Origin of the sequence: Micromonospora sp. NPDC052213 (assembly GCF_040679695.1) — a bacterium.
Taxonomy (GTDB): domain Bacteria; phylum Actinomycetota; class Actinomycetes; order Mycobacteriales; family Micromonosporaceae; genus Micromonospora.
This window is the reverse complement of sequence record NZ_JBFAVI010000030.1, coordinates 1-53453: the sequence shown is the minus strand read 5'-3', so window position 1 is coordinate 53453 and position 53453 is coordinate 1. Positions and strand designations below refer to the sequence as shown.

The window sequence follows — 53453 nt, the reverse complement described above, 5'->3', positions numbered from 1 at the left end:
GGGCGGCGCAGCCCGTCGTCGGCGGGGGCGCCGCGGCCGGCGCGCCGACCGTGGGCAGCCCGAGCAGCACCCCGGGCGTACGCGGGGAGCGCCCCGCCTCGGCCGCGTCGCCGGCCCGGGTGCGCCGGTGCGACAGCGGCTCACCGTCGGCGTTGAGGTGGTGCGGGGCCGCGTACGTGACGGTGGTGTGCACGATGTCGCCGGGGCGGATCTGCCCGGCGAGGGAACCAGCGTCGAAGTGGACGAGGCGGCCGTCACGGGCGCGGCCGGACATCCGGCCGGTGCGCTCGTCCTTGCGCCCCTCGCCGACGGCGACCAGCACCTCGACGGTCTCCCCCACGAGCCGCTTGTTCTCCGCCCACGTGATCTCCTCCACGCAGGCGACCAGCCGCTCGTAGCGTTCCTGGACGACCTGCTTGGGGAGCTGGCCCTCCATCGTGGCGGCGGGGGTGCCGGGGCGCTTCGAGTACTGGAAGGTGAACGCGGAGGAGAACCGGGCCTCGCGGACCACGTCGAGGGTGCGCTCGAAGTCGGCGTCGGTCTCGCCGGGGAAGCCGACGATGATGTCCGTGGTGATCGCCGCGTCCGGCATCGCCGCCCGGACCTTCTCGATGATGCCGAGGTAGCGGTCGGCCCGGTACGAGCGGCGCATGGCGCGCAGCACGTCGTCCGAGCCGGACTGCAGCGGCATGTGCAGCGAGTGGCAGACGTTCGGCGTCTCGGCCATCGCGGCGATCACGTCGTCGGTGAAGTCCTTCGGGTGCGGGCTGGTGAACCGGACCCGCTCCAGGCCATCGACGTCGCCGCAGGCGCGCAGCAGCTTGCCGAAGGCGAGCCGGTCGCCGAACTCCACGCCGTAGGAGTTGACGTTCTGCCCGAGCAGGGTCACCTCCAGCACGCCCTCGTCGACCAGGGCGCGCACCTCGGAGAGGATGTCTCCGGGGCGGCGGTCCTTCTCCTTGCCGCGCAGGGAGGGCACGATGCAGAACGTGCAGGTGTTGTTGCAGCCGACGGAGATCGACACCCAGCCGGCGTACGTGGACTCGCGCCGGGTGGGCAGCGTCGAGGGGAAGACGTCGAGGGACTCGAGGATCTCCACCTCGGCGGCGGCGTTGTGCCGGGCCCGCTCCAGCAGCACCGGCAACGACCCGATGTTGTGCGTGCCGAAGACCACGTCTACCCAGGGCGCCTTGCGGACGATCTCGCCGCGGTCCTTCTGGGCGAGGCAGCCGCCGACGGCGATCTGCATCCCCGGGTGCCTGTCCTTGACGGGGCGCAGGTGACCGAGGTTGCCGTAGAGCCGGTTGTCGGCGTTCTCCCGGACCGCGCAGGTGTTGAACACCACCACGTCCGGGTTGTCGTCGGCCTCGGCGGCGCGCACGTAGCCCGCCTGCTCCAGCAGCCCGGAGATGCGCTCGGAGTCGTGCACGTTCATCTGGCAGCCGTACGTGCGCACCTGGTAGGTGCGCGGGCTGCTCGCCGCTGCGGTAGTCATGACCCGGACAGCGTATCCGGGCGAGAATCCCGAACCGAACGAGGAGGAGCCGTGTGCCGGAGCATCAAGACCCTTCGTGAGCCGTACGTCGCCGAGGTGAGCCCGGCCGACGTCGAGGCCGCCGCCCTGCAGTACGTCCGGAAGATCTCGGGCTTCCGCAGGCCCGCCGCGCACAACGCCGCGGCCTTCGACGCGGCGGTCGCCGCGGTCGCCGCGGCCACCGCGACCCTGCTGAGCGAGTTGGAGGTACGCGGCGGCCGCTCCGCCCGCCCGGCGAGCTGACCTCGCCGCCCGCCGGGCCGACGCGGGGAGGCCCCGCGTGCCGGCGCGGCGGTCCTCAGGCGGCGGCGAGCGCGGGCAGCACCGAGTCGGGGGCCCAGCGTGAGCGGTGGCACTGCGACCAGCCGCGGCAGCGGGGATCGGCCTCGGTGCAGAGCCGCTGGTTGCCGAGCACCTCGCCGTCGTCGGTCTCGCGGACGTCGAAGTGCACCGGCCGGATCGTGCCGTCGGGGGCCACGAGCAGGTGCCGGCCGGCGTCGAGGGTGTCGTCGCGCAGCAGGCAGTTGCGGTCCAGCAGCCGCGCCAGCGCGGCGATGCTGGCGTGCTCGGGGAGCCCGTCGGGCACGCCGTAGCAGTCCACGATGGTGGCGAACTCCCCCGGCGCCTGCCAGACGTCGCAGATCACCGCGTGCGCCGGCAGCCGGGCCGGGTCGGCCGCCGCCAGGGGCATCACCACCCGGCCGAGTGCCTCGGCCAGTGCCGGGTAGACCTCCACCGGCCGCACCTGGTCGATTCTCCAGTTCCACAGCTCGGTCATGCCGCCTCCTCGCTGTGCTCGTCCCACCGGCCTCCGGATCGGGCCTTACTGACGATGGTGGGGGGCATATGACCTCAGCCGGGGGCAAGTTACCGGTCTGTGACCATTCCGGGCAAAATTTCCTCGGGCACCGTTGCTCCGAGTGGCCGAAAGATGACAGTTTATCGGGTACGGTGCCCCGTTCGGAACTTCCCCGCTCCGTCGCGCGCCCGTTTCGACCGGGTCGGTCAGCGCACGACGACCCGGTGCTCGCCGGGGGGCAGCAGCTCGCCGACCACGGTGGCGCCCGGCAGTTCGCCGGCGACCAGCAGGCCGCCCGACGTCTGCGCGTCGGCCAGCAGCAGCCGGTCGTCCTCGGCGATCCCGCCGAAGTCGGTCCACCCGGCGACCCACTCCAGGTTGCGGCGGCAGCCGCCGCTGACGTACCCGTCGCGCACCGCCTCCCGGGCGCCGGCCAGGTAGGGCACCCGGGCCGCGTCGATCGCCACCGTCAGCCGGCTCGCCCGGGCCAGCTTGGACGCGTGCCCGAGCAGACCGAAGCCGGTCACGTCGGTGCCGCAGCGCACACCGGCCGCCACCGCGGCCCGCGCGGCGTCCCGGTTGAGGGTGGTCATGGCGGCGACCGCCTCGGGGAAGCTCTCACCGGTGGCCTTGTGCCTGGTGTTGAGCACCCCGACGCCCAGCGGCTTGGTCAGCGACAGCGGCAGCCCCGCCCGGCCCGCGTCCAGGGTGATCAGCTCCTCGGGCCGGACCACCCCGGTGACGGCCAGCCCGTACTTGGGGCCCTCGTCGTCGACGCTGTGCCCGCCGGCGAGGTGGCATCCCGCGTCCCGGGCCACGTCCTGCCCGCCGCGCAGCACCTCCCGGGCCAGCTCCAGCGGCAGCACGTCGCGCGGCCAGCAGAGCAGGTTGAGCGCGACGAGCGGGGTGCCACCCATCGCGTACACGTCGGAGAGCGCGTTGGTCGCGGCGATCCGCCCCCAGTCGTACGCGTCGTCGACGACGGGGGTGAAGAAGTCGGCGGTGGTGACCAGGCCGGTCCGCTCGTCGAGCCGGACCACGGCGGCGTCGTCACCGTGGTCGAGGCCGACGAGCAGGTCCGCGGCGCCGGTGGCCGGGCCGAGGCCGGCGACCATGGCCTCCAGCTCGCCCGGCGGGATCTTGCAGGCGCAGCCGCCGCCGCGGGCGTACTCGGTCAGCCGCACCCGTTCCGTCACCCCCACATGATCTTCCACACGACCCGAAGCCGCCACCGGGTGGACCGGTTTCGGAGTCAAAATCCGACTCCCGGGCCCGAGCGGAAATGGTGTTACCGCTCCGTGACCAACTGACTTGCGTTCCGCCACATCCCCCCGCCTACAGTTGCCCAACCGGGGGTCAACGGACCCCGCGTGCGCGACGACAGGGACGGTGGACGACGTGGCGACGGGCGAACCGCTCATCGTGCTGGATTCGGTCAACAAGTGGTTCGGGCCGCTGCACGTGCTGGACGACGTCTCGCTGTCGGTCGGGCGCGGCGAGGTGGTCGTGGTCATCGGGCCGTCCGGCTCCGGCAAGTCGACGCTCTGCCGCACCATCAACCGACTCGAGCCGATCACCTCCGGCACCATCACCTTCGACGGGCAGCCCCTGCCGGCCGAGGGCAAGGCGCTGGCGAAGCTGCGCAGCGAGGTCGGCATGGTGTTCCAGTCGTTCAACCTCTTCGCGCACAAGACGATCCTCGAGAACGTCACCCTCGGGCCGGTCAAGGTCCGCAAGGAGAAGCCGGCGGCGGCCCGCGAGCGCGGCCTGGCCCTGCTGGACCGGGTCGGCATCGCCAACCAGGCCGACAAGTTCCCCGCCCAGCTCTCCGGCGGCCAGCAGCAGCGCGCCGCGATCGCGCGGGCGCTGGCCATGCAGCCCAAGGCGATGCTCTTCGACGAGCCGACCAGCGCGCTCGACCCGGAGATGGTCGGCGAGGTGCTGGACGTGATGACGTCGCTGGCCCGCGAGGGCATGACGATGGTCGTGGTCACCCACGAGATGGGCTTCGCCCGGCACGCGGCGAACCGCGTCATCTTCATGGCCGACGGGCAGCTGGTCGAGGACGCCCCGCCCACCGAGTTCTTCGCCAACCCGCGCAGCGAGCGGGCCAAGGACTTCCTCTCCAAGATCCTCACGCACTAGGCGTCCGTACCTGGAGCGCGCCGTCCCCCGGCGGTTCCGTCGAAGAAGGAGATGAGTATGCGTATCACGCGCGTAGCGGCGCTCGCCGCGGCCGCCACCCTGGCGCTCGGCATGACCGCCTGCGGTGGCGACGACGCCGAGGAGGGCACCGGCGCTGGCAGCAAGTCCTTCGCCGCCGGCAGCACGATGGAGCGCCTGAACAAGGCCCAGTCCATCAAGATCGGCACGAAGTTCGACCAGCCCGGCTTCGGCCAGAAGGGCCTGTCGGGCGACCCGGAGGGCTTCGACGTCGAGGTCGCGAAGATCATCGTCAAGGAGCTCGGCATCCCCGAGGACAAGATCGAGTGGGTCGAGGCCCCCTCGAAGGTCCGCGAGGACGTCATCGTGAACGGCACGGTCGACCTGGTCGCCGCGACCTACACGATCAACGACAAGCGCAAGGAGCGCATCGCGTTCGCCGGGCCGTACTACGAGGCCGGCCAGAACATCATGGTGAAGAAGGACGACACCACGATCACCGGGCCGGACTCCTTCAAGGACGGCACCAAGAAGGTCTGCTCGGTCACCGGCTCCACCCCGGCCGAGGAGATCAAGAAGCACGTCAAGGACGTCGCCACCCAGCTGGTGCTGTTCGACACCTACGACAAGTGCCGCGACGCCCTCAAGGGTGGCCAGGTCGACGCCGTCACCACGGACAACGTGATCCTGCTCGGCTACATCGCCAAGGACGAGGCGTCCTTCAAGCTGGCCGGCGACAACTTCACCAAGGAGCCGTACGGCATCGGGGTGAAGAAGGAGGACACCGACTTCCGCAACTTCATCAACGACACGCTGGAGAAGGCGTTCGCCGACGGCAGCTGGCAGAAGGCCTGGGACGGCACCGCCGGCAAGTTCGGCGCCCAGCTGGGCTCCGCCCCGACCGTCAACCGCTACTGATCTAATTCCTTCGATCTGGAGGGTGGGGAGGAAGACCGACCCGTGAGTGTGCTCATCGACAAGTTCGACGTCTTCGCGGGTGGTTTCTGGCTCACCCTCCAGATCTGCGTACTCGCCGCGATCGGTGCCCTGATCCTGGGCGCCATCGTGGCGGTACTGCGGATCTCCCCGGTGCCGCCGCTGCGGGCGGTCGGCACCGCGTACGTCAACATCTTCCGGAACATGCCGCTGACCGTGGTGATGTTCTTCGCCGCGTTCGGCCTGCCGGCGCTCGGCTCCAACGCGGACTTCCTGCGCATCCCCGGCCTGGACGCGGTGTTCAGCCGGCTCGACACGGACCTGCCGTACTTCCGCTTCGCGCTGATCGCGCTGGTGCTCTACACCGCCGCGTTCGTCTGCGAGGCGCTGCGGTCCGGCGTGAACGCGGTCCCCGCCGGCCAGGCGGAGGCCGCCCGGTCGCTCGGCCTCACCTTCGGCCAGAACCTGCGGTACGTGGTGCTGCCGCAGTCCTGGAAGGCCTCGGTGGTGCCCCTCGGTTCGGTGATCATCGCGATGATCAAGAACTCGGCCCTGATCGGCTTCTTCGGCGTGGTCGGCGACCTCTCGCAGACCGCCGACCAGCTCACCTCGGCCGAGGGCTACGCCTTCGTCCCCGTCGCCATCGGCATCTCGATCGGATACCTGATCATGACCGTCCCCCTCGGCGCGCTCCTCGACCGGATCGAGAAGCGGCAGGCGGTGGCCCGATGAGCCAGCAGACCGTCCTCTACGACGTCCCCGGCCCACGGCAGCGCCGGATCACCCTCGTCAGCAGCCTGGTGGCGACGGTGCTGCTGCTCGCGGGCGCGTACTTCCTGATCTACAAGCCGCTGGACGCCAAGGGCCAGTTCTCGATGGAGCTGTGGGGGCCCCTGCTCGACCCCTCCAACGAGAACTTCTCGCAGGTGTGGGAGCGGATCGGCCTCGGCTTCAAGAACACGCTGACCGCCGCCGCCCTGGCGATCGTCGCCTCGCTGGTGGTCGGCACCCTGCTCGCGGTGCTGCGGATCCAGCTCAAGAGCCTGACCCGCCGCCGGTTCACCGGCTTCGCCGCGCCGCTGGCCTACCTGCTGCGCGGGCTGAGCGTGCTGCTGTCGGCGGTCACCCGGGTCTGCGTCGAGGTGTTCCGGGGCCTGCCCGTGGTCATCACGATCTTCTTCGTGGCGCGCGGCTTCCCCGAGTTCGGCGTCACGTTCGAGACGCTGTGGTACCTGGTCATCGGCCTGACCATCTACAACTCGGTGGTCATCGCCGAGATCCTCCGCTCCGGCATGGAGGGCCTGCCCGGCGGGCAGGCCGAGGCGGCGGCCGCGATCGGCCTCTCCCCGATGCAGACCACCCGGATGATCCTGCTGCCGCAGGCCTTCCGGATCATGCTGCCGGCGCTGATCAGCCAGCTCGTCGTGGTGCTCAAGGACACCTCGCTGGGCTTCATCATCAGCTACGAGGAGACCCTGAACATCGGCAAGCAGCTCATCGGCGTGCTGGACAACCCGATCCAGGTCTACGTCGTGATCGCGGTGATGTTCATCCTGGTGAACTACTCGCTGTCGAAGCTGGCCCAGTACGTCCAGCACCGGCTCTCCCGGGGCCGCAAGACCGCCGGCACCCCGGCCCAGAACCCGCCCCCGGCGGCGCTCACCGCGCAGGCGGAGAGCAGCGGCCAGGGCGTCTGACCCCGCCCGACGACGAAGGGCCGGCCCGGTTATCGGGCCGGCCCTTCGCGTTGCGCCGTGGACGGCCGGTAGACCGTCGACGCCCGTCCGCCCGGGCGTCCCCGCCTCGCCGCCGGCACCCTCGCGTTGCGCCGGAGCGGGCAGCCTCGGTGCCGGCCCGACGCGACGTCAGCGCGCGATCTCGGTGACCCGGGACTCGCGGACCACGGTCACCCGGATCTGACCCGGGTACGTCAGCTCCTCCTCGATCTGCTTCGCCACGTCCCGGGCCAGCACGGCGGCGCCGATGTCGTCCACGTCGTCCGGCTTGACCATCACCCGGATCTCGCGGCCGGCCTGCATGGCGAAGACCTTCTCCACGCCGAGCTTGCCGGCCGCGATCTCCTCGATCCGCTCCAGCCGCTTGACGTACGCCTCCAGGCTCTCCCGCCGCGCCCCGGGCCGCCCGCCGGAGCAGGCGTCGGACGCCTGGGTGAGGACGGCCTCGATGGTCTGCGGCGGCACCTCGTTGTGGTGCGCCTCGATGGCGTGGACGACGTCCTCGCTCTCGCCGTACTTGCGGGCGAGATCCGCGCCGATGATGGCGTGGCTGCCCTCCACCTCGTGGGTCAGCGCCTTGCCGATGTCGTGCAGGAACGCCGAGCGCTTGATGGTCGGCACGTCGAGCCGCAGCTCGGCCGCCATGATCCCGGCGATGTGCGCGGTCTCCACCAGGTGCTTGAGCACGTTCTGCCCGTACGACGTCCGGTAGCGCAGCCGGCCGAGCAGGGTGACCAGCTCCGGGTGGATCTCGGTGATGCCGACCTCGACCAGGGCGTCCTCGGCGGCCCGCTGGCACAGCTCCTCCACCTCGTGCCGGGCCAGGTCGTAGACCTCCTCGATCCGGTGCGGGTGGATCCGCCCGTCCAGGACCAGCTTCTCCAGGGTGAGCCGGCCGACCTCCCGGCGCACCGGGTCGAAGCAGGAGAGCAGCACCGCCTCGGGGGTGTCGTCGATGATCAGGTTGACGCCGGTGACCGACTCGAAGGCGCGGATGTTGCGGCCCTCCCGGCCGATGATCCGCCCCTTCATCTCGTCGCCGGGCAGGTGCAGGACGCTGACCACGCTCTCCGCGGTCTGCTCGCTGGCGACCCGCTGGATCGCGTCGACGACGATGTGCCGGGCGCGCTGCTCGGCGGTGTTGCGCGCGTCGGATTCGATGTCCCGGACCAGCAGCGCGGCCTCCCGCTTGGCCTGGCCCTCGATCGCCTCGATCAGCTCCGCCCGGGCCGTGTCGGCGGTGAGCCCGGCGACCCGCTCCAACTCCCGGCGCCGCTGCTCCTCCGCCTCGGCCAGTTCCGCCTCCCGCTGGTCGAGCGCGGCACCGCGGGCGGCCAGGGCCGCGCTGGCGGCCGTGAGCTGACGCTCCCGCTCGGCGAGCCGCTCCACCTCCTCGGTGTGCAGCCGCTCGCGCTCGTCCATCCGGGCCGCCCGCCGCTCCACCTCGGCGGCCTGCTCCCGGGTGGTGGCGGCGAGCACCGCGACCTCGCGTTCGCCGCTGCGCCGGGCCGTGCTCCGTAGCTGCTCCGCGTCCGCCTCGGCCTGCTTGTGGGCCCGTTCCAGGATGGTGTCGGCCTCCGCCCGGGCGTCGTCGAGCACCCGGCGCGCCTCGGCGCGGGCCGCCTTCGCCTCGGCCTTCGCGGCAGCCGCCTCGGCCCGGGCCGCCGCGGCGGCGGACTTCGCCACGTCGATCGTGCTGTTGGCCTCGTCGGCGGCACTGCGCAGCGCGGCCAGGGACTGTTCCTGCCGGTCCTTCTCGGCGATGAAGGCGGGATCCTCGGGCGCCGGCGCCGCGCCGAGCCGGCGCAGCGTCCGTACGCCCAGCAGCACCGCCCCGAGCACGACCACGGTCAGGACCAGCACCACCGCGAGGATCACGACGTCGAAGCCGCTCATGCCGGCGCCCCGTTCCGCACGGCCGTCACGCGGTCGGCCACACCCCGGTCGGCCCGCGGTCGGTGCGAGCCGGGCCCGACGTTCAGCCCGCTCATGTCGGCACCCCGGTGGACCTGCGCCGCCTCGCCATGGCCGCCTCCCCTGAACGTCGGGACCGCAGCGACGGTGCCGGTGGGCACGGACCCTGCGGCTGTGGACGCCCGACCGGAGCGACTGGCCGTGGGTAGGTTCCGTCGGCGGTGCCCACGCGGGGCATCGCCGGCGGCCGGGTGCAGTTGTCGCGCCAGCCCGGACCGGCCTGTCCGAAGCTGCCGCCAGTGGCCGACGAGTCGGCCAAAGTGATGCTGTTCCGTTACGAGATCTATGTTGTGCGCTTAGCCTGCGCTGGTCGGGCAATGTGAGCCTGTATGGCGAGGCTAGGTCTCCCGGGGCCGTCTGGTCAAGAACTCATGATCAAACCCCCCGAACGGAGAGAAGTTGTCGCGTCACCGTGCGCTCACTGCACGACGGACACCAGCGGACAACCCGGGCAGGCAGTGGGGCCTCACGACCCATCGGCCCTGCTCAGGCCCGACCGCCCGCCGCGGCTCGACCAGACGACCCGGCCTCCGGAGTCGTGCGGGAAACGCGGCTTCGTCGCGGGGCCGACCCGGTCTGCCGCGCGGGCAGGGCCAGCAGGCTGACCCCGCCCGTTGTCGGCGCAGAACCAGCAGGCCGGCCCCGCCGTTGTCGGCGCGGAGCCAGCAGGGGCGACCCATCCGTTGTGAGGTGGAGTCAGCGGGCGCCGGCGGCCACCGCCGCCGTCACCAGGTCGGCGTTGCCGGGCGCGACCGCCCCGTCGGGCAGCCGCAGCGTGTCCTCCAAGCCGATGCGGCTGTGCAGCCCCCGACGGACCGCCTCGGCGAGGATCGGCCACGTCGCCGGCCCCTCGGCGTGCAGCAGCACCGGCGGCGGCCCGGCGGCCGGGGACGACAGCGCGGCGAGCATGCCCGCCGCGTCCGCCAGCGCCACCGCCGGTTCCTCGGCCATGCACTCGACGAGGACGCGCCCCGCCGGCACCCGCCAGCCCCTGTACGCCTCGACCGCGTCGACCGTCCAGAGCCCCGCCTCCACCATGACGCCCCGCTCGTGCAGCGCCGCCGCGACCGCCTCGGCGCCCGGCTCGTGCGCGTTGACCGAGGCGAAATCCGGCAGCGCCGTCCAGGCCCGGACGGCGGCCACCCGAGCGGCCGGATCCGGCTCGATCCAGGCCCCGGTGCTCACCCCGACCGGCAGGCCCGGGCTGGCCGCCCGGATCGCGTCCAGCGCGGCGGAGATCACCGACGGGTGCAGGGACTCCCGGCCGTCGGCGCCGCGGGGGGGGGCGGGCACCCCCCCCGCGGCGAGCCGGGGGCAGCGGGGCGCGGCGGGGGGCCGGGGGGGCGGGGCCGCCCGGACGGCACGCCGCCGCGCAGTCCCGGCAGGCGGCAGGACGCGCGGCTGGCAGGTGACAAGGGTGCGCGGCCGGCAGGCGGGCAGGGGCGCGCGGCCGGCAGGGCGCGAACGAACTGTCAGGCGGCGGAGAAGACGCCCTGGCGCAGGACCGGGACCACGTCGGAGACGCCGACCCGGACGGCGACCTCCACGTCCTGGGCGAAGCCGCCCTCGACCAACTCGCGGCCCGACACGCTGCCGCGTACCGCGGCGGGAACGTCCGGGGTGCTGGCGAGCGCGGCGAGCGCCATGGCCGCCTCCACGGAGAGACCGCCGGTCACCCCGGAGAGGGCGTCCAGCACGCTGGCCGCCCCGAGCTGGTCCTCCACGGCGGGGCGCAGCGAGCCGTCCGGCCAGCGCTCGCCCGAGGCGACCACGCCGATCGGGGCGTCCGTCGAGCCGTACCCGTGGCGGCGCAGCCAGCGCCCGACGGCGCGCGCGTTGCGCAGGCAGGCCGCGACCACCGGCAGGCCGGTGGCGCTGGCCGCGGCGCTGATCGCCGAGCCGTTGGGCGACGGCAACACGAGGTCGGCGACGACCGGCGCGGTGCTCAGCGCCGCCGGCGAGAGCGACCACGGGTGCTCCGGGGTCGTCTGCCGGCGGCCCACCGCGGCGACCGCGCCGACCCGTCGCGCGTAGTCGGCCGCCTGCTCCCCCCAGGGGAACGGGTGCACCCGCATGCCGCGCCCGACGGCGACCTCCACGGCGGTGGTGAACGAGAGCACGTCCACCACCACCAGTACCGCGCAGACCCGGCCGAGCTCAGCCGCTCCCGTCAGCCCCCAGTCGAACCGGGCGCCGGATCCGGGTTGGGCGTAGACGGCCGCAGCCAATGCCTCAGCGCTTATCGGGCGCGGAGGGCTGCTCGGTGTCACCGGACTCGGGGTCGGACGTGGCGTCGGCCCCGGTCGGGCGCTCGGCCGCCTCGGCGGCCGGCTCCTCGGGAGCGGGGGCCGCGGCCTCCACCGGCGCCACGGCACCGGTCGACGGGACCGGCCCGGCCGACGCGATCGGCTCGGACACGACGTCCGCCGGGTCCACCGGCGCCACCTCGGTCCGCTCGGCGTCGGGCAGCGGCACGGCCTCGACCGCACCGGCCACGCCGGCTGCCGGCGCGGGCACCTGGACGACCTCCGAGCCCCCGAAGAGGCGCGGCAGCGTCGCCGTGTGCGCGGCGCGCAGCTCGTCCAGGCCGATCCGGAACTGGCCGTGCACCTCCAGCGCGCCGCCGGCCGGGTCGGTCACACCGATCAGCTCGAACGGCACGCCGCGCTCGGCGCAGAGGGCGGTGAACGCCTTCTCGTGGCCGCGCGGCACCGAGACCAGGGCCCGCCCGGCGGACTCGCTGAACAGGTAGACGAACGGCATCGAGCCGCCGGCGAACCGCTCCGGCACCGCGATCCGCGCGCCGACCCCGCGCCGCAGGCAGGACTCGACCAGGCTCTGCGCGAGACCGCCGTCGGAGAGGTCGTGCGCGGAGCTGAGGTGCCCGACCCGGGCGGCCTCGGCGAGCAGGTCGGCCAGCAGCCGCTCGTGGGCCAGGTCGACCTGCGGGGGTACGCCGCCGAGGTGCTCGTGGGTGACCCACGCCCACTCCGAGCCGGAGAGCTCCACGTGCGTCTCGCCGAGCAGGAAGAGCTGGTCGTGGTCGCCGCCGGGGCGCGGCACGAAGCCCATCGGCACCCGGTTGGCGACGTCGTCGAGCACGCCGAGCACGCCGACCACCGGGGTCGGGTGGATGGCCGCCGCGCCGGTCTGGTTGTAGAAGCTGACGTTGCCGCCGGTCACCGGGATGCCCAGCTCGGCGCAGCCGTCGGCCAGGCCGCGGACGGCCTCGGCGAACTGCCACATCACGCCCGGGTCCTCCGGCGAGCCGAAGTTCAGGCAGTTGGTGACGGCGATCGGCTTCGCGCCGGTGACGGCGACGTTCCGGTACGCCTCGGCCAGCGCGAGCTTCGTGCCGTGGTACGGGTCGAGGCGGGCGTACCGGCCGTTGCCGTCCACCGACAGCGCCACGCCGAGCCCGGTCCGCTCGTCGATCCGGATCACGCCGGAGTCCTCGGGCTGGGCGAGCACGGTGTTGCCCAGCACGTACCGGTCGTACTGCTCGGTGACCCAGGTCTTGTCGGTCAGGTTCGGCGACGCGATCATGCGCAGCACGGTCTCGCGCAGCGCCTCCGGGTCGGCCGGCCGGGGCAGCGTCTCCGCGCGGTCGGCCTGGAGCAGGATCAGGTCGGCCGGCTCGCGCATCGGGCGGGCGTAGACCGGGCCGTCGTCGACCAGCGAGCCCGGCGGCACGTCGACCACGAGCTGGTCCCGCCAGGTGATCACCACCCGGCCCGGCTGGCCGTCCGGGGCCGGCGGGGTGACCTCGCCGATCGCGGTGGCCCAGACGCCCCACTTCTCGGCGGTCTTGAGCACGGCGTCGAGCTTCTCCGGCTCGACCACCAGCAGCATCCGCTCCTGCGACTCGCTCGCCAGGATCTCGTGCGGCTCCATCGAGGGCTCGCGCAGCGGCACCCGCTCCAGCCACACCCGCATGCCGGTGCCGGCCGCCGCGGCGGTCTCGGTCAGCGCGCAGGTCAGGCCGGCGCCGCCGAGGTCCTGGATGCCGACGACGAGCTGGGCGTCGTAGAGCTCCAGGCATGCCTCGATGAGCAGCTTCTCCATGAACGGGTCGCCCACCTGCACCGACGGGCGGCGCTGCTCGCTGCCCTCGTCGAAGGTGGCGCTCGCCAGCACCGACACGCCGCCGATGCCGTCCCGGCCGGTCTTGGCGCCCATCAGCACCACGACGTTGCCCGGGCCGGCGGCGGCCTTGTTCTGCAGGCGGTTGACCGGCAGCACGCCGAGGCAGAGCGCGTTGACCAGGGGGTTGCCCTGGTAGCAGGGGTCGAACACGACCTCGCCGCCGATGTTCGGCAGGCCGAGGCAGTTGCCGTAGCCGCCCACGCCGGCGACGACGCCGGGCAGCACCCGGGCGGTGTCGGGGTGGTCGGCCGCGCCGAAGCGCAGCGGGTCCATCACCGCGACCGGGCGGGCGCCCATGGCCAGGATGTCCCGGACGATGCCGCCGACGCCGGTGGCCGCGCCCTGGTAGGGCTCGACGAAGCTGGGGTGGTTGTGCGACTCGACCTTGAAGGTCACCGCCAGCTCGTCGGAGACCTGCACCACGCCGGCGTTCTCGCCGATGCCGGCGAGCAGCCGGTCGCTCGGCGGGGCCTTCTCCCCGAACTGGCGCAGGTGCACCTTGCTCGACTTGTAGGAGCAGTGCTCGCTCCACATGATCGAGTACATGGCCAGCTCGGCCTGGGTGGGCCGGCGGCCGAGGATGTGCCGGATCCGGTCGTACTCGTCGTCGCGGAGCCCCAGCTCGGCGTACGGCTGCAGCTCACCGGGGGTGTCCACGGCGCGCGGCACGGTGTCCAGGCCGGCCGCCCAGTCGGCCGTCGCCGGCCCGGTGGGCGCGGCCGGCGGCGCGACGACGGCCGCGCCCACCGGCTGCGCCGGGCCGGCCGGGAAGGCCTCCGGGGTCTCCCGTACCTCGTCCGGATGGCTGGTCATGACCTCTCCTCGCTGCGCTCAGGGCCGCCCTGAGGGCGGGTGAGCCGACCGATGATGCCGCCGCGCACGGTCACCGCCCCGCACTTCGTTCGCGACTGCGGGGCTCGCGGACCCGGCTCACTCCTCGCGCTCACGCCGGCGCCCCCACCAGGTGCTTGAGCACCGAGGTGAAGAAGCCGAGGCCGTCCAGGGAGGGGCCGGTGAGCGCCTCCACGGCGTGCTCGGGGTGCGGCATGATGCCGACCACGTTGCCGGCGGGGTTCGTGATCGCGGCGATGTCGCGCTGCGACCCGTTGGGGTTGCCGCCGACGTAGCGGGCGACCACCCGGCCCTCGGCTTCGAGCTGGTCGAGCGTCGCGGTGTCGGCGACGTAGCAGCCCTCGCCGTTCTTGACCGGGATCAGCACCTCCTGGCCGGGCTGGAACGCGTTCGTCCACGCGGTGCCGACCGACTCGATGCGCAGGACCTGGTCCCGGTTGCGGAAGTGCAGGTGCTGGTTGCGGGTGAGGGCCCCGGGCAGCAGGTGGGCCTCGCAGAGGATCTGGAAGCCGTTGCAGATGCCGAGCACCGGCAGGCCGGCCCGGGCGGCGTCCACGATCGTCTCCATCACCGGGGCGAACCGGGCGATGGCCCCGCAGCGCAGGTAGTCGCCGTAGGAGAAGCCGCCGGGCAGGACGACGGCGTCCACCCCGTGCAGCCGCGGGTCACCGTGCCAGAGACGGACCGGTTCGGCGCCCGCGATGCGGACGGCCCGGGCCGCGTCCCCGTCGTCCAGCGAGCCGGGGAACGTGACCACACCGACCCGGGCGGTCACGAGCGGGCGTCCGCGGTCTCGTCGGCCTCGACCAGGCGGACGGTGAAGTCCTCGATGACCGGGTTGGCGAGCAGTTTGTCGGCGATCTCCCGGGCCCGGTCCAGGTCCGGTTCACCGGTGAACTCGATCTCGATCCGCCTGCCGATCCGAACCGAGGCGACGTCGCTGACGCCGAGCCGGGGCAGCGCGTTTGCGACGGCCTGGCCCTGCGGATCGAGGATCTCGGGCTTGAGCATGACGTCGACGACGACGCGAGGCACTGGGCACTCCTGACTGTGTACGCAGTTGGGTGCCTACCCACAACGGGCGAGCGCAGCCAGCCTACCTGGCAGATACGGCCCTGGACGCACCGGCCGGACGCAGTTCAGGCAGTGATCGGCATTCCCGGCGCGGAGGCCGCGGACCGATACGGGTTCGTTGCGATCCCGATGCGTTTCCGTTGCCGACCAGCCCGTTTCGCCCCACTCCGGCCGCCGGGACGCCCGCCGCCACCGACCGGCCGACCGGCGATCACATAGACGGGATTCGATGAAACTCTTGTGAACGACATCTCAGGAGCCCTACCGTACATCGTCGTACGTCGATCGGACGTGCCCGGCCGCCGGCCACCCCGACCGCCGGCCGACAGCTCGACCCGGTGACCCCGGGCCCATCCCCGAAGGAGCCCCCCATGCGCATCCGATCCATGATCGCGGTGCTGGCCACCGCAGCGGCCGGCCTGCTCGGCGCCAGCTCCGGCGCCCTCGCCGCCCCGGCGGGCCCGCAGCCCATCATCGGTGGCGGGACCGTCTCGTCCGCCCCGTGGGCCGCCGCGGTGTTCAGCAACGGATCGTTCACCTGTTCCGGCACGATCATCGCGCCGGAGTGGGTGCTCACCGCCCGGCACTGCCTCGGCGGCAGCATGTCCGTCCGGGTCGGCAGCGTCTACCGTTCCTCCGGCGGGGTCACCCGCACGGTGAGCGCCACCTACAGCCGCTACGACCTGGCCCTGATGCGCCTGTCCAGCTCGGTGAGCACCTCGTACGTCACGCTGGCCAGCAGCAACCCGCCGATCGGCTCCACCAACTCGATCTACGGCTGGGGCATGACCTGCTACAGCGGCTGCTCCGCCTCCAGCCAGCTGAAGACCGCGAGCGTCCAGGTGACCAGCAACAGCGCCACCGACGCGTACGGCGGCCAGGCGATCCGGAGCACGCGGGTCAACGGCAACGCGTGGCGGGGCGACTCGGGCGGCCCGCAGTTCTACAACGGCCGCCGGGTCGGCGTCGCCTCGACCGCCGACGGCTACAGCATCCAGAACTACGGCAGTGTCGCGTACAACCGGGCCTGGATCACCTCGGTGGCCGGTGTCTGACGGTTAGCGCCCGGACGGCGCGGATGGCCGGCCACGCGCCGGCCGTCCGCGCCGCGCCGTTTTGCAGCATCCGATCAGGTGAACAAGGCTCGCGATCGGGTGCGGGGTCGCCCTGACAGCATCGGAAACGTGCTGGTCGTGACGACGGAGCAACTACCCGGGTACGAGATCCGCCAGATCCTCGGCGAAGTGGTGTCGTCGATGGCCAGGACGCGGAACCCGTACCGCGAGGGGGTCAAGAACCTGCGCGGCGGCGCGTACGACCCGATGGCGCCGGACAACCTGACCCGGTGGCGTACCGACTCGGTGGCCCGGCTCGGCGAGGAGGCCCGCCGCCTCGGCGCGAACGCCGTGGTGGGCATGCGCTTCGACAGCCGCGACTGCGGCGAGATGTGGATGGAGATCTGCGCGTACGGCACGGCGGTGATCGTGGTGCCCAAGGTGCCCGACGTCATGCCGCCCGACCAGCCGCTGGTCGCCGCGGAGACCGCCCACGACCCCGCCTTCGCCGACTCCCCGGGCGGCATCGCCGAGCCGGCGAGCGCCCCCACCCTCCGCACCGCGGCCGAAACCCCCACCCGCGACTCCTGACCCTCCCGCCGCTTGGGCCCCGTTGATCATGACGGTGTTGCCCGCCCGTTCGGCGTGTCGAGGCAACTTCATGATCAACGCTGGGTGTGGGTGGGGGGTGGGGTTAGAGGATGGGGGGTGGGGTGTAGGTGGCGGCCTGGGGGTGGGCTTCGACCACGGCGGCTACTCGGCGGGCGACCGCCTCGACCTGGGCCGGGGCGGCGCCGACGAAGGCGGTGCGGTCGGCGACGAGCGCGTCGATCTCGCCCCGGGTCAGGCCCAGGCGGCCGTCCGCCGCGAGGCGGTCGAAGAGGTCGTTCTCGGGTGCGCCCTTCTCGCGCATGGCGAGCGCGACGGCGACCGCGTGCTCCTTGATCACCTCGTGGGCGACCTCGCGCCCGACGCCGCGCCGGACCGCCGCCACCAGGATCTTGGTGGTGGCCAGGAACGGCAGGAAGCGCTCCAGCTCCCGGTTGACCACCGCCGGGTACGCGCCGAACTCGTCCAGCACGGTGAGGAAAGTCTGGAACAGCCCGTCGGCGGCGAAGAACGCGTCCGGCAGCGCGACCCGGCGGACCACCGAGCAGGAGACGTCCCCCTCGTTCCACTGGTCGCCGGCCAGCTCGCCGACCATCGACAGGTAGCCCCGGATGATCACCGCGAAGCCGTTGACCCGCTCGCTGGACCGGGTGTTCATCTTGTGCGGCATCGCGCTGGAGCCGACCTGGCCCGGCTTGAAGCCCTCGGTCGCCAGCTCCTGGCCCACCATCAGCCGGATCGTCGTGGCCAGCGAGGACGGCGCGGCGGCGATCTGCGCCAACGCGGAGAGCACCGCCAGGTCGATCGAGCGCGGGTAGACCTGGCCGACGCTGTCGAGCACCCGGGAGAAGCCGAGGTGCTCGGCCACCCGGCGCTCCAGCTCGGCCACCTTGTCGGCGTCGCCGTCGAAGAGGTCCAACTGGTCGGCGGCGGTGCCCACCGGGCCCTTGATGCCGCGCAGCGGGTACCAGTTGATCAGGTCGTCCAGCCGCTCGTACGCGATCAGCAGCTCCTCCGCGGCCGACGCGAAGCGCTTCCCGAGCGTGGTGGCCTGCGCGGCGACGTTGTGCGAGCGGCCGGTCATGACGAGGCCCGAGTGCTCGACGGCCAACCGGGACAGCCGGGCCAGGGTGGCGACCACGCGGTCCCGGACCAGCTCCAGCGAGGCCCGCACCTGGAGTTGCTCGACGTTCTCGGTGAGGTCGCGGGAGGTCATCCCCTTGTGCACGTGCTCGTGCCCGGCGAGCGCGCTGAACTCCTCGATCCGGGCCTTCACGTCGTGCCGGGTGACCCGCTCCCGCTCGGCGATCGAGGCGAGGTCGACCTGGTCGAGCACCCGCTCGTACGCCTCGACCACGCCGTCCGGGACGGGCACGCCGAGGTCCCGCTGCGCCCGGAGCACGGCGAGCCAGAGCTGCCGTTCCATCCGGATCTTCTGCTCCGGTGACCAGAGGGCGACCAGCTCGGGCGAGGCGTACCGGTTGGCGAGCACGTTGGGGATCGTCGTCACGTACCTCAGTCTTGCACGCCCCTCTCGCGGGCCTTCGCCGAAGACCCGCGACGTGCCACGGCTCTCGGCAGGGCGGGGTGGGTGGAGCGTCGTCGCCCCGGCATGCCGCGCGTCGTGGCGACCGGTCGACCGACCGCCCTCAGGACGAAGGTGCGGGACGGCCCGTCAGGGCCCGCCACAGTCCCGGGATCAGCGGGGCCCGTCCCCCGTCGACGGTCCCGCCCCGATCACGAGCCGGTCCAGGTAGAGCAGTTGCAACGCCACGAACGCGGCCAGGAACAACAGCAGCATCGGCAGCGGCAGCACCTGGGCGACGAGGCCCCGCGTGGCCTCCGGGTCGCCGAAGGACTCCGCGAGCCGCAGGAGGACCAGGTTCGCCGCCGGCGCGTGCCGGACGTCCGCGACGACCAGTTGCGGCCACAGCCAACTCTGCGCGTCGACCAGCCAGCTCAGCAGCCCGGCGCCGGCCAGCATCGGCAGGGCGGGCAGGAGCATGCTCGACCCGAATCCGCCACCGGCCTCCCAGCGTTCCCGCTGGCCCCGGAAGAACAGGGTGAACAGCACGAGCGCGGGGATGCAGAGCCAGCCCGGCGGGATCAGCCCGACGAAGGTGTTGAGCTGGTCGGCCTCCCGGGCCCGGACGAAATGGGCGATGGCGAGCGGACCGTCGCCGACGAAGAGCCAGGGCGCGAACGGCAGCAGGAGCAGCTCACTGGCCCGGCCCAGTGGGCGCAGGCCGCCGATGCCGAAGCCGGCCAGGGCGGCGACGCCCACCCCGACCACCGCCGGGATCAGCGGCGGCAGCCAGGTGTTGACCTGGACCTGGCCGGTGGAGACGCCGGAGGGCAGGAGCGCCGCCTCGGCGGTGAGCGCCCGCAGCCACGGCGCCAGCACGTAGGCGAGCACGCCGAGGAACGCCAGCAGCCCCACCGCCAGCAGGCCGAGCGCGACCGGGTTGCGCGCACCGGCCGGGACGCCTGTCGGGGCGCCCGCAGGCGTGCCCGTCGGGGCACCGGCCGGGCGGTCGCGCCACCCGGTGAAGGCGATCCTCGTCCGGGTGACCAGGAGCAGGACGACGGCGAGGATGCCGAGCACGGCCAGCAGGGCGAGCAGCAGCACGTTGCCTGCGGCGCCGACGCCGAACTGGAGCCAGGTCACGCTCTCCCGGACGATCCGCACCAGGGGGGCGACCTGGTCTTCCCGCCCGCCGAGGACGGGCCACTGGAGGGACCAGGACTGTACGGTCACCGCGACGACGGCCAGCCCGAGCACGCCGCCGACGGCCAGGACCGCCGGGCCGGAGCGGCCGCCGCCGGGGCCACGGCGCAGCGCGGCGAGGAAGACGGTGGCACCGACCGCGACCACCAGCCCGGCCGTCAGCAGCGCCACGGCGCGTACGGCGGTCAGCGTGGGTGCCTGCGTCCAGGCGTCCCGGTCGGCCTCGAACCGGTCCATCGTCCACGCCACCCCCACGGCGAGCGGGGCGTAGGCGGCCAGCGGCAGGGCCAGCAGCGCCCGGGTCACCAGGCGGGGCACCCGGCCGGCACGCTGTGCGGCGAGCGCGAGCAGCGGGGCGACGAGCAGCGCGAGCAGCAGCGGCACGAGGGCGAGGAGCAGCGCGTGGCCCAGGTCGCCGAGGAACCCCCGCTCGATCGCCTGCGCGTAGTTGTCGCCGCCGGCGGACTCGGTCGGCCCGCCCAGCCCGTTGCCCCGCCGGAAGCTCTCCACCAGCGTGCTGACCGACGGGAGCACGTACGACCAGAGCAGGGCGACGGCCGCCGGCACCAGCAGCACCAGCCCGGTGACCACCTGGGCCGTCCGGCCGATCCCGACGCCCCGGGACGGCGCCGGGCCGAACGGGGCCGGGACGGGCGGCGCGGGGTGGACCTCGGGGTCGGGCACGGACGTCGGGTTGGCAGACACCGGCGGGATCCTCCGGTCGACAGCGGAACGAGGGGCGACTCAGGTTAGGCCACCGGACCGGCACCGCGTCCAGGTGCGGATCTGCACAGTCACGCCGGCCGGCGGCGCGCGCCGCACAGCGTCCACCCCGGCGGGGCGGGCGCTCAGCGCTCCAGGATCGCCGTCACGCCCTGGCCGCCGGCCGCGCAGATCGAGATCAGTCCCCGCCCGCTCCCCTTCTCGGCGAGCAGCTTCGCCAGGGTCGCCACGATCCGGCCGCCCGTCGCCGCGAACGGGTGCCCGGCGGCCAGCGACGAGCCGTTGACGTTCAGCCTCTCCCGGTCGATCGCGCCGAGGGGGGCGTCCAGCCCGAGCCGGTCCTTGCAGAACTCGGGCGACTCCCAGGCGGCCAGGGTGGCCAGCACCTGCGAGGCGAACGCCTCGTGGATCTCGTAGAAGTCGAAGTCCTGGAGCGTCAGCCCGGCCCGGGCCAGCATCCGGGGCACCGCGTACGCGGGGGCCATCAGCAGCCCCTCGTCGCCGTGTACGAAGTCGACGGCGGCGGTCTCCGACCAGGAGAACCAGGCCAGCACGGGCAGGTGGTGCTCGCTGGCCCACTCCTCGCTGGCCAGCAGCACGGTGGAGGCGCCGTCGGTCAGCGGCGAGGAGTTGCCGGCCGTCATCGTCGCCTGCTCGGCGTCCGGGCCCTTCGCGCCGAAGACCGGCCGCAGCGACGCGAGCTTCTCCGGGCTGGTGTCCGCGCGCAGGTTCTGGTCACGGGTGAGCCCGAGGTAGGGCGTCAGCAGGTCGTCGAAGAACCCCCGGTCGTACGCGGCGGCGAGCCGCTGGTGCGAGCGCAGCGCCAACTCGTCCTGCGCCTGCCGGTCGACCTGCCAGCGCAGCGCCGTGCGGGCGGCGTGCTCCCCCATCGACAGCCCGGTACGCGGCTCGGCGTTGCGCGGGATCTCCGGCCGGAACGGCTGGGTGGGGCGCAGCTTCGCGGCGATCCTCAGCCGCTCGCCGAGGGTGCGGGCGCTGTTCAGCCTGAGCAGCGTGCGGCGCATGTCCTCGTTGACCGCGAGCGGCGCGTCGGAGGTGGTGTCCACGCCGCCGGCGATGCCGACGTCGATCTGCCCGAGGGCGATCTTGTTGGCGACCAGGATGGCGGCCTCCAGCCCGGTGCCGCAGGCCTGCTGGATGTCGTAGGCGGGGGTGTGCGGGTCGAGCTTCGAGCCGAGCACCACCTCGCGGGTCAGGTTGAAGTCCTTGGCGTGCTTGAGCACCGCGCCGGCGACCACCTCGCCGACCCGCTGGCCGGCCAGGCCGAACCGGGCGACCAGCCCGTCCAGCGCCGCGCCCAGCATGTCCGCGTTGGACGCGCTCGCGTACCGCGAGTTGGACCGGGCGAAGGGGATGCGATTGCCGCCGATGACCGCCACCCGCCGGATGCTCTGCACGATCCCGCCTCCTCGAAGGGCTTGCCCTCAACCTACTCGCCAGTAGGCTACGCCTATGACCGACAGGTACGCGAGCTTCGTCCGATCGGGGGCCGGTCGCGCGCTGGTCAAGCGCCTCGGGCTGCCCGACCCGCCGCGACTGCGCCGGCACACCCCCGGCGACCCCCTCGCCCCCGGGCCCGTCCTGCTCGGTGCCGCGACCGGGGGTCGGCTCGCCGAGCAGGTCGGCAAGATCCTGACCGCCGCCGGGGTCGAGCTGCGGGACCCCGGTGCCGTGGCGCCCACCGAGCGCTTCGCCGCCCTGGTCTTCGACGCGACCGGCATCACCGACTCCACCGGGCTGCGCCAGCTGTACGACTTCTTCCACCCGCACGCCCGCTCGGTGCTGCCCAGCGGTCGGGTGGTCGTGCTCGGCACCCCGCCCGCCGAGGGCGGCTCGCCCCGGGAGGCCACCGCCCAGCGGGCCCTGGAGGGGCTGACCCGCAGCATCGGCAAGGAGTTCGGCCGGGGTGTCACCGCCCAGCTCGTGTACGTCACGAAGGAGCCCGACGCCGGCACGTCGACCAGCCTGGAGGCCACCCTCCGGTTCCTGCTCTCCGGCCGGTCCGCGTACGTCTCCGGGCAGGTGGTCCGGGTCGGCGCCGGCAGGGCCGAGCCGCCGACCGACTGGAACCGCCCGCTGGACGGCCAGGTCGTCCTGGTCACCGGGGCGGCCCGGGGCATCGGCGCGGCGCTGGCCCGGGTGCTGGCCCGCGACGGCGCGCGCGTCGTCGCGCTGGACGTCCCGGCGGCCGGGGACGCGCTGGCGGCGGTCGCCAACGAGATCGGCGGCACCGCCGTCCAGCTCGACCTCACCGCTCCCGACGCCCCGAACCGGCTCGCGGAGCACCTCGCCGGCCGGCACGGGCGGGTCGACGTGGTCGTGCACAACGCCGGCATCACCCGCGACAAGACCCTCGGCCGGATGGACGCCGACCGGTGGGACTCGGTCATCGACGTCAACCTCTCCAGCCAGGAGCGGATCAACGACGTGCTGCTGGAGCGGGAGCTGATCCCGGCCGGCGGCCGGATCGTCTCCGTCTCCTCCATCGCCGGCATCGCCGGCAACCGGGGCCAGACCAACTACGCCACCAGCAAGGCGGGCGTGATCGGGCTGGTGGAGTCGCTCGCCCCGGCGCTGCGCGAACGGCAGATCAGCGTCAACGCCGTCGCCCCCGGGTTCATCGAGACCCGGCTGACCGCGCGGATCCCGCTGGTGATCCGCGAGGCGGGGCGGCGGATGAACAGCATGTCCCAGGGCGGGCTGCCGGTGGACGTCGCCGAGACCATCGGCTGGCTGGCGTGGCCGGCCTCCGGCGCGGTCAGCGGCAACGTCGTCCGGGTCTGCGGCCAGAGCCTGCTGGGGGCGTGATGGCCGGGCGGAGGGAACCGGCGGAGGGCCCGGCCGACGACCTGTCGCTGCACGAGCTGATCGACGGCCCCACGGAGGCTCTGTCGGAGGAGACGCTGGCGGCGATCCGCCGGCCAGGGCCGTCCGGCCACGACCTGAGCGTCGAGGAGACGCACGACCTCTCCGGCCCGGCCGACGAGGTGACGCGGAACCTGACCGGGCACGCCGCGACGGTCACCCGGGAGCGCTTCGAGCTGCCCCGGATGCCGGCGGCCGGGGCGCTCTACCGGCGGGCGCTGCTCGGCGCGCTGCCCGGCGTCGGCGGTGGGCGGCGCTCGGCAGGCGTCCCGGCGGTCGAGCTGGCCGTTGGCGGAATCACCGTCGACCGGACGCACCTCGCCGACTACGACCGGGTCTGCGGGTTCCGGCTCACCGACCGGCTGCCCGCCACGTTCCCGCACGTGATGGGCTTTCCGTTGGCCCTGCGGCTGATGACCGCGCCGGAGTTCCCCATCCCGCTGACGGGTGTGGTGCACGTCGGCAACCGGATCACCGTGCACCGCCCGGTCACGGCCGACGAGACCCTCGACTTCACCACGTACGCGGAGAACCTGCGCCCGCACGACCGGGGGCGGCAGGTCGACGTGGTGCTGGTCGGCTCGGTCGGCGGGGAGGAGGTCTGGCGCGGCGTCTCGACGTACCTCGGCCGGGAGCGCAGGCCCGGCGGCGACGGAGGGCGCGACCGGGGCGAGCGACCCCCGGCGCCGGCCGGCTCGGCCCACTGGCGGGTCGACCCCCGCGTCGGTACGCACTACGCGCGGGTCTCCGGCGACCACAACCCGATCCACACCTCCCGCCTCGGCGCCCGGCTGTTCGGCTTCCCCCGGCCGATCGCGCACGGGATGTGGAGCAAGGCCCGCTGCCTGGCCGCGCTGGAGAACCGGCTGCCGGACGCCTACACGGTCGAGGTGGCCTTCAAGCTGCCGGTGCCGCTGCCGAGCACGGTGAGCTTCAGCCTGCTGCCGGGCGGCGGGTTCGCCCTGCACGACCTGCGCGGTCGCCCGCATCTGGTGGGCCTCGTGCGCTGATCGCCCCTGCCGACCCCCGGCCGCGCCGCGCCCGCGCCGCCCGGGGGTTGGCAGGGGCGATCGCATGCGCTAGGTTGTTCTCACATCGAGACGTTCTCAAGATGAGAGGGACCCCGTGGACGAGCAGGACTTCCTGGCCGGGTACGACCCCGGGGCCTACCCGTCGGTCGCCGTGACCGTCGACGTGGTGGCACTGACCATCCGGGACGGCGCGCTGCACCTGCTGCTGATCCGGCGCGGCCAGCCGCCCTTCGCGGGGCACTGGGCGCTGCCCGGCGGCTTCGTCCGCCCCGACGAGGACCTCACCGCTGGCGCCCGGCGGGAGCTGGCCGAGGAGACCGGGCTCGGCGGCGAGGGGCTGCGTCGCGTACACCTGGAGCAGTTGGCCAGCTACGGCGGCGTCGACCGCGACCCGCGGATGCGCGTCGTCTCGGTCGCCCACCTCGCGTTCGCGCCCGACCTCCCGGACGCGGCCGCCGGCACCGACGCCGACGAGGCGGCCTGGCTGCCGGTGACCGCCCTGAGCAGCCGGCAGCTCGCCTTCGACCACGACCGGATCATCGCCGACGGGCTGGAGCGGGCCCGGTCCAAGCTGGAATACACCCCGCTCGCCACCCGCTTCCTCGCCCCCGAGTTCACCATCAGCGAGCTGCGCGCCGTCTACGAGACGGTCTGGGGGCACCCGCTGCACGCCGGCAACTTCCACCGCAAGGTGCTCTCGGTGCCGGGCTTCGTGGAGAGCACCGGCGCCAGCACCGAGCGCGGCGGGGCCCGGGGCGGCCCCCGCGCCAGGCTCTACCGGGCCGGCGACGCCCGGCTGCTGCACCCGGCGCTGCTGCGCCCCGCCCGCGAGGAGACGGTGCGGTGAGGACCGCCGAGGCGATCCGACTGGTCGCGGCGGCCCGCACCTACGCCGACCTGTTCGGCACGGACCAGCCGGCCCGGCGCTACCGCGAGCTGGTCGCGGCCCTGCACCCCGACCGCCTGCCGCCCGACCCGGCGGTACGCGCCGAGGCCACCGACGCGTTCGTCCAGGTCACCACCCGCTGGCGGGCCCGGCAGGTCACCGTCCTCGGCGACTACCGACTCGGCACGCCGGCCTACTCGGGCGACCTGGCCGACCTCTACGACGTCGGGGCCGACCGGCTGCTCAAGCTGCCCCGACGGCCCACCGACAACGACCTGATGGCCCGCGAGGCGCACGCCCTGCGCACCATCGCCGAGCGCGGCGACCCGCGCTACCTGCCCTACGTGCCCCGGCTGGTCGAGGAGTTCCGGCACCGGGACGCCGACACCGGCGCCGAGCGGCGGATCACCGTGCTCGCCACCGCGCCCAACCTGCACGACCTCACCGAGGTGCGGCGCGCGTACCCGGACGGGCTGGACGCCCGCGACGTGGCCTGGATGTGGCGGCGACTGCTGGTCGCGCTCGGCCTGGCCCACCGGGCGGGCGTGGTGCACGGCGCGGTGCTGCCGCCACACGTGCTGATCGAGCCCGACGGGCACGGCGTGGTGCTGGTCGACTGGTGCTTCTCCGTCGTCGACGGCGGCGCCGTCCCGGCGCTCGTGCCCGGCCACGAGGACTGGTATCCGGCCGAGGTCGTCGCGAAGCGCCCGTGCGGGCCGGGCACCGACATCGCGATGGCCACCCGCTGCATGACCTGGCTGATGGGCCCGCGCGCGCCGCGCGAGCTGCTCGCCTTCGCCCAGGGCTGCCTGCGGCCCGCCCTGAACGCCCGGCCCGGTGACGCCTGGCGCCTGCTCCGCGAACTCGACGAGGTGCTGGACCGGCTCTACGGGCCGCGCACCTTCCGACCCTTCACCCTGAACCCCTGAGGAGGCTGCCATGGGCAGTGGAATCTGGTCCACCGACGTGTACGACGCCGCCGACCGCTACCGCCGGGCCACCGGCAAGAGCGCGTTCTCCTACAGCGACAGCGGGGCGCGCACGGTGCACCCCGCGCTCGACCCCCGCGACGCGACGCGGGAGAGCCGCGACTCCGACGAGCACCCGCAGTCGACGGCCATCGCCGTGCTGTTCGACGTGACCGGCTCGATGCGCAACGTGCCGCGCGTCCTCCAGACCAAGCTGCCGCAGCTGCTCGGACTGCTCCAGCGGCAGGGCTACGCCCGCGACCCGCAGATCATGTTCGGCGCGATCGGCGACGCCACCTGCGACCGGGTGCCGTTGCAGGTCGGCCAGTTCGAGTCGGACAACCGGATGGACGACGACCTCGGCCGGATCGTGCTGGAGGGCGGTGGTGGCGGGCAGATGACCGAGTCGTACGAGCTCGCCATGTACTTCATGGCCCGGCACACCGTCACCGACTGCTGGGAGAAGCGCGGCCGACGCGGCTACCTGTTCATCATCGGCGACGAGCTGGCCTACCCGCAGGTGAAGGCCCGGGAGGTGGCCCGCCTGATCGGCGACGACCTGGGCGAGGACGTGCCGCTGCGGCAGGTGGTCGACGAGGTGACCCGCCGCTGGGACACCTACTATCTCCTCCCCGCCGGCAGCCACTACGCGGGCAACGCCAAGGTGCTCGACTTCTGGCGGGGCCTGCTCGGGCAGAACGCCGTCGTACTGGACGACCTCGACGCGGTCTGCGAGACCATCGCGCTCACCATCGGCCTCGGCGAGCAGGCCATCGACCTGGACGAGGGCCTGCGCGACCTCGACCGGGCCGGTTCGGGCGCCACCGGGACGGTGTCGAAGGCGCTGGCCCGGCTCGGCCGGGGGCGGCGCGCCGAGGTGTCGGCGCTGCCGGCCTTCCGGGACACCGACGGCGGGGTCACCCGGCTGTGAGACACGTGACGGTGGTCGACCTCGGCTACGGCGACGCCGGCAAGGGCACGGTCGTGGACTGGCTCTGCGCCACCCGGCCCGTGCACACCGTGGTCCGCTTCAACGGGGGCGCGCAGGCGGCGCACAACGTGGTGCTGCGCGACGGGCGGCACCACACCTTCGCCCAGTTCGGCGCGGGCACCTTCCACCCCGGGGTGCGTACGCACCTGTCCCGGCACGTGGTGGTGGACCCGCTGGCGCTGGCCGCCGAGGCCGACCACCTCGCCTCGGTCGGGGTGCCCGACGCGCTCGACCGGCTGACCGTGGACGGGGAGGCGCTGCTCGCCACCCCGTACCACCGGGCCGCCAACCGGGCCCGGGAGATCGCCCGGGGAGCCGACCGGCACGGCTCCTGCGGGCTGGGGGTGGGCGAGGCCGTCGCGTACGGTCTCGCCCACCCCGACGAGGCGCCCCGGGTGGCCGACTGCCGCACCCCGGCGCTGCTGCGCCGCCGGCTGACCGCCCTGCGGGACCGGCTGACCGCCGAGCTGGGGCCGCTGGACGCGCCGCCCGTCGAGGACTGCCTGCCCGCGTTCACCGGGTTCGCCGGGCGGGTGGCGATCGTGGACCGGGGCTGGCTGGCCGGGGCGCTGCGCGCCGGGACGTGCGTCTTCGAGGGCGCGCAGGGGGTGCTGCTCGACGAGTGGCACGGCTTCCACCCGTACACGACGTGGAGCACCACCACGTTCGCCAACGCCGACAGCCTGCTCGCCGAGGCGGGCCAGGCGGGCACGGCGACGCGGCTCGGGGTGCTGCGCGTGACCACCACCCGGCACGGGCCGGGGCCGCTGGTGACCGAGGACCCGGCCCTGCCGTGGACCGACCCGCACAACCCGACGAACCCGTGGCAGGGCCGGTTCCGGTTCGGCCACTTCGACGCGGTCGCCCACCGGTACGCCCTCGCCGCGGCCGGAGGCGTCGACGGCCTGGCGTTGACCCACCTCGACCTCGCCGGCCCCGGGCTGCGGATCTGCCGCCGCTACGACTCCACCGACCGGCTCACCCCGGGCCCGCCCGGCGACCTGGACCGGCAGTCCGCGCTCACCGCCCGCCTGCTGCGCTCCCGCCCCGTGTACGACGAAACGCCCGTCGACTGGCCGTCGGCGGTGGCCCGGGAACTGGCCACCCCGGTGGTGCTCACCTCGCACGGCCCCACCGCCGGGGACAAGGTCCCGCACGGTCCGCTGCTCGCCCCGCCGGCCCTGGTCGCCACCGCCTGACGCGGTGATCGCGGCCGGCGGCGGGTGAGCGTGCCGCCGCTCGCGGATCTTGAACGCGTCGTCGAGCGGGGTGATCCGGCGACTCGGCCACCCGGCGCGCCGTGCCCCGCCAGCATGGGGGCATGGAGTCCGCGCTCGACCTGCTCCGGCAGCTGGTCAGCTCCCCGTGGGTGTACCTGCTGCTGTTCGGGCTCACCGCGGTCGACGCGTTCTTCCCCGCGGTGCCCGGCGAGACCGCCGTGATCACCGCCGCCGTACTCGCCACCGACGGCAGCCCCAACCTGGTGGCGGTGATCGTCGCCGCCGCATTCGGCGCCTGCGTCGGCGACCACATCTCGTACGCCATCGGGCGCGGCGGCGGCGCGCACCGGCTCGCCCGGTTTCCCGAGGACAGTCGGCGGCGGGCCGGTTCGGAGTGGGCCCGCCAGGCGGTGCACCGGCGCGGCGGGCTGATCCTCACCACCGCCCGGTACATCCCCGGTGGTCGCACGGCGGTGACCCTCACCATGGGCGCGGTCCGCTACCCGCTCCGCTCGTTCCTGCTGTTCGACTCGATCGCGGCGGTGAGCTGGGCGCTCTACTCCGCCCTGCTCGGCTACTTCGGCGGGCTGGCCTTCGAACGCGACCCGGTCAGAGGCATCCTGGCCGCGGTGGGCATGTCGGTGGCGGTGACGCTGGTGCTGGAGTCCGTCCGCCGGCTTCGCCACCGCGCCCACCGCCGCACCCCCCACTGACCCGGCCCCGCGCCCCACCCCACCTCTGGCCCGCCCACGTCCGTCCGGGCCCAGCCCCACGCGCCGACCACCCCGCGCGCCGCCGCCGCGCCCACCGCTCGCCGCCACGGCCACCGCTCACCGCCCGCCGCCGCGCCCACCGCTCACCGCCCGCCGCTCGCCGCTCGCCGCCGCGCCCACCGCTCGCCGCCGCCTATCGACGGGCTGTTCCATCACGGCGCGGCCGACGAGTGGAACAACATGGCTGTCACGGCGGGCGGGAGGCAACCATGACGTTCCACCGGTGCGGGAGCCGGGGACGGCGGACCCTTCGTCCCGTCGTGGCCGGGAACGAGACACCGGGCACCGGGCACCGGGACGACCGGACGTCGTGGCGGGGCAGGCGGCGGCGACGCCGTGGCGGGGCAGGCGGCAGCGACGCCGTGGCCGGACAGGCGCCGAGGACGCCAACCCGGGCAGGCGGCGGCGTCGTGGCCAGGTAGGCGCGGCGACGTCGTGGCCGGGCCATCAGAGGAGGTCGGCGTCGTGGACCAGGATCGCGAGCTGCACCCGGTTGGCGAGCTGGAGCTTCGCGAGGGCCCTGCTCACGTGCGTCTTGACCGTCGCCTCGCTCATCGTCAACCGGCGGGCGATGTCGGCGTTGCCCAACCCCCGGCCCACCTCCCGGACGATCTCCAACTCCCGGTCCGTGAGGTGGCCCAGCCGCTGCCGCGCGGCGTCCCGCCGGGCCGGGCCGCGCTCGGCGAAGGAGTCGATCAGCCGCCGGGTGACCGTCGGGGCCAGCATGGCGTTTCCGGCGGCCACGGTCCGCACGGCGGCGGCGAGTTCCCGGGGCGGCGTGTCCTTCAGCAGGAAGCCGACCGCGCCCGCCCGCAGCGCCCGGTGCACGTACTCGTCTCGGTCGAAGGTGGTCAGCATGACGACCTTCGCCCCGGTGGCGACCACCTGCGGGGCGGCGGTCAGCCCGTCGGTGCCCGGCATCCGGACGTCCAGCAACACCACGTCGGGACGCAACCGGCGGGTCTCGGCCAGCGCCGCCGCGCCGTCGGCCGCCTCGCCGACCACGGTGAGGTCGGGTGCCGCCTCCAGGATCAGCCGCAGCCCGGCACGGACCAGCTGCTCGTCGTCGACCACCAGGACCCGGATCATGTCGCCTCCTCCACCGGGATCAACGCCCGGACCAGGAAGCCGCCGTCGCGGGGGCCGGCCTCCAGCCGCCCACCCAGCAGTTCCACCCGCTCCCGGAGGCCGATCAGCCCGAGTCCCGCTCCGGGCAGGGCCGCACCGCCCACCGGCCGACCGTCCGCACCCGGCCGGGCCGCACCGCCCACCGGCCGACCGTCCACTCCCGGCCGGGCTGGGCCGCCCGCCGACGGGCCGGTGCGGACGCTGATCTCCAACCCGCCCGGGAGGTACCGCAGCCGGACGGTGGTGTCCGCGCCCGGCGCGTGCTTGCGGACGTTCGTCAGCGCCTCCTGGACCACCCGGTACCCGGTCCGGCCGACGGTGGCGGGAACGGGCCGGGGCGTCCCCTCGTCCTGCCGGTCGATCCGCTGCCCGGCGGCGCGGGCCTCCCGGACCAGGTCGTCGACGCCGGCCAGCCCGGCGGCGGCGGTGGTGGCCGGCTCGCCGGCGGGCGTGGGCTGGCGCAGCACGCCGAGCACCTCCCGCAGGTCGGTGAGGGCCTGCCGTCCGGTGGACCGGATCAGGGTCGCGGTGTCGACGGTCGCCGGATCGGTGGCGGTTACCTCCAGCGCGCCGGCGTGCACCACCATCAGCGACACCCGGTGCGCCACCACGTCGTGCATCTCCCGGGCGATCCTGGCCCGCTCCTCGGCCCGGACGCGCTCCGCCCGCGCCTCCTGCTCGCGCTCCAGCCGCTCGGCCCGGTCCCGCAGGGCGGTCAGGGTGTCCCGGCGGGCCCGGACCCAGAGCCCGACGACCAGCGGAAACAGCACCGTCCACGCGAACATCGCCAGCGCGTTGGCGGGCGTGGCGGTGGTCAGCCGCCGGTCGCCACCCACCACGACGCCGATCACCACGCCCGCCACCGCCACCAGGGCGGCACCGGCGAGGAAGCCGGCGAGCCGCCGCCGGTCCCGCAGCCGGAGTCCGGCCTGCCAGGAGGCGACGGCCACCACCGGCCAGGCCGCCAGGAGCAGCCACGTGACGGCGGCCGTCACGAACAGCGGCCAGCGCCGTACGCGTACCGTCGCGGCGGCCCAGCCCGCGGGGACGGCGACGGCGAGGACCAGCACCCGGGGCAGTGGCGAGCGCACCCCGAGCGAGCCGGTCGCCGCCCCCCAGACCCCGGCCGCGACGACGACGGCGAGCAGCACGGGGGCGTACCGCTCGACGGTGCGCCGGAGCGCGACGGCTCGGGAGGTCACGCCCCGAGCCTAGGCCGGGCGGAGGCCGTTGCCGTCGGCGCGCGGCCCGTGCCGCTCAGGCATCCGGCGGCAGGTGCAGGTTGATCAACTGGACGAGGTGCCGGCCGGCCGGTCGCTGCGGGAGACCTGGGCCGCGAGTTCGGCGCCGTCCAGGGTGGAATCACCGCGTACGCGAGGTCTTCGCCCCCGACGCCGTGGCAGGCGTCGACGCACGACCCCTGACGCCGGTCCGCGCCCGACCCTGAAGCCGGTCCTGCCCGACCCGGATCCCCCCTCGGGGTCGGGCACGACTTAAGTCGCAGGTGCCGGGTGACCACCGGACGATGGCAGGGCCATCGGGCGGCACCAGCATCGAGATCATGGATTCGGTGCTCGACCTGCTCCACCAGACGATGTCCTCGCCCTGGGTCTACCTGGCGCTCTTCGCGATCGCGGTGATCGACGGCTTCTTCCCGGCGGTGCCCAGCGAGACGGCGGTGATCACCGCCGGCGTGTTCGCGGCGACCGGGCAACCCGACCTGGTGGCGGTGATCGCGGTCGCGGCGGCCGGCGCGCTGATCGGCGACCACGTGTCGTACGCCATCGGCCGGCACGGCGGCGGACGCCTCCTCGCCCGCCTGCCCGACGGCGGCCGACGACGGGCCGCCTACGAGTGGGCGCGGCGCGGGATCGCCGTGCGGGGCGGGCTGATCCTCACCGTCGCCCGGTACGTCCCCGGTGGCCGGACCGCCGTCACGATGACCATGGGGGCGACGCGCTTCCCCCGGCGGCGCTTCCTCGCCTTCGACGCGCTCGCCGCCGGCTCGTGGGGGGTCTACTCGGCGCTGGTCGGTTACCTCGGCGGGCTCGCCTTCGAGCAGGACCCGATCCGCGGGCTGCTGCTCGGGCTCGGTCTCGCGCTGACGGTGACCCTGGTGGTGGAGCTGACCCGCTGGCTCCTGGGCCGTCGCCGGGCGGCCGTCGGCGCGCCCGCCCGGGAGCCGGCGGAGCTGCGACGGTGACCCACCGGCGGATCCCGGCCGCCGACGCCGACCGGGCCTTCGTCGGCGGAGTCGGCGGCGGTGGCGAGATGCGGCACCAGCCGGGCGTGGGGACCGCGCGAGGGCGGCGGGCCCGTCGGTCGGTCTCCCCGGGTGGAAGGTCAGGCGGTGGGCGGCCGCCAGGTGGCGCCGCGCAGGAGTTGGCCGGCGCCGAGCCACGCGACGTTCATCATCCGCGTCGCGGTCCTCTCCGGGTCCGCCTCCGGATGGTCGGCGAGCCAGTCGGCCAGCGACTCGGTCGCTCCCACCAGGGCGTACGCGACGACCTCCAGGTCGGTCTCGCCCACCTCGCGCCCCTCGGCGCGCAGCGCGTGGCCGAGCATCCCGGCGACCACCTCGACCAGCCGGGCGCGCATGCCCGCCAGCTCGCCGGCGAACGGCTGCTCGCCCCGGGCCTGCCGGTAGAGCACCGCCCAGCCGTCCCGGTGCGCCCCGACGAAACCGAAGAACGCCCGCAGCCCGCGCCAGAGCCGCTCGTCGGCCGACAACTCGGGGGCGGCCGCCCCGGCGATGGCCTGCATCATCCGGGCACCCTCCCGGTGCAGGCAGGCGACGAAAAGCTCCTCCTTGGTGCCGAGGTAGGCGTAGACCATCGGCTTGGAGATGCCGGCGTCCTCGGCGATCTCGTCCATGCTGGCCGCGTGGAAACCCCTGCGGGAGAACACTTTCACGGCCGCGTCGAGCATCTGCTGCTCGCGTACGGCACGCGGGAGGCGCTTGAAGGTGGGTGGGGTGGACACCCTTGCGAGCATACCTACTCGTGCGTAGGGTTACGCACGAGTAGCCTACCCCCGGAAGGTGCAGACCCATGACTGACTTCGACCCGGCCAACTTCGCGAACGTCGGCCCCAAGGAGTTCGCCCAGCTGGTCAAGTCCACCCCGGACGACAAGATCGCCGAGGTCATGTCCGGCGACCTGCGCGGCAAGATCCTGGGCGAGGTCTTCAGCCGGATGCCGCAGCTCTTCCGCGCCGACCGGGCGGGCTCGACCAACGCGGTCATCCACTGGAACATCACCGGCCGCCCCGACGGTGGCACCGACACCTACGAGGTCGTCATCGCCGACGGCGCGTGCACGGTCAACGAGACCGCGCAGCACGACCCGAAGCTGAGCCTCACCATGGGCCCGGTCGAGTTCCTGAAGATCGTCTCCGGTGGGGCCAACCCCGTCATGATGTTCATGACCGGCAAGCTCAAGGCCAAGGGCGACCTGGGCCTGGCCGCCAACATCGCCAACCTGTTCGACATCCCCAAGGCCTGACATGGCCGAGTTCTCGCTCGACCTGAACGAGGAACAGCGGGATCTGCGCGACTGGGTGCACGGCTTCGCCGCCGAGGTCGTGCGCCCGGCCGCGGCCGAGTGGGACGCCCGGGAGGAGACTCCCTGGCCGATCATCCAGGAGGCGGCGAAGGTCGGCCTGTACGGCTTCGAGTTCCTCGCCACCTGCTGGGCCGACCCCACCGGCCTCTCCCTCCCGATCGCCAGCGAGGAACTCTTCTGGGGTGACGCCGGCATCGGGCTGGGCATCTTCGGCACCTCCCTCGCGGTGGCCGCCATCTACGGCACCGGCACCCCCGACCAGATGGTGGAGTGGGTGCCGCAGTGCTTCGGCACCGTCGACGAGCCCGCCGTCGCCGCGTTCTGCACCACCGAGCCCGAGGCCGGCTCCGACGTCGGCGCGATGCGCACCCGGGCGGTCTACGACGAGGCCACCGACGAGTGGGTGCTGAGCGGGCAGAAGGCGTACGCCACGAACGGCGGGATCGCCGGGGTGCACGTCGTCACCGCCTCGGTCGACCCGACGCTCGGTTCCCGGGGGCAGGCGGCGTTCGTCGTACCGCCGGGCACCGCCGGGCTGACCGCGACCCGCAAGCTGCGCAAGCTTGGCCTGCGCGCGTCGCACACCGCCGACGTCTTCCTCGACGACGTACGCGTGCCGGGGCGCTGCCTGCTCGGCGGCCGCGACGCGCTGCGCGAACGGCTCGACCGGGCCCGCTCCGGCCGACGCGCCTCCGGCCAGGCGGCGATGCGCACCTTCGAGCTGTCCCGGCCCACGGTCGGCGCGCAGGCGCTGGGCGTGGCCCGGGCCGCCTACGAGTACGCGCTGGACTACGCGAAGGACCGGGTCCAGTTCGGCCGGCCCATCATCGAGAACCAGGCGGTCGCGTTCGCGCTGGCCGACATGAGGACGGAGATCGACGCGGCCCGGCTGCTCGTCTGGCGGGCCTCCTGGATGGGCCGCAACAACCGGCCCTTCACGGCGGGCGAGGGCTCGATGTCCAAGCTGAAGGCCGGCGAGGTGGCCGTCTCCGTGACCGAGAAGGCCGTGCAACTGCTCGGCGGGGCCGGTTTCCTGCGGGACCACCCGGTCGAGCGCTGGTACCGGGACGCCAAGATCTACACCATCTTCGAGGGCACCTCGGAGATCCAGCGCCTGGTCATCTCCCGGGCCGTCTCCGGCGTACAGATCCGCTGATTCGAGGACCCTCCGCGCAGCGCACGAGGAGGCCGCTCCGTGGACCTGCCGTTCGTCGTCGCCACCCTGACCCGGCGCGGGCTGCTCGCCCCCGGCCGCCCGATCCGCGTCGCCGCCCAGCTCGGCGCGCTACGCAAGTGGGGCTGGAGCCTCGCCGGCGAGCTGCGCCAGGCCGCCGCCCGCGACCCCGACCGGGCGGCGGTGGTCGACGAGCGGGGCGCCGAACTGACGTACGCCGAGCTGCTGGACCGGGCCGAGCGGCTGGCCCGGGCGACGCGGGCGGCGTTCGGCGTGCAGCCCGGGGACCGGGTCGGCGTGCTCTGCCGCAACCACCACGGGCTGATCGAGACGGTCGTCGCCGCCATCCTGCTCGGCGCGGACGCGGTGCTCGTCAACACCGGGCTCTCCGCCGCGCAGCTCGCCGCCGTGGCGGAGGAGCAGCGGCTGCGGGTGCTGGTGCACGACAGCGAGTTCGCCGAGCGGCTCCTCGGCATCCCCGCCGAGGTGCACCGGCTCGACGAGCGCGCCCGGGAGGAGCTGGTGGTCGGCGCGCTCCCCGGCGAGCTGCGCCCGCCGGAGCGCGACGGCCGGATCATCGTGCTCACCTCCGGCACCACCGGCGCCCCGAAGGGCGCCCGGCGCCCCATGCCGAACGGCTTCGGGCCGCTCGTCTCGATCATCGACCGCATCCCGCTGCACGCCCGGGACCGGGTGATGATCGCCGCGCCGCTCTTCCACACCTGGGGGTACGCCGCTCTCCAGGTGGCCTTCGCGCTGCGCGCCACCGTCGTGCTGCACCGCCGCTTCGACCCGGCCGCCACGCTGGCCGCCCTGGTCGAGCAGCGCTGCGACGCGCTCTTCGCCGTACCGGTGATGGTGCAGCGGCTGCTGGAGGTGCCGCCGCCGGACCCGCGGCCCCCGCTGAAGGTGGTCGCGGTCAGCGGCTCCGCGCTGCCCGGCGGCCTCGCGCCACGGTTCATGGACGTCTACGGCGACGTGCTCTACAACCTCTACGGCTCCACCGAGGTCTCCTGGGCCTCCATCGCCGACCCCGCCGACCTGCGCGCCGCGCCCACCACCGCCGGCCGCCGGCCGCACGGCACCCGACTGGCGATCCTCGACGCGGCCGGCGGGCCGGTGCCGGACGGTCGCGTCGGCCGGATCTTCGTCGGCAACGAGATGCTCTTCGAGGGCTACACCTCCGGGGCCAGCCGGGAGCGCCGGGACGGCCTGCTCGACACCGGCGACCTGGGCCGGCTCGACCCCGACGGGCTGCTCTTCGTCGACGGCCGGGCGGACGACATGATCGTCTCCGGCGGGGAGAACGTCTTCCCCTCCGAGGTGGAGGACCTGATCGCCCGGCTGCCGCAGGTGCGGGAGACCGCCGTGATCGGCGTACCCGACCCCGGGTACGGGCAACGGCTCGCCGCGTTCCTCGCCCTGCACCCCGGCGAGACGCTCGACCCGGAGGCGGTCCGCGAGTACGTCCGGCACTACCTGGCCCGCTTCTCCGTGCCCCGCGACGTCGTCTTCGTGAAGTACCTCCCCCGCAACGCCACCGGCAAGGTGCTCACCCGCGAACTGCGCCGCTACTACGGCTGACCGCTGCCCCGGCGGCACGTCGGGCCGGGTCGGGGGGCGGGCGGGTTGCGGACATGGTCGGTCGGCGTCGGCGCTCCCTCCCGCTCGGCCGTTTTCCGGTACGCACCGCCGACGGCGGCCTCTAGGCTGACAGCACCATGATCAGCTCCGGGCCCCGCCGCCGTACGCCACTGCTGCTGGTCGAGGCGGCGACGCTGCTCTCCGGCATCGGCAACGGGGTGTCCACCGTGGCCCTGCCGTGGCTGGTGCTGGAACGCACCGGCAGCGCCACCGCGGCCGGCCTGGTCGCGGCGGCCACCGCGCTGCCGCTGCTGCTGTCCAGCCTCGTCTCCGGCACCGTCGTGGACCTGCTCGGCCGGCGGCGTACGGCCCTGGTCTCCGACGCGCTCTCCGCCGTCTCGGTCGCCGCGATCCCGGTGGTGGACGCCCTGCTCGGGTTGAACGTCGGCTGGATCGTGGCGCTGGCCGCACTCGGGGCCGTCTTCGACCCGGCCGGGCTGACCGCCCGCGAGACGCTGCTGCCGGCCGCCGCGCAGGCCGCCGGGTGGCGGATCGAACGGGCCAACGGGGTGCACGAGGCGGTCTGGGGCCTCGCCTTCCTGATCGGGCCCGGGGTCGGCGGCGTGCTCATCGCCGCGATCGGTCCGGGCTCGACGCTATGGGTCACCGCCGCCGGTTTCGCGCTGGCCGTCGGGCTGGTCGCCGCCGTCCGGCTGCCCGGGGCCGGCCGCCCGGAACGCCCGCCGGCCGGCCTGTGGCACGGCACCGCCGAGGGACTGCGGTTCGTCTGGCGGGACCGGCTGCTGCGGACCATCGCACTGATCACGATGGTGCTGGTCGCGCTCTACCTGCCGGTCGAGGGCGTGCTGCTGCCGGCGTGGTTCGTCGCCCAGGGCGAACCGGCCCGGCTCGGCGCGATCCTGATGGCGATGAGCGCCGGATCGGTGGTCGGGGCCCTCGCCTCCGGCACGGCGGGACGGCGGATCCGCCGACGCACCCTGATGGTGGTCGCCCTCGTGGTCACCGGGGCGGCCCTGGTCGGACTCGCCGCGTTGCCGCCGTACCCGGCCATGCTCGGCTTCGCCGCCGTCATCGGGCTCGCGTACGGGCCGGTCAACCCGCTCGCCAACTACGCCATGCAGACCCGCACCCCGGAGCGGCTGCGCGGCCGGGTGGTCGGGGTGATGACCTCCTTCACGTACGCCGCCGGCCCGGCGGGCTATCTGCTCGCCGGGCCGTTGGTGGAGTGGCTCGGGCTGCGCCCGGCCTTCCTGCTGCTCGCCGGGGCGCTGCTGGTGGCGGCGCTGGTCGCCGCGCCGCTGCCGGTACTGCGGGCACTGGACGAGCCGCCCCGCCACCCGCCCGCCCCGCCCGGCGGCACGTCGGGCCGGGTCGAGGGTCCCCTCCCGCTCGGCGAGCAGTGGGCGCCCTCGGCGCACCGGGACCCGCCGGATCAGGGGTAGAGCGTCAGCCCGGGCGTGGTGGCGATCTCGGTCAACTGCGCCACGCTGAGCACCGGCGGCGGCCCGAACTCCCTCGTCGGGGTCCCGTCCGACTCGTCCACGACAGTGCGGAAGTTGTCCGTCGTCACGGTCACGGAGGTGCCGTCCGCCCGCTGCACCAGCACCCGGCGCTGCTCCGCACCCTCGTCGCCAGGGGTGGAGATGCTGGTGGTCAGGGTGCTGCCGTCCGGCAGGCGGGTGCTCGTGCAGGCACCGGCACTGGGAGCGGACGCACAACCCCGGGGCTCGTCGGCAGTTGTCGGGACCAGCCTCACGGTCAGGTTGTCGGTCTGGCCGTCCCGGACCAGTTGGGCGCGGGCGTAGTAATTCCAGTGGCTCTTCTCGTAGGTGAACTGGACCCGGTCGCAGCCCGGGATCGTTCCCTCGACCGTCAACCCCGCCGGCACGACGGCCGCCAGCGCCGGGCGCAGGGCCTGGGTCAGCCGGGCCACGCCGGCGTCGGGGCGCTCGGTCGGCCGGTCGCGCACCGTGTCGTACGACTGCTGCGGCGCCGGCGGGCCGCTGGGCTCCGGCTCGGCGATCGGGCAGAGCGACGGCTCGGCGGATCCCGCGGCGGCCGGCGGCAGGGTGAGGCCGCCCGGGCCGGCGGCGGGGCCGGCGAGCAGCGCCGGTGCCACCGCGACCGCCGCGACCGCGACGGCGGCCCCGGCGCCCGCCAGCGCCCAGGCCCGGTGGCGGCGGCGCTGCCGGTCGTCGGCGATCAGCCGGTCCACGTCGATCCGGGTCGGTGGCGGCGAGGCCACCGCCGTGCGCATCTGCCGGGAGAGTTCATCCATCGGTGCCTGCCTCCTGGGCTCGGGCCGGCGCACCGACGAGGCGGCCCCGCAGCGCCTCGATCGCCCGCGCCGACTGGCTCTTGACGGTGCCGGTGGTGCAGCCGAGTTCCCGGGCGGTCTCCTCGACGGACAGGTCGCAGAAGTAGCGCAGCACCAGGACCGCGCGGCGGCGCGGCGGCAACTCGGCCAGCAGGGCGAGGATGGTCAGCCGGTCGGCGGCACCTTCGGTCGCGGACCGCGCGGGGGCGTCCGGGACCTCGGCCCAGGCGGCCTCACGCCGCCACGGCCGGCGCCGTTCGTCCAGCCAGACCCGCAGCAGGGTCCGCCGGACGTAGGCGTCGGGGTTGTCCATCGCGGACACCCGCCGCCAGTGCCGCAGCAGCTTGACCAGCGCCGTCGACACCAGGTCGTCGGCCGTGTGCCAGTCACCGCAGAGCAGGTACGCCGTACGGCGCAGCGGCTCCAGCCGGGCCCCGACGTACTCGCGGTAGCCCTCGATGTCGGCAGGCAATCCCGCCACCTCCTCGCCTCACCGGTCAAACGGAGGCGACGGCGGCGGGGGTTGCCCGGTCAGCCCGGAATCGTGATCCGGCCCTCGACGGCGGCGGCGGCGATGTCGGTGCGGTGGTGCGAGCCGGCCAGCTCCACGCCGGCCACCAGCGCGTACGCGGCGTCCCGGGCGGCGGCCAGGTCGGCGCCGGTGGCGGTGGCGCAGAGCACCCGGCCGCCGGAGGAGAGCAGCGCCCCGTCGTCGGCCCGGCGGGTGCCGGCGTGGATGACGCCCGGAACCTCGGCACCGGTGATCACGTCGCCGCTGCGCGGGGCGGCCGGGTAACCCTCGGCGGCGACCACGACCGTGACGGCTGCCCCGTCGCGCCACCGCAGCGGCGGGTGCCCGGCCAGCGTGCCGGTGGCGGCGGCGTGCAGCAGCCCGGCGAGCGGGGTCTCCAGCAGCGCGAGCACCACCTGCGTCTCCGGGTCGCCGAAGCGGGCGTTGAACTCGATCACCCGGGGGCCGTCGGCGGTGATCGCCAGCCCGACGTAGAGCAGGCCCGCGAACGGGGTGCCCCGGCGGGCCATCTCGGCCAGGGTCGGGTGGACGACGTCGCGCATGACCTCGTCGACCAGGCCGGCCGGCGCCCAGGGCAGCGGCGCGTACGCCCCCATGCCGCCGGTGTTCGGGCCGGTGTCGCCGTCGCCGACCCGCTTGAAGTCCTGCGCCGGCAGCAGCGGCACCGCCGCCTCACCGTCGGTGACCACGAAGAGGGAGACCTCCGGGCCGGCCAGGTATTCCTCCACGACGACCCGGCCGCACTCCTCGGCGTGCCGGAGCGCGGCGGCGCGGTCGTTCGTCACGACGACACCCTTGCCGGCGGCGAGCCCGTCGTTCTTCACCACGTACGGCGCGCCGAACTCGTCCAGCGCCCGCGCCGCGCTCTCCGCATCCGTGCAGGTGTACGCGCGGGCGGTCGGCACGCCGGCGGCGGTCATCACGTCCTTGGCGAACGCCTTCGAGCCCTCCAGCCGGGCGGCCTCGGCGGACGGCCCGAACGCGGGGATCCCCTTGGCGCGTACGGCGTCGGCGACCCCGGCGACCAGCGGCGCCTCCGGCCCGATCACCACCAGGTCGACCCCGGTCTCCACCGCCAGCGCGGCGACGGCCGCCGGATCGCAGGGATCCACCGCCCGCAGCTCGGCGACCGAGGCGATGCCGGGATTACCGGGCGCCGCGATCAGCTGCTCGACGGACGGATCGCCGGCGAGGCCCAGCGCGAGCGCATGCTCCCGCCCCCCACCACCAAGAAGAAGAACCCGCACACCCCGATCCTACTGACCCCCTCGCCCACCCCGTTGATCATGAGGTCGTTGTCACGGCACGCCGGCACCGATGGCAAACAACTTCATGATCAACGGGGTGGTCCCCGAGGGGAGGGGGGTTAGGGGAGGAGGGGGTGGCGGAGGACGTTTTCCTCGCGGCCGGGGCCTACGCCGACCACGCTGACGCGGGTGCCGCAGAGTTCCTCGATGCGGGCGATGTAGCGGCGGGCGTTCTCCGGGAGTTCCGCCTCGGTCCTCGCCTCGGTGATGTCCTCCCACCAGCCGTCGAGCTCCTCGTAGATCGGAGTCGCGTGGTGGAAGTCGGTCTGGGTCATCGGCATGTCGTCGTAACGCTTGCCGTTGATCTCGTACCCGACGCAGATCGGCACCTTGGGCAGGCCGGTCAGCACGTCCAGCTTGGTGACCACCAGGTCGGTGACCCCGTTGAGGCGGCAGGCGTACCGGGCGACGACGGCGTCGAACCAGCCGCAGCGGCGCTCCCGGCCGGTGGTGGTGCCGTACTCGTGGCCGACCTTGCGCAGGTGCTGACCGTTGTCGTCGAAGAGTTCGGTCGGGAACGGCCCGGAGCCGACCCGGGTCGTGTACGCCTTGCTGACCGCGATCACCTTGCTGATCGCCGTCGGCGGGATGCCGGCGCCCACGCAGGCCCCGCCGGCCGTCGGGTTCGACGAGGTCACGAAGGGGTACGTGCCGTGGTCCATGTCGAGCATGGTGGCCTGGGCGCCCTCCAGCAGGACCGTCTCGCCGCGGTCCAGCGCGTCCCAGAGCATGACCCGGGTCTCGGCGATGTACGGCTTGAGCCGCTCCGCGTACTCCAGGTACTCCTCGATCGTCGCGTCGACGTCGATCGCCTTGCGGTTGTACACCTTGAACAGGAGCTGGTTCTTCTCGCGCAGCGCCAGTTCCAGCTTCTTGCGCAGGATGCCCGGGTCGAGCAGGTCCTGCAGCCGGATCCCCATCCGGGCGACCTTGTCGCCGTACGCGGGGCCGATGCCCCGGCCGGTGGTGCCGATCCGGGAGCTGCCGAGGTAGCGCTCGACGACGCGGTCCAGGGCCCGGTGGTGCGGCATGATCAGGTGCGCGTCGCCGGAGATCCGCAGCCGGCTGACGTCCACGCCCCGCTCGGCGAGCCCGTCGATCTCGGCCAGCAGCACCTTCGGGTCGACCACCACGCCGTTGCCGATGACGATCATCGCGCTCGGTGACAGGGCACCCGACGGCATCAGGTGCAGCGCGTACTTCTGGCCGTCCGGGGTGATCACCGTGTGGCCGGCGTTGTTGCCGCCCGAGTAGCGCACGACGTAGTCGACCCGCTCACCCAGCAGGTCGGTAACCTTGCCCTTGCCCTCGTCGCCCCACTGGGCGCCGAGGAGCACGATCGCTGGCATCTTCTCGCCTCCAGAAGGCTCGGGTGCCAGGTGGCGACCGGTCAGCGAGCCCGGGGTGTCAGGCTAACAAGTAGTGACGACGCGGCCGGCAGGGGTCGCGTCGAGAGGCAGGAGGCCGTTTCCGTGTACGACGTGGTGCTGCTCACCCTCGGCTCGGAGCGCGACGCGCCCGGCGGGGCCTGCGGCAGCGGCGGTGCCTGCTGCGGCGGCGCGACGGCGCACGAGGGCGACGCCGGGGCGACGGCGAACGGAGCCGGGACCGGGGCCGGGGCGACGGCGGACGGGGGCGCGACGGCACGTGACGCGGCCGACGTCTGCGGGACCGGCGACCGGCACGACGGGAAGGCCGGGGAGCGCTGCGACACCCCCCGGGTGCCGGTGCTGGCCTGCGCGGACGCGCTCACCGCCCGGGGCGCCCGGGTGGAGACGGTCACCGCCCGCTCGGACGCCGAGATCGACGAGGTGTTGGCCCGGCTCGACGCGCCGCCCCGCCCGGACGGCCTCACCTGGCCCGACCCGGACTCCAAGATCCGGCTGGTGGTCGCCGCCGCCAGCGACGCGCAGTTGCGCGCCGTCGTGCGCCGGCTCGTCCGGCGGTACGCCCCACCGCCCAGCCGCCGTCCCGACGACCTCCCCGGCAACCGCACGGTGCCGGACCTGCCGCCGATCGGCGTACTCCCGCTCGATCCGGCGCGGAGCACGACGCACCGTGACCTGGCGGCGCAGCTCGGGCTGCCCCGCGACCCGGCGGCGGTGGCCGCCGCGGTGCTGGACGGCACGGCCCGCCGGCTCGACCTGCTGCGCAACGACGGCGGCTCGGTGACCCTGGACGGCGCGCTGATCGGCGCCGCCGACGACAGCGGCCGGCCGCTGCACTGGCGGGGGCGGGTCGAGGTGGACGACGCCGTCCTCTCCAACGGCGACGACCCGCTGCTGGCCTGCGCGATCGGCAACGCCGGCGGGTACGCCCGACTCGACGACGTGACACTGCTCGGCGACCCCGACCCGACGGACGGGCGGGTCGAGGTGGCGGTGGCCGTGCCCGTGGTCACCCGTTCGGCGTTGGGCAGGAAGCGAGTGCGGCTGGAGGTACGCCGCGCCCGGGGGCGGGCCGTGTCCGTGCTGCCCCGCGAGGGGAAGGTCCCGTTCCTCGACGACGGGGCCGAGGGTGAGCTGAGCCGGAAGCGGTCCTGGTGGACCGAGCCGGGCGCCTGGGCGGTCTGGACGAGCTGACCTCGGCGTCCCCCGCGACGGCCGACCGCGGCCGACCACTGGGCCTATCCTCGGCAGAAGGAATGGGGAGGAACCGTGGTGGACGAGAACGCCGACCGGGTCCACGTGCCCGGCCAGCCGCCGGTGCCGGAGCGGGACATCGAACCACTCTGGCCGCCCGACCAGATCGACGGTGCCGACGCGCCGCCGTGGGCGTCGACCGCCTCACCGGGGTCGCCCGTTCCCCCGCAGGGCCGACCGGCCGCCCCGCCCTCGCCCGCCGACTACCCGTCCCTGACCGGCGGCCCGCCGGGCGGCCCGGCGACGCCCGCGCCGCCGGACCCGGCGACCGGTTGGGCGCCCCCGCCGGCTGCGGCCTCCGGTTGGGCGCCCGGCCCCTCGGGCCACGGCTGGGCGCCGCCGACGCCCCCCGCAGGGCCGACCGTCCCGCCCGCCGCAGGCGCTGTCGTCCCGCCCGCCGCAGGCACAGTCGTCCCGCCCAGCGACTCGACCGCCCCGCCCGCCGGTTCGGACGCAGCCGCCCGGCAGGGCATCGGCACGAGCGCACCGCCGACCTCGGGCGCAGCCGTTCCGCCGGGCGCGGGCGCAGCCGTTCCGCCAGCCTCGGGCGCGGCCGTACCGCCCAGCGCCGGCACAGCCGTTCCGCCCGGCGCGGGCACCTCCGCTACAACCGGTGGGGGCACGAGCGCCCCGGGCGTCGCGGGGAACGGAACCAGGTCGGCGGTCGGGGCGGGTGGGCACCCGGCCGAGGGCGTCGGGGCCGGCGTGCCGGCTCCCCGGTCTTCTCAGCCCGCCCCCGCCCGGGTCGACCTCGACATGCCCTTCAGCCTCGACCAGCCGGCCGCGCCGATCCCGGTCACGCGCCCGGCCGCGATTCCGCAGCCCTCGGCCACCGACCGAGCCGCCGCCAGCGAGCGGTCGCCGGAGTTCGCCGCCGGACCGGACGCGACCGGTGCCGGGCGGGCGACGGGCGGGGTCGCCGGCAGCACCGACAGCGGAGGCGGCACAGCGGCGATCAGCGGCGCGGCGAACGGCGGCGCGGCCCACGGTGGCGGGGCGCGCGGATCGGCCGAGTCCCCGTGGGCACAGCCGCCGCAGCGGCCCGCCCCGTCCGCCGTCGAACCCACGCTGGCGACCGGCACCGCCCCGCCGGCAGCCATGACGGACCACGGTGCCGCCGAGCCGGCGCCCACGAGCGGAGGCGCCGCGCCCGGCCCCGACGTGCCCCCGCGGGACACAACCGGGCAGGGCACGCCCCCACAGGGCACGGCCGGGCAGGGCATGCCCCCACAGGACGCAGCCGGACCGGACACGGCTGGGCAGGGCACGGACGAGCAGGACAGCGCCGGGCAGGGCATGCCGCAGCAGGGCGGCCCCTGGCAGGGCGGCGCGCCCGGGGCGGCCGGGGGCCCCGGGCCGGATGCGGGGGCACCGCCGCAGGCCACGCCGCCCGGCCCCTACCCGCCGCAGATGACCGGCCCGTACCCGCCGCAGCAGGCGGGCCCGCCGCCGCCCGGCCCGTACCCGCCCCAGCCCGGGTGGTATCCGCCGGCCTGGCCGCAGGGCACGCCGGGGGTCGCCGGCCCGGTGCCGCAGCAGGCGTACCAGGCGGCCGAGGGGGTGACCGCCGTGCCGCCGGCCCAGCCCGACCCGAACTGGAACCCGGCGATCACCGCGCCGCCGACCGCCGAGGACTTCGCCCGCCGCCGGCAGGTGCGGCCCGCCGACCCGGTGGCCACGATGGGCGTACGGGCGGTGGCGAACCGGATCGGGCTGCGGCTCCCGCCGGGGCGGCACGAGCAGGAGCTGCGGCGGGACATCGAGATGGTGCGCCGCAACTTCGGCGGGCTGCGCCAGGTGACCGTGGTGAACCCGAAGGGCGGCGCCGGCAAGACGGTGGCCATCCTGCTGCTGGCGATGACGTTCGGCCAGAAGCGCGGCGGCTACGTGCTGGCGTGGGACAACAACGAGACCCAGGGCACCCTCGGGATGCGCGCCCAGCAGGACTTCCACTCGCGTACGGTGCGGGACATGCTGCGCGACCTGGGCCAGTTCCAGGGCGCGCACGGGCGGGTGGGCGACCTGTCGCAGTACGTCCGGTCGCAGGGCGAGGGGATGTTCGACGTCCTCGCCTCGGACGAGTCGGCGACCGGGGGCGAGATGCTCACCGCCGCCGCGTTCGCCGAGATCCGCGAGGTGGTGAGCCGGTTCTACAAGCTGATCTTCGTGGACACCGGCAACAACGTACGCGCCCAGAACTGGCAGGCCGCGATGGACGCCACCGACCAGCTCGTGGTCACCATGTCGGCCCGGAACGACTCGGCGGAGACGGCCGCCCGGATGCTGGACCACCTGGAGCAGAGCGGCCGGCAGCGGCTGGTCCGGCAGGCGGTCACCGTGGTCTCCATGCCGCCCTCGCGCAAGGAGATCGACCTGCCGGCGATCCAGGAACACTTCGCGGCCCGCACCCGGGCGGTGCTGCTCGCGCCGTACGAACGGCTCATCGACACCGGCGAGCCGATCCGGTACGCCGCCCTCTCCTCGGCGACGCGGGACGCCTGGCTGAAGATCGCCGCCTCGGTGGCGGAGGGGTTGTAGGGACCGGGACAGTCCGACGGCCGGCCCACAGCGGGTCGGGCCGGCCGTCGGCGCGGCGTCAGTTGCTGGCCAGCGCGTCCGCGGCGGCCGGGTCGCAGTCCCGGAGGAACTGGGCGCAGCGGGCCGCCTCGTCGGCCTCGCCGATCGCGTCGGCGGCGCGGGACAGCACGTAGAGGCAGCGCAGGAAGCCCTGGTTCGGCTCGTGCGACCACGGCACCGGGCCGTGCCCCTTCCAGCCGTTGCGGCGCAGCTGGTCCAACCCCCGGTGGTAGCCGGTGCGCGCGTAGGCGTACGCCGGGACGACCTGGCCCGCGGCGAGGGCCCGGGCCGCCAGCGCGCCCCAGCCGGCGCTGTAGGTCGGGAAGCGCGCCGCCACCTCGGCGTACGCCTCGTCGCTGCCGGCCTGCTCGGCGGCGGCCAGGGCGGCGTCGGCCTCGTCGTGCGCGGGGAGGAGGGTGGCCGGTGGTTCCGGCAACAGGTTCTGCATCGTCCCATTCAACCCGCTTCGCCCGCGGGTACGCGAGGGGGTTGGGCGAGCTGGTTGGCTGAACGGCTGAGGAGTTGGTCACGCCTGCGGCCTATGCCACCAGCAGATGTTTTCCACTACAACTATTGGTCCGGAGCCTCCCCAGGACCGGGTTATGCAGGAGCCCGGTGGCTGTGGCCGCCGGGCTCCTGTCCGTTCCAACCAGGCCCGGCGCGCTCCCGACGAACCGGGTGGCCCGGCGCCGCCGCGTCCGTACCGCCCGGCCGCCGGCCCGGGTCTGCCGACCGCACGGCTGCCCCCGCAGGTTTGGCCGGTTGCCGGGGCGGGGCAGGATGGCGAGGGTGCCGACCCCACCACCCGCGGACGTCATCGAGCCGCACACCTGCACCGACGAGATCGAGACCCGCGCCGAGTTCGACCGGCGACTGGCCACGGGCAGCCTGGTCGGGCTGACCGTGCAGGGGCTCCGGCTCGACCTCGCACCCGTCCCCGACCTCACCGGGATCGAGGTGACCGGCACCCTGTTCGTCGGGTGCCGCTTCGCCTCCCGCGAGGTCGGCGCAGACCTGGTCCGGCGCGGCGCGAACGTCGTGCCGCCGTTCTCCGGGCTGCCCTACCCGACCCAGCCGTCGCACCTCTACACCCCGGAGGACCTGGCCGCCGGCTTCGCCGAGGGCGGCTTCGCCGGGATGTACGACACCCGGGTGTACGAGCACTTCCGCGCGCACGGCGGGGCGCTGCCGGAGGTGAAGGAGGCGCTCGGCCAGCGGCTGCACGACCACGGCGTGGACAACGCCCTCGCCGACGCCACCCGCGCCTGGCTGGCCACCCACGGGCCGCAGTCGGTGGTCGGCATCATGGGCGGACACGCGGTGCCGCGCGGCAGCGCGCCGTACCGGATGGCGGCCGTGCTGGGCTGGGAGCTGGCCCGGGCCGACCGGCTGGTGGTGACCGGCGGCGGGCCCGGGGTGATGGAGGCCGCCAACCTGGGCGCGTTCCTGGCACTGCGGCCGGTCGAGGACCTGGACGCCGCGATCGACCTGCTCGCCGGGGCGCCGGACTTCACCGACCACGACCGCTACACGGCGGCGGCGCTGCTGGTCCGGGAGCGCTACGGCCAGCCGGTGCCGCCGCCCCGGCCCCGGGCCGCCGACCCCGCCAGCGTCTCCCGCGTCGACTCGGCCACGCTGGCCGGCGGCGACGTGGGCTGGGCGCGCGCCGGCGGGCTGGCCATCCCGACCTGGCTCTACGGGCACGAGCCGGCGAACCTGTTCGCCGGCCGGATCGCGAAGTACTTCTCCAACGCCATCCGGGAGGACACCATCCTGCGGCTGGCCCGGGGCGGGATCGTCTTCGCGCCCGGCCGGGCCGGCACCGTGCAGGAGGTGTTCCAGGCGGCCACCAAGACCTACTACGGCACCGACGGGGCCAGCGGCGCGTACGTCTTCCTGGACCGCGCGTACTGGACGCGGGAGCTGCCGGTGGAGTCGCTGCTGCGACCGCTGCTGGGCGCCTCGCCGTTCGGCGACCTGTCCGCCACCGTGCACCTCACCGACGACGTCCACGAGGCCGTCCGGGTGCTCACCGCGACGGCCTGACCGGCCGGAACACGCCGACGGCCGGCCCCCGGTGGGGAGCCGGCCGCCGGCGGTACGCGTCAGCGCGTCACTTGGCGAGCGTGGTGCCGGTCGAGCGCAGGTGCTCGCAGGCCTCCACGACGCGGGCGGCCATGCCGGCCTCAGCGGCCTTGCCCCAGACCCGCGGGTCGTACATCTTCTTGTTGCCGACCTCGCCGTCGACCTTGAGCACGCCGTCGTAGTTGCGGAACATGTGGTCCGCGACCGGACGGGAGAAGCAGTACTGGGTGTCGGTGTCGATGTTCATCTTCACCACGCCGTAGTCGAGCGCCTCGCGGATCTCGGACAGCAGCGAGCCGGAGCCGCCGTGGAAGACCAGGCTGAGCGGCTTCTCCTTGCCGTACTTGGCGCCGACCGCCTCCTGGATCTGGTTGAGGATCTCCGGACGGAGCTTGACGTTGCCCGGCTTGTAGACGCCGTGCACGTTGCCGAAGGTCAGCGCCGCCATGTAGCGGCCCTTCTCGCCCAGGCCGAGCGCGTCCACCATGGCCAGGCCGTCCTCGACCGTGGTGTAGAGCTTCTCGTTGATGGCGTTCTCGACGCCGTCCTCCTCGCCGCCGACCACGCCGACCTCGATCTCGAGGACGATCTTGCCCTTGGCGGCCTCGTCGAGGAGCTGCGCGGCGATCTCCAGGTTCTCCGCCACCGGCACGGCCGAGCCGTCCCACATGTGCGACTGGAACAGCGGCTCCTCGCCGCGCTTCACCCGCTCCTGCGAGATGCCCATCAGCGGGCGGACGAACTTGTCCAGCTTCTCCTGCGGGCAGTGGTCGGTGTGCAGGGCGATGTTGACCGGGTACTTCTTGGCCACCTCGTGCGCGTACGCGGCGAACGCCACCGCGCCGGTGACCATGTCCTTGATCGAAGGTCCGGAGAGGTATTCCGCGCCACCGGTCGAGACCTGGATGATGCCGTCGCTCTCCGCATCGGCGAAGCCCTTGAGCGCCGCGTTCAGGGTCTGCGAGGACGTCACGTTGATCGCGGGGTACGCGTACCGGCCGGCCTTGGCGCGGTCCAGCATCTCCGCGTAGGTCTCGGGGGAAGCGATGGGCATGTCGAACGCTCCTTACTTACCGCTGTCGGCCGTCGCCGGCCGCTGTTGTCCTTGGGTGCGCCGGACCGCGCTGTCCACCGTCGGAAGTATCCCGTAGAAGAGGGGCGCCGGCACAACCGCCCCGGTACGCGCCCGACGGCCGGTCGCGGCGCTCACCGCTGCCCCCACCTGTCGGGCACGACGACGCTGATCAGCCAGGTGGCCACGGCCATCACGATGGCGCCCCAGAACGCGGCCCAGAAGCCGTCCACCTGGAACGGCAGGTCCAGCGCCCGGGCGATCCGGTCGGTCAGCAGGAAGAGCAGGGCGTTGACCACCAGCGCGAACAGGCCGAGGGTGAGCAGGTAGAAGACGCAGCCGAACACCTTGATCAGCGGCTTGAGCACCGCGTTGACCACGCCGAAGATCAACGCCACGACGACGAGCGTGAGCGCGTCGTCGGCGCCGGAGCGGCCGGTCACCTCGACGCCGGGCACGATCAGCGTGGTGATCCACAGCGCGACCGCGGTGATCGCCAGCCTGATCAGGAAGCCCACGGCATCATCCTGGCACCGGGGGCGGCGACCGGTGGGGCGATTCGGTCGACTCGGCTTCCGAGCGGCGGGCGGGCGCAGCCCGTACGGTGTGTGGGGTAACCGTCCGCCGAGATCCCGGGAGGGACTGATGGGTCAGCCCGACGAGGACTTCGCCCCCAGCGACCACCTCAGCCCCGAGGAGCGCGACATGGAGGCGGAACCGGCCGACGCGGTGGAGCAGGCCGCCGTGGTCGACCCCGGCGAGGCCGACGTCGAGCCGCATCGCGGCCTGGAGATCAACGACTGGGACGCCATGGAGCAGGCCCGGGTGGTCGCCCCCGACGAGGAGGACTACCGCTGATCCGTCAACGGGTGCGGTTGACCTGACCCGGGTTCCGCGCCGCCCACTGCGCCAGCCGGTCCTCCCGCAACGCGGCAAGGAACGCCGGAGCCTCCTTCGGATCCGGTGGCAGCCGCCAGCCGAGGCCCTCCGGCGGCCCGACCGGGAGACTGAGCCCGACCGGGTCGACGGACTTCAGATCCGGAAGCACCTTCAGCAGGTCCACCAGTGGCGAGCCGTCACCGCCCACGACCAGGTCCGCGCCGACGGTGTCGACCAGGGCGAAGAGGCTGGCCGGGTTGGCTAACACCCCCTGCTCGCCGGCCCGACGGATCAGCCCGGCGGCGAACAGTTGCGCGTGCCGGTCCCGGTCGAGCCCGCCCTCGGGCAGTCCCCGCCGCTGCCGCAGCAGGTCGACCGAGGCGGCGCCGTCGAGCCGCTGGCAGCCGGTCGGGAAGACCCGCTTCGTGTGGATGGAGCGCACCTCACGCGGCAGGCAGACCTCCACGCCGTCGACCTCGTCGGTGAGCCGGCGCAGCACCGGAAAGGTGAGCACCGCGCCGGCGTCCACGCGTACGCCCGTCAGGTCGGTGACCACCCGGCGGGTCAGCTCGTAGCCGCGCCCCAGGTCGGGCCGGCCGTCGCCGGCACCGTACCGGAAGGCGGCGTTGAGCTTGTCGGTCCCGTGACCGGGAATCGGCACCGCCAGGTCGCGGGGCAGCGAGATGAGGTACGGCCGGCTGCGGTCCGCCGGAATGTGCACCAGCAGGACGGAGTCCGCCAGCCGGGCGGGCTCCTTCGCCGAGCCGTCCACGCCGAGCAGCAGGATGTTCAGCGCGCCCGTCGGTGCCGAGCCGGCGGGCTCGGCGAGCAGGGTGGCGTCCTCGGCGACCCGGTCGGGCGTGAACGGTGGTATCCCGATCGCCAGCACACCGAGCAGGGCCAGCGCGGCACCGCCGGCCCGCAGCCGCCGCCGGCGACGGCGACGGGCAGCCGCGAGCCGGTCGATCGCGGACCGCAGCGGACCGACGGGCGGGGTCAGCGCCTCGTGCCGGGCGAAGGCGGCACGCAGGTCGTCCTCGATCATGAGCAGGCCTCCACGTGTTCCGCCCGCAGCGTGGCCAGGGCGCGCGAGATGGACGAGCGGACGGTCCCGACGGCGCAGCCGAGGATGTCGGCGATCTCCGCGTCGGGCAGGTCCTCGTAGTAGCGCAGCACCAGGGTGGCCCGCTGCCGGCGCGGCAGCCCGGACAGCCAGGACCAGACCTGGTCCCGGTCCACGGCGTGCTGGGCGTGGTCGGCCGGCACCGGCACCGCGTCGTCGGGCTCGGCGCGCAGCAGCACCCGGCGCATCCAGGAGCCCCGCCGCCAGTCGACGTACTGGTTGGTCAGCATCCGGCGGACGTAGCGCTCGGGCGAGTCGGCCCGAGCCACCCGACGCCAGTTGAGCTGGACCCGGACCATGGTGTCCTGCACCAGGTCCTGCGCCTGGTGCGGGTCGCCGGTCAGCATGACCGCGTACCGCAGCAGCGCGGCCAGCCGCGAGTCGGCGAACTCCTCGTACGTCACTGCACCTCCCGGGCTCCTGCCCCAGATGACGGGTCCGGGCGGGCGGAACGTTGCGACGATCCTGGTCAGCCGTTCGGTCGATGTTTGCCGCCGGAGGCGAATCGGGACAGCGGCGAGTCTTAAGGCCTTCTTAAGATCCGCTCGCCACTCCTGGCACCCCCACGGGAGGACTCCCCACATGCTGAAGCACTCCACCCGGCGCTGGTTGGCCGGGCTGGGCGTCGCAGGCGCGCTCGTCGCCGCCTCCGCCACCCCCTCCTCGGCCGCTCCGGCCGAGGATCTCGATCTCTACGCAAACAACGTGATCGTCGCCCCGGGCGGCACGGAGAAATGGGTCACCCTCTTCGCCCTGACGGCCGAGCGACACGGCGACTTCACGGTCAAGGTGGACCGGAGCAAGGTCGCCGCCTTCGCCGACGTGCAGAACAGCGGCCCCGAGGACGCCTGCACCGAGTCCGGCGCGATCCTGACCTGCAAGGTCCAGGACACGGACGACGACGGCTCGTACCTGAACATGGTCGAACTGTTCGTGCGGGCGAAGGACGGCGCCACGCCGGACCAGGAGGGTGAACTGGAGTTCACCGTCACCTCTGCCGACTCCGGCTCGGCCAGCTACCGCTCGACCGTCGCCATCGGCGAGGGCGTGGATCTCGCCGCCGAGGAGTCGCTGGAGCTGAAGGGTGCCCCCGGCGCCACGCTCAAGGCCCCGCTCAAGGTGGAGAACCGGGGCGAGACGACCACCCGCGGCGCGGTGCTGTTCGTCTTCGGCTCCTACGGCCTCAACCCCTCGAAGCGGTACGAGAACTGCGAGTACACCAACGACGAGTTCGACTCCTACGCCTTCGCCTGCACGTTTGACAGCGTGATCGAGCCGGGCGAGGCAGCGCGGCTCGATTCCAGCTTCGGTTTCACGGTGCCGGCTGACAGTTGGGCCCCGAACGACTACTTCGGCGCCGCGATCTGGTTCACCCCCGCGGACTGGAAGGAGTTCCTGTCCGAGGTGGACGTGGCCGACGAACTCGGCACGAAGGGCACTGAGGGCGAGCTGAAGCTCGAACCCGTCGCCGCCCAACGCTCGCGGCAGACCGACGTCGAGCCCTACAACAACGAGACCTGGATGCAGCTCCAGGTGACCGGTGACCAGCGGGCCGACGTGGCGGCGCTCGGGGCCAAGGTGAACGGCGAGGTCGGCACGACCGTCCCGGTGACGCTCGGCTACGTCAACAACGGCCCGGCGGCCGTCGGCACCGGCGGCAGCGAGGGGATCTGGGTCGGGACCACCGTGACGCTGCCGAAGGGCGTCACGGCGGTGCGCGCCCCGGAGACCTGCCTCGACGGCGAGAGCGGCGAGGGGGAGCCGGGCAAGCCCGGGGCCTCGGTCTATCGCTGCTTCCTGCCCGGCCACCTCGGCAAGGGCGAGAAGGCCGAGTTCGACTTCGAGCTGCGCATCGACAAGGCCGGCAGCCGGACCGGCGAGGTCAAGCTGCGCACCGGCTACGACGAGGCCGAGGTCAAGGACCTCGACCCGGCCAACGACACCGCGAAGATCCTGGTCAACGCGGGCGGCGGCCAGGGCGGCGGTGACGACCCCGAGCTGCCGATCACCGGTGAGTCCACCGGCCTGATCGCCGGCATCGGCGGCCTGCTGCTCGTCGCGGGCGTCGGGGGCTACGTGGTGGCCAAGCGCCGCCGGACCCGCTTCGTCGCCTGATCCACCCGCACCACCGGTGCCCCGCCGCCCACCCGGCCGGCGGGGCACCGCCGTCTCCACCGTGATCCCGACACCACCCCGGCACACGCCCCCGATCCCGACCCCCGACAGCACGCGCCTCCACCCTGCGGGCGGCCACCTGATGCCAGCGGACGGCGCTGGACCACCACGGGTTTCCGGGCGAAGCTGCCGCCGAGCGCGAAGGGAATCTCTTCCTGCTTGAGCACGGCGGCGACCTTCTTCAGCGTGT

At 74.1% G+C, this 53453-nt stretch carries 47 protein-coding genes and 1 pseudogene; 24 read left to right on the top strand and 24 right to left on the bottom strand.

The window, feature by feature from the left end; all coding sequences use genetic code 11:
* The coding region (miaB, locus tag AB0L34_RS10765; RefSeq protein WP_363703803.1) for a tRNA (N6-isopentenyl adenosine(37)-C2)-methylthiotransferase MiaB at nucleotides 1-1495 on the bottom strand (1495 nt) is incomplete at its 3' end.
* A 51-nt stretch (nucleotides 1496-1546) separates the two neighbouring features.
* Here miaB and AB0L34_RS10760 point away from each other — a divergent pair.
* A complete protein-coding gene (locus AB0L34_RS10760) occupies nucleotides 1547-1777 on the top strand; it encodes a DUF2277 family protein (RefSeq protein ID WP_357454083.1) in 231 nt (76 codons plus the stop codon).
* A 55-nt stretch (nucleotides 1778-1832) separates the two neighbouring features.
* Here the strand turns inward: AB0L34_RS10760 and AB0L34_RS10755 are convergent, their stop codons facing one another.
* Both AB0L34_RS10755 and selD read right to left on the bottom strand, forming a co-directional pair.
* The gene (locus AB0L34_RS10755) at nucleotides 1833-2312 is read right to left on the bottom strand and encodes a hypothetical protein (protein WP_350705108.1); all 480 of its coding nucleotides are present in this window, start codon (nucleotides 2310-2312) and stop codon (nucleotides 1833-1835) included.
* Between the two features lie 227 nt (nucleotides 2313-2539).
* Nucleotides 2540-3529 carry a selenide, water dikinase SelD gene (selD, locus tag AB0L34_RS10750; RefSeq protein WP_363703800.1) on the bottom strand — a complete coding sequence of 330 codons (990 nt, stop codon included), beginning with the start codon at nucleotides 3527-3529 and terminating at the stop codon, nucleotides 2540-2542.
* 193 nt (nucleotides 3530-3722) lie between these two features.
* Between selD and AB0L34_RS10745 the strand changes: the two genes are divergently transcribed.
* Genes AB0L34_RS10745 through AB0L34_RS10730 form a run of 4 tightly spaced genes read left to right on the top strand, consistent with a single transcriptional unit; the run spans nucleotide 3723 to nucleotide 7129 of the window.
* Entirely contained in the window at nucleotides 3723-4478 is a 756-nt protein-coding gene (locus AB0L34_RS10745; protein ID WP_357454089.1) for an amino acid ABC transporter ATP-binding protein, read from the top strand.
* A 57-nt stretch (nucleotides 4479-4535) separates the two neighbouring features.
* Entirely contained in the window at nucleotides 4536-5414 is an 879-nt protein-coding gene (locus tag AB0L34_RS10740) for a glutamate ABC transporter substrate-binding protein (protein WP_363703798.1), read from the top strand.
* A gap of 42 nt (nucleotides 5415-5456) precedes the next feature.
* Nucleotides 5457-6164: an amino acid ABC transporter permease gene (locus tag AB0L34_RS10735; protein ID WP_350682830.1), complete on the top strand. Its 708-nt coding sequence runs from the start codon at nucleotides 5457-5459 to the stop codon at nucleotides 6162-6164.
* Nucleotides 6161-7129 (top strand): amino acid ABC transporter permease, encoded by a 969-nt coding sequence (locus AB0L34_RS10730; RefSeq protein WP_363703796.1) that lies wholly within the window; start codon nucleotides 6161-6163, stop codon nucleotides 7127-7129. The genes AB0L34_RS10735 and AB0L34_RS10730 overlap by 4 nt, the downstream gene beginning before the upstream one ends.
* A gap of 168 nt (nucleotides 7130-7297) precedes the next feature.
* Here the strand turns inward: AB0L34_RS10730 and rny are convergent, their stop codons facing one another.
* The 6 genes from rny to purS all read right to left on the bottom strand — a co-directional run bounded on the left by rny (nucleotide 7298) and on the right by purS (nucleotide 15175).
* Nucleotides 7298-9064, bottom strand: a complete 1767-nt coding sequence (rny, locus tag AB0L34_RS10725; RefSeq protein ID WP_357454102.1) for a ribonuclease Y — start codon at nucleotides 9062-9064, stop codon at nucleotides 7298-7300.
* A 774-nt stretch (nucleotides 9065-9838) separates the two neighbouring features.
* A complete protein-coding gene (locus AB0L34_RS10720; RefSeq protein ID WP_363703793.1) occupies nucleotides 9839-10435 on the bottom strand; it encodes a 3-keto-5-aminohexanoate cleavage protein in 597 nt (198 codons plus the stop codon).
* A 179-nt stretch (nucleotides 10436-10614) separates the two neighbouring features.
* The gene (locus AB0L34_RS10715) at nucleotides 10615-11370 is read right to left on the bottom strand and encodes a 2-phosphosulfolactate phosphatase (RefSeq protein WP_363703791.1); all 756 of its coding nucleotides are present in this window, start codon (nucleotides 11368-11370) and stop codon (nucleotides 10615-10617) included.
* Nucleotides 11371-11374: 4 nt separating this feature from the next.
* Nucleotides 11375-14101, bottom strand: coding sequence for a phosphoribosylformylglycinamidine synthase subunit PurL (gene purL, locus AB0L34_RS10710; protein ID WP_363703789.1), 2727 nt, complete (start codon nucleotides 14099-14101; stop codon nucleotides 11375-11377).
* 130 nt (nucleotides 14102-14231) lie between these two features.
* Nucleotides 14232-14915, bottom strand: a complete 684-nt coding sequence (purQ, locus tag AB0L34_RS10705) for a phosphoribosylformylglycinamidine synthase subunit PurQ (RefSeq protein ID WP_357449744.1) — start codon at nucleotides 14913-14915, stop codon at nucleotides 14232-14234.
* Entirely contained in the window at nucleotides 14912-15175 is a 264-nt protein-coding gene (gene purS / locus AB0L34_RS10700) for a phosphoribosylformylglycinamidine synthase subunit PurS (RefSeq protein WP_030332194.1), read from the bottom strand. The genes purQ and purS overlap by 4 nt, the downstream gene beginning before the upstream one ends.
* 410 nt (nucleotides 15176-15585) lie before the next feature.
* On the opposite strand from purS, the gene AB0L34_RS10695 reads away from it, so the two are divergent.
* Both AB0L34_RS10695 and AB0L34_RS10690 read left to right on the top strand, forming a co-directional pair.
* Nucleotides 15586-16269 carry a trypsin-like serine protease gene (locus AB0L34_RS10695; RefSeq protein ID WP_363703787.1) on the top strand — a complete coding sequence of 228 codons (684 nt, stop codon included), beginning with the start codon at nucleotides 15586-15588 and terminating at the stop codon, nucleotides 16267-16269.
* A 23-nt stretch (nucleotides 16270-16292) separates the two neighbouring features.
* A pseudogene (locus tag AB0L34_RS10690) lies at nucleotides 16293-16860 on the top strand (YbjQ family protein).
* Between the two features lie 103 nt (nucleotides 16861-16963).
* Here the strand turns inward: AB0L34_RS10690 and purB are convergent.
* The 3 genes from purB to AB0L34_RS10675 form a co-directional block, all read right to left on the bottom strand.
* Nucleotides 16964-18388, bottom strand: coding sequence for an adenylosuccinate lyase (gene purB, locus AB0L34_RS10685; RefSeq protein ID WP_363703785.1), 1425 nt, complete (start codon nucleotides 18386-18388; stop codon nucleotides 16964-16966).
* 189 nt (nucleotides 18389-18577) lie between these two features.
* A complete protein-coding gene (locus AB0L34_RS10680) occupies nucleotides 18578-20311 on the bottom strand; it encodes a sugar ABC transporter permease (protein ID WP_363703783.1) in 1734 nt (577 codons plus the stop codon).
* Nucleotides 20312-20454: 143 nt separating this feature from the next.
* A complete protein-coding gene (locus AB0L34_RS10675) occupies nucleotides 20455-21747 on the bottom strand; it encodes an acetyl-CoA C-acetyltransferase (protein WP_363703781.1) in 1293 nt (430 codons plus the stop codon).
* Nucleotides 21748-21802: 55 nt separating this feature from the next.
* On the opposite strand from AB0L34_RS10675, the gene AB0L34_RS10670 reads away from it, so the two are divergent.
* The 7 genes from AB0L34_RS10670 to AB0L34_RS10640 all read left to right on the top strand — a co-directional run bounded on the left by AB0L34_RS10670 (nucleotide 21803) and on the right by AB0L34_RS10640 (nucleotide 29024).
* Complete coding sequence (locus tag AB0L34_RS10670; RefSeq protein ID WP_363703779.1) at nucleotides 21803-23158, top strand: 3-oxoacyl-ACP reductase; 1356 nt, start codon at nucleotides 21803-21805, stop codon at nucleotides 23156-23158.
* Between the two features lie 242 nt (nucleotides 23159-23400).
* Nucleotides 23401-24225 (top strand): MaoC/PaaZ C-terminal domain-containing protein, encoded by an 825-nt coding sequence (locus AB0L34_RS10665; RefSeq protein ID WP_363703809.1) that lies wholly within the window; start codon nucleotides 23401-23403, stop codon nucleotides 24223-24225.
* A 115-nt stretch (nucleotides 24226-24340) separates the two neighbouring features.
* Entirely contained in the window at nucleotides 24341-25093 is a 753-nt protein-coding gene (locus AB0L34_RS10660; protein WP_363703777.1) for an NUDIX domain-containing protein, read from the top strand.
* Nucleotides 25090-26061 (top strand): serine/threonine protein kinase, encoded by a 972-nt coding sequence (locus tag AB0L34_RS10655; protein WP_363703775.1) that lies wholly within the window; start codon nucleotides 25090-25092, stop codon nucleotides 26059-26061. The genes AB0L34_RS10660 and AB0L34_RS10655 overlap by 4 nt, the downstream gene beginning before the upstream one ends.
* A 10-nt stretch (nucleotides 26062-26071) precedes the next feature.
* Complete coding sequence (locus AB0L34_RS10650) at nucleotides 26072-27031, top strand: hypothetical protein (RefSeq protein ID WP_363703773.1); 960 nt, start codon at nucleotides 26072-26074, stop codon at nucleotides 27029-27031.
* Nucleotides 27028-28290, top strand: a complete 1263-nt coding sequence (locus AB0L34_RS10645; RefSeq protein WP_363703771.1) for an adenylosuccinate synthetase — start codon at nucleotides 27028-27030, stop codon at nucleotides 28288-28290. The genes AB0L34_RS10650 and AB0L34_RS10645 overlap by 4 nt, the downstream gene beginning before the upstream one ends.
* 122 nt (nucleotides 28291-28412) lie before the next feature.
* The gene (locus tag AB0L34_RS10640) at nucleotides 28413-29024 is read left to right on the top strand and encodes a DedA family protein (RefSeq protein WP_363703769.1); all 612 of its coding nucleotides are present in this window, start codon (nucleotides 28413-28415) and stop codon (nucleotides 29022-29024) included.
* A 507-nt stretch (nucleotides 29025-29531) separates the two neighbouring features.
* Here the strand turns inward: AB0L34_RS10640 and AB0L34_RS10635 are convergent.
* Together AB0L34_RS10635 and AB0L34_RS10630 are read right to left on the bottom strand one after the other, a co-directional pair.
* On the bottom strand, nucleotides 29532-30173 hold the full coding sequence (locus AB0L34_RS10635) for a response regulator transcription factor (RefSeq protein WP_357693511.1): 642 nt from the start codon (nucleotides 30171-30173) through the stop codon (nucleotides 29532-29534).
* Nucleotides 30170-31414 (bottom strand): histidine kinase, encoded by a 1245-nt coding sequence (locus AB0L34_RS10630; protein WP_363703767.1) that lies wholly within the window; start codon nucleotides 31412-31414, stop codon nucleotides 30170-30172. Before AB0L34_RS10630 ends, AB0L34_RS10635 begins: the two co-directional genes overlap by 4 nt.
* A 359-nt stretch (nucleotides 31415-31773) precedes the next feature.
* Between AB0L34_RS10630 and AB0L34_RS10625 the strand changes: the two genes are divergently transcribed.
* Nucleotides 31774-32415, top strand: a complete 642-nt coding sequence (locus AB0L34_RS10625; RefSeq protein ID WP_363703807.1) for a DedA family protein — start codon at nucleotides 31774-31776, stop codon at nucleotides 32413-32415.
* Between the two features lie 140 nt (nucleotides 32416-32555).
* On the opposite strand, the gene AB0L34_RS10620 is transcribed toward AB0L34_RS10625, so the two are convergent.
* On the bottom strand, nucleotides 32556-33194 hold the full coding sequence (locus AB0L34_RS10620; RefSeq protein ID WP_363703765.1) for a TetR/AcrR family transcriptional regulator: 639 nt from the start codon (nucleotides 33192-33194) through the stop codon (nucleotides 32556-32558).
* Nucleotides 33195-33262: 68 nt separating this feature from the next.
* Here AB0L34_RS10620 and AB0L34_RS10615 point away from each other — a divergent pair, with 68 nt between their 5' ends.
* The 4 genes from AB0L34_RS10615 (at nucleotide 33263) to AB0L34_RS10600 (ending at nucleotide 37996) form a co-directional block, all read left to right on the top strand.
* Nucleotides 33263-33715, top strand: coding sequence for an SCP2 sterol-binding domain-containing protein (locus AB0L34_RS10615; RefSeq protein WP_350702168.1), 453 nt, complete (start codon nucleotides 33263-33265; stop codon nucleotides 33713-33715).
* Nucleotide 33716: 1 nt separating this feature from the next.
* Nucleotides 33717-34931 (top strand): acyl-CoA dehydrogenase family protein, encoded by a 1215-nt coding sequence (locus AB0L34_RS10610; RefSeq protein WP_363703763.1) that lies wholly within the window; start codon nucleotides 33717-33719, stop codon nucleotides 34929-34931.
* Between the two features lie 39 nt (nucleotides 34932-34970).
* Nucleotides 34971-36533 carry an AMP-binding protein gene (locus AB0L34_RS10605; RefSeq protein WP_363703761.1) on the top strand — a complete coding sequence of 521 codons (1563 nt, stop codon included), beginning with the start codon at nucleotides 34971-34973 and terminating at the stop codon, nucleotides 36531-36533.
* Nucleotides 36534-36670: 137 nt separating this feature from the next.
* Complete coding sequence (locus AB0L34_RS10600) at nucleotides 36671-37996, top strand: MFS transporter (RefSeq protein ID WP_363703759.1); 1326 nt, start codon at nucleotides 36671-36673, stop codon at nucleotides 37994-37996.
* Here the strand turns inward: AB0L34_RS10600 and AB0L34_RS10595 are convergent.
* From AB0L34_RS10595 to AB0L34_RS10580, 4 genes are all read right to left on the bottom strand, one after another.
* On the bottom strand, nucleotides 37987-38832 hold the full coding sequence (locus AB0L34_RS10595) for a hypothetical protein (RefSeq protein ID WP_363703757.1): 846 nt from the start codon (nucleotides 38830-38832) through the stop codon (nucleotides 37987-37989). The genes AB0L34_RS10600 and AB0L34_RS10595 overlap by 10 nt on opposite strands.
* On the bottom strand, nucleotides 38825-39352 hold the full coding sequence (locus AB0L34_RS10590) for a SigE family RNA polymerase sigma factor (RefSeq protein WP_363703755.1): 528 nt from the start codon (nucleotides 39350-39352) through the stop codon (nucleotides 38825-38827). The genes AB0L34_RS10595 and AB0L34_RS10590 overlap by 8 nt, the downstream gene beginning before the upstream one ends.
* Before the next feature lie 50 nt (nucleotides 39353-39402).
* Complete coding sequence (gene purD, locus AB0L34_RS10585) at nucleotides 39403-40650, bottom strand: phosphoribosylamine--glycine ligase (RefSeq protein WP_363703753.1); 1248 nt, start codon at nucleotides 40648-40650, stop codon at nucleotides 39403-39405.
* A 119-nt stretch (nucleotides 40651-40769) separates the two neighbouring features.
* Nucleotides 40770-42059 (bottom strand): adenylosuccinate synthase, encoded by a 1290-nt coding sequence (locus AB0L34_RS10580; protein WP_357449811.1) that lies wholly within the window; start codon nucleotides 42057-42059, stop codon nucleotides 40770-40772.
* 123 nt (nucleotides 42060-42182) lie between these two features.
* On the opposite strand from AB0L34_RS10580, the gene AB0L34_RS10575 reads away from it, so the two are divergent.
* On the top strand, nucleotides 42183-43292 hold the full coding sequence (locus AB0L34_RS10575; RefSeq protein ID WP_363703751.1) for a hypothetical protein: 1110 nt from the start codon (nucleotides 42183-42185) through the stop codon (nucleotides 43290-43292).
* 816 nt (nucleotides 43293-44108) lie between these two features.
* A complete protein-coding gene (locus tag AB0L34_RS10570; protein WP_363703805.1) occupies nucleotides 44109-45890 on the top strand; it encodes a chromosome partitioning protein in 1782 nt (593 codons plus the stop codon).
* A 58-nt stretch (nucleotides 45891-45948) separates the two neighbouring features.
* On the opposite strand, the gene AB0L34_RS10565 is transcribed toward AB0L34_RS10570, so the two are convergent.
* Nucleotides 45949-46377 (bottom strand): DUF3151 domain-containing protein, encoded by a 429-nt coding sequence (locus AB0L34_RS10565; protein WP_350702186.1) that lies wholly within the window; start codon nucleotides 46375-46377, stop codon nucleotides 45949-45951.
* A gap of 332 nt (nucleotides 46378-46709) precedes the next feature.
* Between AB0L34_RS10565 and AB0L34_RS10560 the strand changes: the two genes are divergently transcribed.
* Nucleotides 46710-47975, top strand: a complete 1266-nt coding sequence (locus AB0L34_RS10560; protein WP_363703749.1) for a hypothetical protein — start codon at nucleotides 46710-46712, stop codon at nucleotides 47973-47975.
* Nucleotides 47976-48042: 67 nt separating this feature from the next.
* On the opposite strand, the gene fbaA is transcribed toward AB0L34_RS10560, so the two are convergent.
* Entirely contained in the window at nucleotides 48043-49068 is a 1026-nt protein-coding gene (gene fbaA / locus AB0L34_RS10555) for a class II fructose-bisphosphate aldolase (protein WP_350702190.1), read from the bottom strand.
* 152 nt (nucleotides 49069-49220) lie between these two features.
* The gene (locus AB0L34_RS10550; RefSeq protein WP_350702192.1) at nucleotides 49221-49604 is read right to left on the bottom strand and encodes a phage holin family protein; all 384 of its coding nucleotides are present in this window, start codon (nucleotides 49602-49604) and stop codon (nucleotides 49221-49223) included.
* A gap of 127 nt (nucleotides 49605-49731) precedes the next feature.
* Between AB0L34_RS10550 and AB0L34_RS10545 the strand changes: the two genes are divergently transcribed.
* Nucleotides 49732-49944 (top strand): hypothetical protein, encoded by a 213-nt coding sequence (locus tag AB0L34_RS10545; RefSeq protein ID WP_357449824.1) that lies wholly within the window; start codon nucleotides 49732-49734, stop codon nucleotides 49942-49944.
* 4 nt (nucleotides 49945-49948) lie between these two features.
* Here AB0L34_RS10545 and AB0L34_RS10540 read toward each other — a convergent pair whose 3' ends face one another.
* On the bottom strand, nucleotides 49949-51010 hold the full coding sequence (locus AB0L34_RS10540; protein ID WP_363703746.1) for an LCP family protein: 1062 nt from the start codon (nucleotides 51008-51010) through the stop codon (nucleotides 49949-49951).
* The gene (locus AB0L34_RS10535) at nucleotides 51007-51492 is read right to left on the bottom strand and encodes a SigE family RNA polymerase sigma factor (RefSeq protein ID WP_350702198.1); all 486 of its coding nucleotides are present in this window, start codon (nucleotides 51490-51492) and stop codon (nucleotides 51007-51009) included. The genes AB0L34_RS10540 and AB0L34_RS10535 overlap by 4 nt, the downstream gene beginning before the upstream one ends.
* A 178-nt stretch (nucleotides 51493-51670) precedes the next feature.
* Between AB0L34_RS10535 and AB0L34_RS10530 the strand changes: the two genes are divergently transcribed.
* Complete coding sequence (locus AB0L34_RS10530; RefSeq protein ID WP_363703744.1) at nucleotides 51671-53203, top strand: LPXTG cell wall anchor domain-containing protein; 1533 nt, start codon at nucleotides 51671-51673, stop codon at nucleotides 53201-53203.
* The last annotated feature ends 250 nt before the right edge of the window (nucleotides 53204-53453 follow it).

Excerpts from the sequence above, each read along its gene's own strand:
- AB0L34_RS10755 (WP_350705108.1), bottom strand. The coding sequence starts at position 2,312 with ATGACCGAGCTGTGGAACTGGAGAATCGACCAGGTGCGGCCGGTGGAG.
- AB0L34_RS10740 (WP_363703798.1), top strand. The coding sequence starts at position 4,536 with ATGCGTATCACGCGCGTAGCGGCGCTCGCCGCGGCCGCCACCCTGGCG.
- AB0L34_RS10730 (WP_363703796.1), top strand. The coding sequence starts at position 6,161 with ATGAGCCAGCAGACCGTCCTCTACGACGTCCCCGGCCCACGGCAGCGC.
- rny (WP_357454102.1), bottom strand. The coding sequence starts at position 9,064 with ATGAGCGGCTTCGACGTCGTGATCCTCGCGGTGGTGCTGGTCCTGACC.
- purL (WP_363703789.1), bottom strand. The coding sequence starts at position 14,101 with ATGACCAGCCATCCGGACGAGGTACGGGAGACCCCGGAGGCCTTCCCG.
- AB0L34_RS10695 (WP_363703787.1), top strand. The coding sequence starts at position 15,586 with ATGCGCATCCGATCCATGATCGCGGTGCTGGCCACCGCAGCGGCCGGC.
- AB0L34_RS10670 (WP_363703779.1), top strand. The coding sequence starts at position 21,803 with ATGACCGACAGGTACGCGAGCTTCGTCCGATCGGGGGCCGGTCGCGCG.
- AB0L34_RS10665 (WP_363703809.1), top strand. The coding sequence starts at position 23,401 with ATGCCGGCGGCCGGGGCGCTCTACCGGCGGGCGCTGCTCGGCGCGCTG.
- AB0L34_RS10650 (WP_363703773.1), top strand. The coding sequence starts at position 26,072 with ATGGGCAGTGGAATCTGGTCCACCGACGTGTACGACGCCGCCGACCGC.
- AB0L34_RS10640 (WP_363703769.1), top strand. The coding sequence starts at position 28,413 with ATGGAGTCCGCGCTCGACCTGCTCCGGCAGCTGGTCAGCTCCCCGTGG.
- AB0L34_RS10635 (WP_357693511.1), bottom strand. The coding sequence starts at position 30,173 with ATGATCCGGGTCCTGGTGGTCGACGACGAGCAGCTGGTCCGTGCCGGG.
- AB0L34_RS10625 (WP_363703807.1), top strand. The coding sequence starts at position 31,774 with ATGGATTCGGTGCTCGACCTGCTCCACCAGACGATGTCCTCGCCCTGG.
- AB0L34_RS10615 (WP_350702168.1), top strand. The coding sequence starts at position 33,263 with ATGACTGACTTCGACCCGGCCAACTTCGCGAACGTCGGCCCCAAGGAG.
- AB0L34_RS10610 (WP_363703763.1), top strand. The coding sequence starts at position 33,717 with ATGGCCGAGTTCTCGCTCGACCTGAACGAGGAACAGCGGGATCTGCGC.
- AB0L34_RS10600 (WP_363703759.1), top strand. The coding sequence starts at position 36,671 with ATGATCAGCTCCGGGCCCCGCCGCCGTACGCCACTGCTGCTGGTCGAG.
- AB0L34_RS10595 (WP_363703757.1), bottom strand. The coding sequence starts at position 38,832 with ATGGATGAACTCTCCCGGCAGATGCGCACGGCGGTGGCCTCGCCGCCA.
- AB0L34_RS10580 (WP_357449811.1), bottom strand. The coding sequence starts at position 42,059 with ATGCCAGCGATCGTGCTCCTCGGCGCCCAGTGGGGCGACGAGGGCAAG.
- AB0L34_RS10570 (WP_363703805.1), top strand. The coding sequence starts at position 44,109 with ATGCCCTTCAGCCTCGACCAGCCGGCCGCGCCGATCCCGGTCACGCGC.
- AB0L34_RS10565 (WP_350702186.1), bottom strand. The coding sequence starts at position 46,377 with ATGCAGAACCTGTTGCCGGAACCACCGGCCACCCTCCTCCCCGCGCAC.
- AB0L34_RS10560 (WP_363703749.1), top strand. The coding sequence starts at position 46,710 with ATGGCGAGGGTGCCGACCCCACCACCCGCGGACGTCATCGAGCCGCAC.
- fbaA (WP_350702190.1), bottom strand. The coding sequence starts at position 49,068 with ATGCCCATCGCTTCCCCCGAGACCTACGCGGAGATGCTGGACCGCGCC.
- AB0L34_RS10545 (WP_357449824.1), top strand. The coding sequence starts at position 49,732 with ATGGGTCAGCCCGACGAGGACTTCGCCCCCAGCGACCACCTCAGCCCC.
- AB0L34_RS10540 (WP_363703746.1), bottom strand. The coding sequence starts at position 51,010 with ATGATCGAGGACGACCTGCGTGCCGCCTTCGCCCGGCACGAGGCGCTG.
- AB0L34_RS10530 (WP_363703744.1), top strand. The coding sequence starts at position 51,671 with ATGCTGAAGCACTCCACCCGGCGCTGGTTGGCCGGGCTGGGCGTCGCA.